Below are 57,363 nucleotides of genomic sequence, written 5' to 3' on the forward strand. Positions count from 1 at the left end.
CTGGAGTTCACTGGCCCCCTGGCCGTGGCAATCCTCGCATCGCGCCGGGTCGTGGACTTTCTTTGGATTGGCCTGGCGGTCGTTGGTCTAATGCTGTTGATCCCTATAGGCCAATCCGGTAGCGCGATCGACCCGACAGGCGCAGCTTATGCCTTGGGAGCCGGGGTCTGCTGGGCCCTCTACATTCTTTATGGGCAGCGCGCAGGAGCTGAACACGGCATTCAGACCGCCGCCCTTGGCGTGCTGGTCGCCGCACTGTTCGTCGCCCCTATCGGCATCGCCCATGCAGGCAGCGCCCTGCTAAGCCCTGCTCTGCTCCCCGTGGCGCTGGGCGTTGCGATCCTCTCGACGGCCCTCCCCTACAGCCTTGAAATGATTGCCCTGACCAAAATGCCCGCCCGGACCTTCGGCACCTTGATGAGCATAGAGCCTGTCATTGCGGCGCTTTCAGGCCTGTTATTCTTGGGTGAGGTTCTAACACTCGCGCAGTGGCTGGCGATTCTGGCGATTATCACCGCATCGGTGGGCGCTACATTGTCGATGCGCCGTGAAGCGCCCGCCACCGTAGCAGCAGACTGACATGAGAAATATTTTCATTTGACACGATATTTGCCATTGTCGCACCCTGCTTGGCTAGCTAAGCTGTCATAAGAATTTGATCTTTACGCTATTTACTGTACAAAACAGGGATGTTGGAGAAACTTCAGGAAGAAAAGCGAGAAAACGACAGGGCCAGGCATGCTGGTCGGCTCTGCTTTTAAGGACAGGAATGAAACGTATTTTTCTCATCCTGGCCATTTTGGCCATAGCTGGATGCGCCGCCACCGCCAAAACGGAGGTGAAACGTGGGAAGAAGGGCTTGCACATCAACTGCTCAGGCCTCTCCTCCTCATGGGACAAGTGCTACAGCAAGGCAGCCACTTCCTGTGGCAAACGTGGCTACAAAGTCATCGCCCGCTCCGGCGAGACCGACGAAGAACCGGGCGACTACCTGTTCGGCATCAACCCTGCCGGCTATACCAGCCGCAGCATGATCGTCCTATGCAAATGACATGAAGAAGGGCAGCCAATCGGCTGCCCTTCTTCGTTGTTGCACCGTCCCATCAGAGAGGCGCTGTACGCGCCTGGAGCCAGTCCAAGGCTTCATCCTTGAGCAACGGAGCCAAACGCTCACGCACCGTCGCATGGTAGCGATTGAGCCACTCGATATCGTCCGCCCCAAGCATCTCGGGGATCAGGCACCGGGTATCGATCGGGCACAATGTCAAGGTCTCGAAACTCAGGAAGTCGCCAAACTCGCTCTTGCCCGCTTCGCGGTTCACGACGAGGTTCTCGATTCGCACTCCCCAGGCTCCCGGCCGGTAGGTGCCTGGCTCGATGGAGCTGATCATCCCCGCCTGCATGGCCGTCTGCGGCAGGGTCGGTGCCTGATAGGCAATCACCTGCGGGCCCTCATGGACATTCATGAAGTAGCCCACGCCATGGCCGGTGCCGTGTCCATAATCGACCTGATCAGCCCAGATCGGCGCACGGGCAATGGCATCGAGCAATGGCGAGAGGATCCCGCGGGGGAAGCGTGCCCGCGACAAGGCGATCATGCCCTTGAGCACTCGGGTGCAATCCCGCTTCTGCTCAAGACTAGGACTGCCGATCGGCACCATTCGGGTAATATCGGTGGTGCCTCCCACGTACTGACCACCAGAGTCGATCAGCAGCAAGCCATCCCCTTCGATCAGCGCATGCGACTCCTCGGTCGCCCGGTAATGCGGCATGGCGCCATTGGCGTTGAACGCGGCGATGGTCGAGAAGCTCAACGACACGAACCCCGGCCGACGCCCACGCGCCGCACTCAGCCGCTCGTCGACGGTCAGCTCGGTAATGGCTTGCTTGCCCAGGTTGGCTTCGAACCAGGCGAAGAATTCGCACAACGCCGCGCCATCCTGCTCCATCACCTGACGGATATGCACCAAGTCTTCGTCACGCTTGCGCGACTTGCTCAAGGTGGTCGGGTTGATCCCCTCGAGCAATCGCACCTCGGCATCAAGATGCTCCAGCAAGCCAGAGGTGACACGGGCCGGGTCCACCAGCAGGCGGGCCTGCGGCGGGATCGCGGCCAGGGCCTGAGCGATCTCGGCATAATCGCGCACCGTGATCCCATCGACTGCGAGCACATGCCGCAGGTGATCGTCGATTTTGTCCGGGCCGACGAACAGCGCCGCTTGCTCCTGACTGATCAATGCGAAAGAAACGAACACCGGATTGTAGGACACATCGCTGCCGCGCAGATTGAACAGCCAGGCGATGTCATCGAGCGTTGCGATGAAGTGCCAATCGGCGCCGCGCTCAGTCAAGGTCCGACGCAGTTCGGCGAGTTTTTCCGCACGGCTAACAGTGGCATTAGGCGGCAGGTGCTGATAGACCGGATTGCCTGGCAGCGCCGGTCGCCCGTCCCAGACCTGCCCCAGCAAGTCCAGATGGGTCAGCAAGCGCACCTCCCGAGCCTTCAGTCGCTCCTGCAGTTGCCGGGCGGACGCCAGCGCCATGACTGCACCGTCCACAGCCACCGCCCCCTGTTGCCGCACATGCTCGCCAAGCCATTCCAGCGCCCCCGGTTGGCCAGGCAGCAATTTCATCAGCTCGATGCCACTGCCTGCCAGCTCATGCTGAGCCTGCTCCCAGTAACGACTATCGACCCATAGCCCGGCAAAGTCCGCCGTGACGACCAGGGTTCCCACCGAGCCATGAAAGCCAGACAGCCACTGCCGGCCCTGCCAGTGGCCTGGCAGATACTCGGACAGATGGGGGTCGGCCGAAGGCACCAGCAGGGCATCCACACCTTCACCGGCCATCACTTCGCGCATACGCGCCAACCGGGCCGGAACGCTTTGCTGAATCGGGGACTGAATATTCATTCGCACTCCTGCGGGATACATCGTCGGCTATTCCAAGCCATCGATAATGGAGCAGCCAGCCATGGCCCGCAATCACTGCTCTGCTTCAGCATGCGACGGCCATTGATCATGTCAGCTGAACTTTGCCCGTCCAAGTGCCTTCAGACTCCATACCCCCCAGCGGACAGACATCGCCTATGCCCCCGTCCAGCGATCCGAAAACCGCCGTTGTCCTGCTCGATACCCGGGAGCGTACCCCCGAGCACGAGCACGCGGTCCATCTCAAAGTCGCCGATTACCTGGCGCGCCTGCTGGGCATCGAGCGCGTGGAGCCCCTCCCGCCGTCACCCAGCACCGGCGCCTACTATTACCTGCCCACCGAAACCCTGGTTGATCCACAACGCTACCGCGCCATCGGTATCTTCGACGAGGACGATCTGTTCGGTGGTGTGGTGCCCTTCCCGTTCGTGGCGACCAAGGCGATCTCCCACCCTCTGCCGGCCAACGCCAACTTCCCGCCAGGATGGAGCGACGCCTTCGCCCAAGACGCGTGCGATGCGCTCCTGCGCGGCTACACCGTCTTCAGCAAGGCCGACGCACGACAGGCCGCGCGCTTGCTGCTACGCGAGGGTCCACTGCGGGTCAAGCCAGTACTGGCCTGCGCCGGACGAGGACAAGCTGTGATCGAAGACGTTCAGGACCTGGAGCCGATGCTTGTGCCGATGGACGATAAAACCTTGGCGCTCGTCGGCCTCGTGCTCGAGGAGCACCTGGAACAGGTGCAAACCTTCAGCGTCGGTCAAGTGCACGTGGGGCAACTGCGCTGCAGCTATTACGGCACCCAGCGCCTGACTCACGATCACCAAGGCACCGAAATCTATGGCGGTTCCGACCTGATCGTGGTCCGAGGGGGCTATGAGGCACTGTTGCAACTGCCGCTGGAAGATCATCTACGCCTGGCGGTCATCCAGGCGATGACCTATGAACGCGCTGCACAGCAGCACTTTCCAGGATTCATCGCTTCGCGCCGCAACTACGATATCGCCCGAGGACTGGACGCTCGCCAGCACCTGCGTTGCGGCGTGCTGGAACAATCCTGGCGCCTGGGTGGAGCCAGCAGCGCCGAGGTCCTGGCGCTTCAGGCCTTCGCCGACGACCCGGCCCTGCAACAGGTGCGCGCTTCGAGCCATGAAGTCTTCGGCACCGCCAGGCTGCCCGCCGACGCCACACTTTTCTACCAGGGAAACGACAGTGAACTTGGACAACTCAGCAAGTATGCGCGGATACGCCACCATGACCATTCAAAGTGAAACCGTGGAGCTGCAGGTCGAGGACGGTCACATCGCCGGCACGGTGGTCAGCCCCGGGTGCAAGATGCCGGCCATTCTCTTTGTCCATGGCTGGGGCGGCAGCCAACAGCGCGACTTGGCCCGAGCCCGGCAGATCACCGGCCTGGGCTGCGTGTGCATGACCTTCGATCTGCGCGGCCACGAGAAAACCGAAAGCCAGCGCCTGACCGTCACCCGCCAACAGAACCTCGACGACCTGCTGGCCGCCTATGACCACCTGGCCAGCCACCCGGCAGTGGACCCGAGCGCCATCGCCCTGATCGGCAGCAGCTATGGTGGCTACCTGGCGACCCTGCTGACCACCCAGCGGCCAGTCAAATGGCTGGCCTTACGGGTTCCGGCATTGTATTGGGACGAAGATTGGGGCACCCCCAAGCAAGCCTTGGACCGCCAGCGCCTGAACAACTATCGTCAGCGGATTCTGGGCTCGGCCGACAATCGCGCCCTGGCTGCCTGCGCCGAGTTCGGCGGGGATGTGCTGCTGGTGGAGTCGGAGCACGATGACTATGTGCCGCACAACACGCTGATGAGCTACCGTTCGGCGTTCGTTGCCGCCCACTCCCTGACCCATCGCATCGTCGACGGGGCCGACCATGCGCTGTCCAGCGAAGAAAGTCAGAAAGGCTACAGCTCGATCCTGGCGTCATGGATCGCAGAGATGGTCATCGGCGCACGTCTGGATCGTTATCCGCACTACGCCCCATGGTACGCCTGAGGTTCACCGACCTGGCAATGCAGGCCACCGTCCTTGCCTCGTACCAGGCTGCGCAAGGTCTGGAAGGCAGCGAAGTTCACGCCCCGCGCCTGGTGCATGCACAACAGGTCGAGAAAAGGCTCCTCGACGAAGAAACTGGCGGCGGCCGCCCATTCCTGGCGTGATTGCCACTGCAGATACTGGAGCACCCGACTGCCGTCATCGCTGGCTTGAATACTGACGCCCAGCAACCCCTCGCAGCGCGCGGCCAGTTCCTCGCTGCGCAGCACCAAGGCATCGGCCAAAGCATGCTGGCAGGCTGCCGGCACTTCATATTCAATCATCTGAGTGAACCATAAAGAATGGGGCTGAGCCGCCATGGACAGTCTCCTTGTTCCGGATGCTTGCTGCACGATAGCTAACAAGGGTAAAACCTCCAGTTAACTCAAGGTCAAGGGGTTTTTCATGCCTGGCACCCATCAGATGATGCTGAGCGTCGGCCAGTTGGCGGCCCGCAGCGGCGTGGCGGTCACCGCACTGCACTTCTATGAAACCAAAGGGCTGATCCATAGCACGCGTAACGCGGGCAACCAACGCCGCTACCCGCGCTCGATGCTTCGAAGGGTCGCCGTGATCAAGATGGCCCAACGACTGGGCATCGCCCTTGCCGACATTGCCAAGGCCCTCGACAGCCTGCCCGATGACCACGTCCCGACCGCGGAGGATTGGAGCCGACTCTCGGCTCGCTGGCGCGAAGACCTCAATCGCCGCATCGACGAACTGACTCTGCTGCGCGACCAGCTGGACGGCTGCATCGGTTGTGGTTGCCTGTCACTCAAGGAATGCCCGCTGCGCAATCATCAGGACCGCCTGGCCGAGGAAGGTCCGGGGCCACATCCACAATGATGGCCACGGTCTCTCATACCTGGGCGACGAAGCGCCGACGGTAGTCGCTGGGCGTCGATCCGGTGATGCGTTGAAAGACCTTGCGAAATGCTCCTGGATCCTGATAACCCACGCCCCAGGCGATCTGATCCACACTGCGCCGCGTGAACTCCAGAAGCCGGCACGCCCTCACCACCCGCACCTGCTGGCAATACTCGGTCGGCCGCATGCCCGTCGCCGCCCGGAAACGGCGCAGGAAGGTACGCGGCTCAAGCCCTGCGCACAACGCCATGGTCGCAAGGTCCGCCTCCTGCGCACCACTGCCCTGCAACCAGTGCTGGACCTTGAGCACCGCTTCGTCGCCATGGTCCAGGCGGGGGCTGAAACGTGCGCCGGGCGATGTCGTCGCAAGCGGCTCGACCGCCAGATAACGCGCGGTCTCGCGGGCCAAGGTCGCCCCGAGAAAGCGCTCCAGCAAGCGAAGCCCCAGGTCGGTCCAGGCCATCAGGCCTGCCGAGGTCATGATGTCGCCATCATCGAGCAATGGCTGGCTGGCCGCCACCTCGATCAGGGGAAAGCGCTCGGCCAGGGCCTGCGCGTAATTCCAGTGAGTACTGGCCTGACGACCATCGAGCAAACCACTGGCGGCGATGAAAAACACGCCGATGCACACCGAGGCGAGCACCGTGCCCTGCCCATGCCACCGGCACAGGGCGGCGCGATGATGCTCGAGCACCGCAGGTGCGGGCGCCGAGGCCAGGCTTGGCGGAATCACCAGCGCACGAACGTCGTGCGAGGGGTGCGCCAAGCTGTCATGGATCACCCGCATCTGCCCATCACCCTCGACCTGCCAGTGGCTGACGCGCAACGTCGGCAGCTCGCCCCCACCGAGTTCCGCGGCAACCCGGTTGGCGACCGCGAACAGGTCGGTCAGGCCCATCACCGCGGCGTTTTGGGCCCCTGGGTAGACCAGTACGCCAATCTCCAGGGTGCCGGGGCTGTCAGTTTTTGCCGTCATTGTGTCGATCGCGCCAATGCCAAAGGTAATCGCCCAAGCCTATAACTATCCTCATCCAACCACTACTGCCATAGGAGGCAGCATGAGCAAGCAGGCCCTGATCATCATCGACATCCAGAACGACTATTTCCCCGGCGGCAAATGGACCCTCGACGGTGCCGAGGCGGCCGCCGACAACGCCGCGCGCCTGCTCGACGCCGCGCGTGAACGGGGTGATCTGGTGGTGCATGTTCGCCATGAGTTCGACAGCGCAGACGCGCCGTTCTTCGCCCCGGCTTCCGAAGGTGCTCAGATCCATGCCAAGGTCGCACCGAAGCCCGGGGAACCGGTGGTGCTCAAGCATCAGGTCAATGCGTTTCGCGACACCAACCTCAAGTCCCTGCTGGATCAGCATGAGGTCAAGGCCCTGACCATCGTCGGCAGCATGAGCCATATGTGCATCGATGCCGCGACCCGCGCCGCCGCCGATCAGGGCTACCAAGTCGCGGTGGCCCATGACGCCTGCGCCACCCTGCCCCTGGACTTTGCCGGCAAGCAGGTCCCTGCCGCCCACGTCCAGGCCGCATCCATGGCTGCCTTGGCGTTCGCCTATGCCCGGGTTGAATCCACCGAGCAACTGCTTGGCGAATACGAAGCCTGAAGGGTCAGATCACCACGTTGCGCACGAACCGCGTGGGCTCGCTGCCGTCGTTGCGATAGGCGTACCGGCAATTACTGGGAAACACGTGGAACTCGCCGACCTGCAAACGCAGCTCGCGCGCTTCGATCAGTAGCGTCAGGCAGCCTGCGACCACGTAGATCTGCTCGCTCCACCCCTCGGCGTCAGCGTCGCTGACATAGCACTCGCCTGGCGCCAGGGTCCACTCCCACAGTTCGACTTCACGCAAGGCGGGGCTGCTACCCAGCAAAACCGCCTTGCTCAGGGGATGCTCGCCTGCCCAGGCAAGCTCGTTGATTCGACTTGGATCGCGCTGTCCAGGCGCCTGGATCAGTGTACTGAAGACCACGCCCAGCGCTTCGGCGATCAGGTCGAGCGTCGTGAGGCTGACGTTCTTCTCGCCGGCCTCGATGGCGACCAGCATGCGCCGGCTGACCCCGGAACGTTCGGCCAGGGCCGTCTGGCTCATCCCTGCGGCATGACGCAGTTGGCGGATATTCTGGCTGACATGTTGCAGCACCGAGGCACGGTGCGAGGAATCTTTGTGCACTATATTGCTCACAGGTAAAGGTTGCGCAGTATACTGCCCACTTTGCGGCGATTGTGCGCCGCCCTCTATGAGCGCGCAAGACCATGAGCCCATCCTCCACTTCATCGAAGCCCCTCGTATCCCTGCGCTTGAGCAAGGCGGAACTGGTGCTGGTATTCATTACCATGCTCTGGGGGGGCACCTTCCTGTTGGTGCATAACGTCATGACGGTCAGCGGCCCGATGTTTTTTGTCGGTCTGCGTTTTGCCGCCGCAGCGCTGTTCGTGGGCCTGGTGTCGGCGCGGTCGCTACCGGGGCTGACCCTGACTGAACTCAAGGCCGGCATGCTCATCGGCGTGTCGATCATGCTCGGGTATGGCTTGCAGACCATGGGCCTGCAGACCATCAGCAGCAGCCAATCGGCGTTCATCACCGCCCTTTATGTGCCCTTCGTGCCTTTGCTGCAGTGGCTGGTGCTTGGCCGCCGCCCAGGACTGATGCCAAGCCTCGGGATCTGCCTGGCCTTCATCGGCCTGATCCTGGTAGCAGGCCCTGACAGCGGAACCCTGAACCTCAGCGAAGGCGAGCTGCTGACCCTGGTCAGCGCCGTGGCCATCGCGGCCGAGATCATCCTGATCAGCCGCTATGCCGGCCAGGTCGATGTGCGTCGTGTCACGGTGGTTCAACTGCTGACCGCTTCGGTCCTGGCGTTTCTGATGATTGTCCCGACCCAGGAGCGCATCCCGGGCTTCTCTTGGCTGCTTCTATGCAGCGCCATCGGCCTGGGCGCCATGAGCGCGGTGATCCAGGTGGCGATGAACTGGGCACAGAAGTCCGTGTCACCCACCCGCGCCACCCTCATCTATGCCGGCGAGCCGGTGTGGGCCGGCATCGTCGGGCGCATCGCCGGGGAGCGCCTGCCAGGCCTGGCACTGCTTGGGGGCTTGCTGATCGTGATCGCCGTGGTGGTCAGCGAACTGAAGATCCGACGCACCGACGAGCGCCCGGCCACGCAAGAAAGCCGCGACGTCCACGAGCACGAACCGGGCCTGTGAAGTCCTGCTCAGCAGCTATGCTTTGAAAAAAACTGTTATAAAAAAACAGCTTTTCACACCCCATATGTAGGAATGTTCAACCGCTTGCGTGTTGGTGATCAACTCCTCGGCACGTATGATCCTTGGCAAACTCCTCCAGATTAGAACGCTATGTCATTGATAGTGCTATTGCTTCTGCCGTTCGTGGGCAGTTGCCTGGCAGCCTTGCTGCCGCACAACGCACGCAACGCAGAGTCCATTCTCGCCGGGCTCGTCGCCCTGGCGGGCACCATCCAGGTAGCTTTGATGTACCCGCAGATCGCCCATGGCGGCGTCATCCGCGAGGAGTTCCTTTGGTTGCCCAGCCTTGGCTTGAACCTGGTCTTGCGCATGGACGGCTTCGCCTGGCTGTTCTCCCTGCTGGTGCTCGGCATCGGCACACTGGTGTCGCTGTACGCACGCTACTACATGTCGCCGCAGGACCCGGTGCCCCGTTTCTTTGCCTTCTTCCTGGCATTCATGGGCGCCATGCTCGGCCTGGTCATCTCCGGCAGTCTGATCCAGCTGGTGTTCTTCTGGGAGTTGACCAGCCTGTTCTCCTTCCTGCTGATCGGCTATTGGCACCACCGAAGCGATGCCCGCCGAGGCGCTTACATGGCGCTGATGGTCACAGGCGCTGGCGGTTTGTGCATGCTGGTCGGGGTGCTGCTGCTCGGCCATGTGGTCGGCAGCTACGACCTGGACAAGGTCTTGGCTGCCGGCGAACTGATTCGCCAACATGCGCTATACCCCGTCCTGCTTCCATTGATCCTGATCGGCGCGCTGAGTAAAAGCGCCCAATTCCCCTTCCAGTTCTGGCTGCCCCATGCGATGGCAGCGCCAACTCCCGTCTCCGCGTACCTGCACTCAGCGACCATGGTCAAGGCTGGGGTATTCCTGCTGGCCCGGCTGTGGCCGGTGCTTTCCGGCAGCGAGGAGTGGTTCTGGATCGTCGGCGGCGCCGGTGCCATGACCCTGCTGCTCGGCGCTTTCTGCGCCATGTTCCAGAATGACCTCAAGGGCCTGCTGGCCTACTCGACCATCAGCCATCTGGGCCTGATCACCCTGCTGCTGGGCCTTAACAGCCCGCTGGCTGCCGTGGCCGCGGTGTTCCACATCCTCAACCACGCCACCTTCAAGGCCTCGCTGTTCATGGCCGCCGGCATCATCGATCACGAAAGCGGCACCCGTGACATTCGCCGCCTCAGTGGGCTGTTCCGCCTGATTCCGTTCACCGCCACCCTGGCCATGGTGGCCAGTGCTTCGATGGCGGGCGTTCCTCTGATGAACGGTTTCCTGTCCAAGGAAATGTTCTTCGCCGAGACAGTCTTCATCAGCTCCACGGCCTGGGTCGAGGCCGCCTTGCCGGTGATCGCCACCCTGGCGGGGACCTTCAGCGTGGCATACGCGCTGCGCTTTACTGTCGACGTCTTCTTCGGCCCCACCGCCCAGGACCTGCCGCACACCCCCCACGAGCCGCCGCGCTGGATGCGCGCGCCGGTAGAACTGCTGGTGCTGACGTGCCTGGTGGTAGGCATCTTCCCCGCCCAGTCGGTCGGCCCGTTGCTGGCCGCGGCCGCACTGCCGGTGGTCGGCGGAACCTTGCCTGAATACAGCCTGGCCATCTGGCACGGCTGGAACGCTCCGCTGATCATGAGCCTGATCGCCATGTGCGGCGGTGTGGTGCTCTACCTGCTGCTGCGCGAACAACTGCGTCGAGGTCGCTTCCCTCACCCCCCGTTGATCGAACGCTTCAACGGCAAACGCCTGTTCGAACGTGGCTTGGTGCGCCTGATGCTGCTGGCCCGCCGCCTTGAAGGGCTTCTGACCACCCGCCGCCTGCAGAAACAATTGTTCATGCTGGCCTTGGCGGCCTTCCTCGCCGGGTTGCTGCCGATACTGCACGGCGGCTTGACCTGGGGTGACCGGCCGAAAATCCCAGGGTCCGGGGTATTCGTCGCGCTCTGGCTGATTGCCATCGCCTGCGCCATAGGCGCCGCCTGGCAAGCCAAGTACCACCGTCTGGCGGCGCTGATCATGGTCAGCGTCTGCGGCCTGATGACCTGCATCACGTTCGTCTGGTTCTCCGCCCCTGACCTGGCGCTGACACAGCTGGTGGTCGAGGTGGTGACCACCGTGCTGATCCTGCTTGGCCTGCGCTGGCTGCCACGACGCATCGAGGGTGTCTCGGCGCTGGGCGGAACCCAGGAGCGTGCACGCCTGCGTCGCCTGCGCGACCTGCTGCTCGCCATGCTGGTCGGCGGTGGCATGGCGCTCTTGTCCTACGCCATGCTGACCCGTCCTACGCCCAACGACATTTCCTCGTTCTACCTGAGCCGTGCCCTGCCCCAGGGCGGCGGTACCAACGTGGTCAACGTGATGCTGGTGGACTTCCGCGGCTTCGATACCCTCGGCGAAATCACCGTCCTGGTGGCCGTGGCCCTGACCGTCTTCGCCCTCCTGCGGCGCTTCCGCCCACCGAAGGAAAGCATGCAGTTGCCGGCCCAGCAACGCTCGCTGGCCCCGGATGTGGTCACGGATCTGATCAACCCGCGCCATGCCACCGACACCGCCCTGGGCTTCATGATGGTGCCGGCCGCGCTGGTTCGTCTGCTGTTGCCGATTGCATTGGTGGTGTCGATGTACCTGTTCATGCGCGGCCACAACCAGCCAGGTGGCGGGTTCGTCGCTGGCCTGGTGATGTCGGTGGCGTTCATCCTCCAGTACATGGTCGCCGGCACCCAATGGGTCGAGGCGCAGATGAGCCTGCGCCCCCTGCGCTGGATGGGCACGGGCCTGCTGTGTGCCACCCTGACCGGCGCCGGGGCCATGCTTCTGGGCTACCCGTTCCTGACCACCCACACCGCCCACCTGCACCTACCGGTGCTGGGTGACGTGCATGTGGCCAGCGCGTTGTTCTTCGACATCGGCGTCTATACCGTCGTGGTCGGCTCCACGCTGTTGATCCTCACTGCCCTGGCGCACCAGTCGGTACGCGCCTATCGCCCGGGCACGCCCACCAAATCCAGCCAAGCAGGAGCCGCCTGATGGAAGAAGTCATTGCCGTGGCCATTGGCGTGCTCGCCGCCTCCGGGGTCTGGCTGATCCTGCGGCCCCGTACCTACCAGGTCATCATGGGCCTGTGCCTGCTGTCCTATGGTGTCAACCTGTTCATCTTCAGCATGGGCAGCCTGTTCATCGGCAAGGAGCCGATCATCAAGGAGGGAGTGACGCAGGATCTGCTGCACTACACCGACCCACTGCCCCAGGCCCTGGTACTCACTGCGATCGTCATCAGCTTCGCCATGACCGCGCTGTTTTTGGTGGTGTTGCTGGCCTCGCGCGGCCTGACCGGCACCGACCATGTCGATGGCCGGGAGCGTGAAGAATGAGCCTGATGAACCAACTGATCATCGCCCCCATCTTGCTGCCGCTGTTGACCGCAGCCGTGATGCTGTTACTGGGCGAAAAGCGGCGCCCGCTCAAGGGGCGCCTGAACCTTCTGTCCACCCTGATTGGCCTAGGCATCGCCATTACCTTGCTCAGCTGGGTGCGCAGCCAGGGGCAGGCCGAATCGATCGGCGTCTACCTGCCGGGCAACTGGCCCGCGCCATTCGGCATCGTCCTGGTGGTAGACCACCTGTCCGCGCTGCTGTTGACCCTCACCGGCATTATCGGCGTCAGTGCCCTGCTCTTTGCCAGAGCCCGCTGGGATGGCGCCGGTGCCAGCTTCCATGCCTTGTTCCAGATCCAGCTCATGGGCCTGTATGGCGCCTTCCTGACGGCGGACCTGTTCAACCTGTTCGTGTTCTTCGAAGTGCTGCTGGCCGCGTCCTACGGCTTGCTGCTGCATGGCTCGGGACGAGCCCGGGTCAAGGCTGGCTTGCACTACATCGCCATCAATCTGTTCGCCTCATCGCTGTTCCTGGTGGGCGCGGCGATGCTCTACGGAGTGACCGGCACCCTGAACATGGCCGACCTGGCGCTGAAAATTCCGCTGGTGCCGGAGGCCGATCGCGGCCTGTTGCACGCCGGAGCGGCAATCCTGGCTATGGCCTTCCTGGTCAAGGCCGGTATCTGGCCGCTGAACTTCTGGCTGGTGCCGGCCTATGCTTCGGCCAGCGCGCCGGTTGCGGCACTGTTCGCGATCATGACCAAGGTTGGGCTGTATGCGGTGCTGCGCCTGTGGACCTTGCTGTTCTCCAGCCAAGCCGGCGCTTCAGCGCACTTCGGCGGGCAATGGCTGGTCTATGGCGGCCTGGCCACTTTGGCCGTGGCGGCACTCTCGATTCTTGCCGCCCAGCGCCTGGAGCGCTTGGCCGGCCTGAGCATCCTGGTCTCCGCCGGCACCCTCCTGGGAGCCATCGGTTTCGGCCAGCCGATTCTCACGGGCAGTGCGCTGTTCTACCTGGTGAGCTCGACCCTGGCCCTGTGCGCGCTGTTCCTGCTTGCCGAACTGGTAGAGCGCTCACGCTCGGCCAACGAGGCGCCACTGGATGAAGAGGACGATGGGATCCCCTCGCCGCTGGAGTCGCTGCACCCACCCAAAGGCATCAACCTGGACGACGAACAAAAGGCGGTGATCGGCCAGATCATTCCCTGGACCATGGCCTTCCTGGGCCTGAGCTTCATCGCCTGCGCCTTGCTGATCATCGGCATGCCACCGCTGTCGGGCTTCATCGGCAAACTGAGCCTGATCAGCGCGCTGTTCAATCCCCAAGGCTTAGGCATGCCGACCGAGCAGCCGCTGTCCGCCTCCGCCTGGTGCCTTGTGGCGCTGCTGATCCTCTCGGGCATGGCCTCGCTGATCGCCTTCGGCCGTGTGGGCATCCAGCGTTTCTGGAAGCCAGAAGAGCGTCCTTCTCCCCTGCTGCGCCGCTATGAATGCCTGCCCATCGTCATCCTGTTGGGCCTGTGCATTCTGCTCAGCGTCCAGGCAGAACCCTTGCTGCGCTACACCCAGGACACCGCCGCCAGCCTGCAGACGCCCGATACCTACATCCAGGCCGTGATGGCGACACGTCCGGTCCCTGGCCCGACCACCGCCGACATACAGGTGCAGCCATGAGACGACTGATTCCCGCCCCGCTGTTGTCGTTGTCGCTGTTTGGCCTGTGGCTGCTGCTCAACCTGTCGGTCAGCCCCGGCAACCTGTTGCTTGGCGCAGCCCTGGGTATCCTTGCGCCGCTGCTGATGGCGCCGCTGCGTCCTCAGCATGCCCATGTCCGGCGCCCATGGGCTGTCGTGCGGCTGATCTGCCGTGTCGGCCTGGATGTCATCCATTCCAACCTGCTGGTGGCCCGTGGCGTGCTACGCGCCGGCCATCGGCCTCCGCGCTCGGCGTTCGTTCACATTCCCCTGGCGCTGCGCGATGCCCATGGGCTGGCGGCGTTGTCCATGATCACGACCGTGGTGCCGGGCACCGTCTGGTCGGAGCTGGCACTGGACCGTAGCGTCTTGCTGCTGCACGTGTTCGATCTGGAGGACGAAGCGGCTTTCATCGAGCACTTCAAGCACACCTACGAGCGCCCGCTGATGGAGATTTTCGAATGACAGGCCTGCTTGCCAACGCCGTCCTCGCCAGCCTGTTCATCTTCGCCATCGCCATGGCATTGGCACTGGTCAGGCTGTTCCGTGGCCCCTCTGCCCAGGACCGGGTCCTGGCACTGGACTACCTCTACATCCTGGGCATGCTGATGATGTTGGTCCTGGGTATCCGCTATGCCAGCGACACCTATTTCGAAGGCGCCTTGCTGATTGCGCTGTTCGGCTTCGTCGGGTCCTTCGCCCTGGCCAAATTCCTTCTGCGCGGTGAGGTGATCGAATGAATGAAGCCCTGGAACTGCCGTTCTGGTTGGAGCTTGTCACCGCCCTGCTGCTGCTCGCGGGCAGCCTGTTCGCCCTGATCGGCGCCCTGGGCCTGCTGCGGCTGAAAGACTACTTCCAGCGTATGCACCCTCCGGCGCTGGCCTCGACCCTGGGCGCCTGGTGCGTGTGCCTGGCCTCGATCCTGTATTTCTCCTGGCTCAAGCAAGGCCCGGTCCTGCACGCGTGGCTGATACCGGTGCTGCTGTCGATCACCGTGCCGGTGACCACACTGTTGCTGGCCAGGGCGGCGTTGTTCCGCAAGCGCACCTCTGGAGAGAGCGTGCCGGAAGAAGTCAGCAGCGGGCGGGGCGGCGGGAACTGACGCCCGTATCAAGACACGTGAGCTGCCTCAACCCTGACTCAGGCGTTGCAGCTCCCGACGTACCATCGCGGCGAACTCAGGCGGGCTGAGCTGGTACAGCTGGCCCGCGACCCAAGCCAGCCAGGCGCTGCCCAACGCCTCGCGTTGCGCCAGCAGACGTTCGGCCTGCTCTACGGCCTGCGCCTGGTGCTCTCGATGAAACTGCGCCCTTCCCGTGGGCGCCTTGTCGCTCATTCGCTGGCCTTGAAGGTGGTCAGCTCGCCCTTGCGCCATTTGGCGACCTTGCCGGTCACGGCCTTGAGCAGCTTGCCCAGGCCTTCCTGCACCTGTTGCTGCGCTGCGAACACCAACATCACGCCATGCCCTTCACGAAAGACGATGCCTTCACCTTCCGGCACCGAGACAAAGGCATAGTCGCCAATGCCATAGACATTCATCTTGATTTCACGAAAACGCAGCTCCAGCTTGCCCCCCTCACGACTGGGCAGTACCGCCGCGCGGAAGTGGTCACCCACTTTCAATTCAAGGTGCTGCTTGTTGTCGACCACCAGAGCGTCATCGGTATCGATCTCAGCCATGTACAGGCCATCGGGGCTCTGCTCGGTGACATAGATGAAACGCCCGTGGAACAGCTTGGCCAACTTGGCCCGCAAATCGCCCAAGGCGAACAACGCGTGGGTATCCAGTGTACTGACTGCCAATGAAGAATTCCTCGAACCGGTTACAGGCGCCCACCGAAAGCGCGGGGGGCGCGGTCATTTCAAGTTGATGTCATGAAAGACTAATGAAGCGATGCACGAAACGTCTGTGCAGGCATGCGATGCGGCAGGCAGGAATCGTTACTCTAGCGTGCCAGCCAAGACCCCAAGACGGCTTTTCGGCAGTTTCCTCGATAGGAAACGTAATGTTCTGACAATAAATTTGCAGGAAAAGATGCAATAGATAATGTCAGGCCCTTCGAAGAACAGGCCCGGTATCCATCAGCGCATTACAGGGGAAAGAATATGCACGAAAACACCGAAATCCGTCGAGAGGTCCAGCGCATTTCTTGCCTTGGCAAATGCAATCCCAGGTTCATCGTCATTCCCGCAGGCGTCGATTTCTTTCATGTCGCCGAACGCACCACCGGTCGCATCAAAGGTTTTCGGCGCCGCCATCAGGACGCCTGTGACCTGGCACGCCAGCTTGAGCGATAGCCCTCCCAACGCTCAGGCGGCCTTGCCCTTTTGCAGTTGCGCCACCCAGGCCGCCTGGCATTCGACTGCCTCCTTGCGACTGCCAAAGGCTGTACCGCGGCGTTCACCATTGACCAACACCACCCAACAGACACGGCGGCCCATGGCCTGCAGTGTCGCAGGCACACCTGAACCAATCATGACGGCGACATCGACTCGGCTAGTCATCATCCCCTCCGGAACTTAATTAGCAACCTAACGATATAGCCATCATACGCCCGCCAAGCAGGTGGAAAAAGCGCATGCCAGTACAGCTGTATTGCACCCACAGCAACAAATGCGCCCAACAGGCGAAAACGCAAAAAGCCCCATGAATCGCTTCATGGGGCCTTTGCTGGACGTGACGATCAGATCTGGCGCTGGTGGCGGTCGAGCTGTTCGTGGCGTTCCTGAGCTTCGATGCAGTACTTGGTGGTCGGGCTGATCAGCAGACGCTGCAGGCCGATGGGCTCACCGCTGTCGTCACACCAGCCGAAGCTTTCGTCAGCGATGCGGCCCAGGGCCATTTCCAGCTGTGGCAGCAGGCGCTGGTCACGCTCGATGGCGTTGACCAGCCAGTGACGCTCTTCTTCCACCGAGGCCACGTCGGCCGGATCAGAAGGTGTGTCCAGGCTTTCGATGGTGGCGCGGCTCAGCTCGATGCGCTCGTGGGTTTCGACTTTCATCGCTTGCAGCAGGCCAGTGAAGAAAGCCAACTGTTCGGCGTTCATGTAGTCATCGGCCGACATAGCCAGCAACTGTTCCTTGGTCATCGATTTCTCTATGAAAATATAGGCATTTGGGCGATTCGGGTGTCGCCAACGACAGTTCGTGGGCAACGAAATTCTTAAAGCGCCAACCGGCTCTGTTTTACAGGGGGCGGCAGTCTAAGGCGGCGGGCCGTATGGGGCAACACCATTGATCCGTGAATTTACCCGAAATGCAGCCAATTGCGCCCTGCGCCACGGCAACAGTTCGTCGGTTTCGCGCTGCAACGCGCAACAGTCAGGCAAGACCCTGTAACACGTAGTAGCCGGCTACCGACCGCGACCTCACGAAGGCGGCTTTGCTAATGGACCGTTCAGTTTCGGAGCCATCCCATGAGCAATACCTCCCAACGCCCCGCAAGCCCAAACCTCGAGTGCCAGGTAGCGATCCGCTTCAATACCCGCCCTGGCCTGTTCGACATTGCCGACCAAGTGCTGGCCGAACAATGGCTGACACGCCGCCTACCGTCTGACGCGGACCCTCAGGAGCTGTTTCTGGTCAGCCTCGGGCCGGACTCGGCGCCGCCCTTCATCCGTCCGCTGAGTCACGTGCTGGTCGAGCGCTTTTGCTTACGCCGCACGCTGAACCTGACACCCCACGAGCACTACGTTACCCCCGTGCAAGAACATGACCCAGGCAAGGCGCTGACACTTGATCTGTATCCGCTGGCGCTCATGATCAACGAATGCGGCCCGTTCATGCTGGAGGCGTATCAACAGGCCCTGATCGCCTTCTGGGGCGACACCGATGACAAAGGACAGACCCCCTGGCAGTGGTACAGCGATTACCTGCAGCAACAGTTCACCCAGGCCGTGCAGGACAGCCAACGTGACGCGACGCTGTCTACCGAAGCGCTGAGCGCGGCGCAATGGGTGCAATCGCATCCTGCCCCCACCACGCAAGCCAGCCTCGACGCCTCCCCCATCCAGGTCAACAACTTGCGCATGGACTTCGTGAACAACTGGCAACTGGATCCTTCGCTTTCCAGCGCCTTGTTGATCGAGCGCGCGAGCGAGCGCTCCGAGCCGCGCACGACACTGCTCTACACGCCCACTGGCAAACTGATGTCCTTTCCTTCACGCCAGGCACTGCTGAGCCATGCCGCAAGGCCCTGGCCAGCATTACCTGGTGTATCCGGGCCAGATGTGCACCTGGTGCCCCCAACCCTGCCGTACTTCCAAAGCCAGGCACTTGGCGTGCTGTGCCAGCAGTTGCACGGATCACAACTGAGCGCCTGGCTGGAGGACGATCTGGTCCGCGCGACCGATCTGTCGACCGCCCTCGACCGCCTGACATCGATGTTCGGCCTGTGCAGCCCGGCCGAGGCCAGCTTGCACGAGCGTCTGGCGAGCCATTTGCCCGCATGGCTGAAGGACGCTCCCCCGAAAAAACTGTTTCGTTACAGCACAATGCTGACCCAAATTGCCCAGGGCTACCATGACGCCCAGTACACCTCCTGGCTCGATGGTGTAGACGATGCCCAGAGCTTCGCCACGCAAAAGCTCCAGGCTCGCATCCTGAAGGACCACCCCGAGGCTGACCTGGACCTCTCCATGCTCAGGGTCGTCAACGCTCAAACCACCGTCGCCGCACTGCCCGTCCAGGAAATCATCGCCACGGACATCACACCACACACTCAAATGTTCACCCTGCCCCAATTGGCAATCAGCAACCTGGGGCTGCTGCGTCCAGGGAAGGTCACGCTCCAGGCACTCGACGGCAAGCCTGTGCCCGCATGGTTCGATGAGTCCTATTTACGCAACCTGATCACGCAGGTGGATGTCGCCCAGCACTACCCTGCGATGTTGCGCGCCACGCTGCTGGATGATCCTTCGCAGCGGTCACGTCGCGAGTCGTTGCTAAGACAGCAATTGCATACCCAACTACCCGCCCTTGCGATGGCGCTGAACCTGCAGGGCGAACCGATAGACTTCGACGTGATCAAGGGTATCGGCGAGGTGTTCAGCGATGCCTCGCAACGCAGTACTTCGTGGCAATTGCGCCCGTTCGGCTTGCTGAGAAGCCTCGATGCCAGCCCTGACCATCCGCTCAACACCTGGCTGATCGAAGCGCAAGCTGCCACCCCACAGCCGTGCCTGCTCTACCGCCCGCTGCACCGCGAGCCGTTACTGGCCTTCGACGACAGACAAGCGTTGCTTGACGCGATCGCAGCCCCCGGCGCATTGCAAGACGACCTGCTCGATCGCTTACCCGAAGAGGACCGCAAGGTCTATGCCCATGGCGGTTTCCTCGAACCCCACCTGTTCCACCCCCTGGAGGACGACTGGGCCGTTCCGTTCGGTACTCCCGCGCCGGTGACCCTGGCGCTGGAACCACCGCTGGCTGACCCTGCGCAGGCCATTTACCAAGGGTGCATCGAGGAAACCATCCGCCAGTTCCAAGTCAAGGCCCAGACCAGCGCCCAGGCCCGTTGGGAGCGTTGGAAATCCCTGGGCTGGCTGCTCCTGAACACCGCATTGCCCTTTGTGGCCGAACCCTTGGCCGCGCCGCTCTGGACAGTCCAGCTGGAAACCGCCTTCCTCGAACTGGTGGGCGAGCACCAGAACCAGAGCCCCGGCGAGCGCATCGCCGCGCTGGTGGAGTTTCTCTTCAACCTGGCATTGTTGCTGCTCAACCATGCCTTCAAGCGCATCGAGGTACTGCGTAAAACCGCCTCGCAGCGCTTCCAATCCGACCCTGCCACAGCCATGCTGCCGGCCCTGCCCACACTGGCCGTATCGCCACGCGAGGAGGTGCTCGACTTCTCTTGGGCAAACCCTAAGCGCACGCTCGATCCCTCACAACGAAAAGCCCTGGAGGCACTCGGCGCGGACACCCCTCTGGCCCAGTTGGGCAAGCCCATCCCCAGCGGCCCGTTGAAGGGCCTGTATCTATACAGAGACCGAAGCTGGGCCGCACTCGGTGACAAGGTCTACCAAGTCGAATTCGACGCCCACCAACAGTGCCCACGTATCGTCGACAGCAAAGACGAACTCATCAAAGGCCCCTGGCTGCTGCGAGATGCGGCCGGTCGCTGGCTGCTGGACCTGGGGCTGCGCCTGCGTGCAGGCATGCCGCTTCATAGCCGGGTCGAGCAGTTGCGCATCGCCAACCAGCAAGAGCTGGAAACCCTGCAGACCCAGATCCAGGAGGATGTGACCTACCAGAAGACCCAACGCGAATACCTCGACAAGGTCGCGAAGCTGGCCCACCGCAAGGCGCCTGAAGGCATCCTGCGCAACTACCTGGCAAAGCTTCAGGACTTCGTGACGTTCTGGCAAAAGCACTTGATGCGCATTAGTCAGCTCAATGCGCTCAAACCGCTGCGTGAGTACAAGATCAAACGCGCCTACGCCCTGTCCCAGCAGCTGCAATACGCAAAGAAGATCGATGAAACCCTGTCTTGGCTGCACGCGCCCATCCACGAGCAGCTCGATGGGATGATCAAAATGCAGCAAAGGGGCTATGAGCTGACCGAGGCGGACAAGCGCACCCTGAACCGGCGCATCGATACCTTGTTGCCCTTGCTGAACACCTTGCTGGACAACAGCCAGAGCCTGGTCGATGGCATGGCGCAACTCGAACGTCTGGCCAGCCTCTCCCAACCGAAGATCACCGAGTACCTCGCAGCTGCCTCGCTCGATTGGGAAAACGTCAGGTCGCCACTGGCGTGGCGTTGGTCCCGCATCGAGGCCTGCTTCAATCGCTTGTCACTGCTCGAAGCGCTCGACGATGACAGCGAGTATTGGCTGCAGCACTGCGGCGAAAGTCTCGACCTGGCGTTTGCCCAGCGCCAGCAACTGCTGGCGCTCGATCAGCCCAATGACGATGTGGTCAGTCGGCTGGCCGCCAGCATCGACCGTCACTTCAAGGCGGCACGTCGCCAATTGGGCAATTTCAAGTCCCATTTGAACCTGGACACTGCCCAGCCAGCGCTGACTCGCCTGCAGGAAGACATCGACAGCGCCGCCAAGGAACTGCAACCCACCCTCGACGAGTACGCGGCAACGCTCCCCAGCAACACCGTCAACCAACTGCGCGAGCAAGTGCCAGGCTTGATCGAAACCCAGGAAGGCGACGTGCTGTTGGGCAATGTCCGCCCGGACGACGATACCGTCGTCGATGTCCCCATCGCGCCGCACAATGCCAGTTCACGCGCCTACAAACTGGACAACGATCGTTGGGTGGCGCTTGCGGAGCAAGCACCTGCCAAACCTGCGACCGTGCGCAAGCTCAAGCACCTACTCAAGGACAGCCAAGCGCGTCTGCAGACCGCGCGCAAAGAACTGCAGCGCCTGGAAGGCGGTACATTCAGCCAGTACCTGCCCATCGAGATAGAAGAACTGCTGCACCACCAGCGTGACCGCCTGCGTACCTTGCGCGAAGCGATCGAAAAGCACCTGACGGCGGACAACCAGACGGACGAGGTCCGTGGCAACCGCGATGCAGCCGGGACGATCAAAGCGCTTGAAGACCTGGACGCTCAGCTGACCAGCAAGGCGATCGAACTGCGCACCAAGGCGGCGCTGGCGCAAAAACCGCGAATGGCCGAGCTGCGTTTTCTCATCGATCAGGGTGCCGTGACAGTGCGCGTGGAGAACCCGCGCAAGCTGCTCGCCCGAGTCAAGGGCAGGCCTGCGGACTACCTCGACGACTATGGGATCTACAAGGACGAATCCTTGCTGTGGGTCGCGCATTTTCACTACCGCACGCTCGAGGCCGGCAAGCACGCCTTCGTCGCGGGTCACCTCAAGCCCGCAGCGCAGCGATACGCCCAGGGCGCGCAGGTCAGCCGACCGGAAACAGGGCAGACCGAGGAGGTCTACCGCAGCCCAATTTCCCTGGCCGATGCGCAGCAGTATTTCTTCAACGTCTGAAACGACCGGGGCGCCTTGAGGCGCCCCGACTGCTCTTAACGATCTTTGAACTGCGCCTCGCGCTTGGCGATGAAGGCAGCCATGCCTTCCTTCTGGTCCTCGGTGGCGAAGGCTGCATGGAACACCCGACGCTCGAAGCGTACACCTTCGCTCAGCGTGACTTCGAAGGCGCGGTTGACGCTTTCCTTGACCATCATGCTCACCGGGATCGATTTGCTGGCGATGGTCGCGGCGACCTTCAGGGCCTCCTCGAGCAGCTCGGCCTGCGGCACCACACGGGCCACCAGGCCGGCGCGTTCGGCCTCTTCGGCGCCCATCAGGCGCCCGGTCAGGCACAGTTCCATGGCCTTGGCCTTGCCCACCGCGCGGGTCAGACGCTGGGTGCCGCCCATGCCCGGCAGCACGCCCAGGTTGATCTCCGGCTGACCAAACTTGGCGTTGTCGGCGGCCAGGATGAAGTCACACATCATCGCCAGCTCGCAACCACCGCCCAAAGCAAAGCCGGACACCGCAGCGATGATCGGCTTGCGGCGGTTGGCGATGCGATCGGCGTCGCTGAACAGGTCTTCGACATAGATCTGCGGGTACTTGAGCTCGGCCATTTCCTTGATGTCGGCGCCAGCGGCAAAGGCCTTGGCGGAGCCGGTCAGCACCACGCAGCCAATGTTCGGGTCACGCTCTAGCTGGTCCAGGGCCTGGTTGATTTCGCCGACGATCTGCGCGTTCAGGGCATTGAGCGCCTGCGGCCGGTTAAGGGTGATCAGGCCGACCTTGCCGTGGATGTCCAACAGGATGGTTTCGAATGCCATGCAGACTGCTCCTTCAAAGATTGCGCGCAATGACCATGCGCTGAATGTCGCTGGTGCCTTCGTAGATCTGGCAGACCCGAACGTCACGGTAGATCCGCTCCAGCGGGAAGTCGCTCAGATAGCCATATCCGCCGAGCGTCTGCAAGGCATCCGAACAGACCTTTTCTGCCATTTCCGAGGCAAAAAGCTTCGCCATGGACGCTTCCACCAACGCCGGACGGCCTGCGTCACGCAGCGCCGCGGCATGCAGCACCATCTGCCGGGCCACCGCGATGCGCGTGGCCATGTCGGCCAGGCGGAACGCCACGGCCTGGTGTTCGATCAGTGGCTTGCCGAAGCTCTGGCGCTCGTTGGCGTAGTCGCGAGCTACCTCGAACGCCGCGCGGGCCATGCCCACCGATTGCGAGGCGATGCCGATCCGTCCACCTTCAAGGTTGGCCAAGGCGATCTTGTAGCCCTCACCCTCTTCGCCCAGGCGATTGGCCACCGGCACACGCACCTCGTCGAACACGATCTGGCAGGTATCGGATGCATGCTGGCCCAGCTTGTCCTCGACCCGCGCCACCTGGTAGCCCGGTGAATCGGTGGGCACGATGAAGGCGCTGATGCCACGCTTGCCGGCCTCGGGGTCGGTCACGGCAAAGACGATCACCACACCGGCGTTCTGCCCGGAGGTGATGAACTGCTTGCTGCCGCTGAGCACGTAGTGATCGCCATCGCGACGCGCCCGGGTCTTCAGGCTGCTGGCGTCGGAGCCGGCCTGAGGTTCGGTCAGGGCAAAGGCGCCAAGCATCTGGCCGTTGGCCAGCGGGGTGAGGAACTGCGCCTTCTGTTGCTCGTTGCCAAAGCGCAGGATCGGCACGCAGCCCACCGAGTTGTGCACGCTCATGATGGTCGAGCAGGCGCCATCGCCTGCGGCGATCTCCTCCAGGGCCATGGCGTAGGCCACATAACCGGTATCGCTGCCGCCCCACTGCTCCGGCACCAACATGCCGAACAGGCCCAGATCAGCCATTTCGGCGATGGCCTCGCGGGGAAAGCGGTGCTCCTTGTCCCACTGTTCGGCGAACGGCTTCAGACGCTCCTGTGCGAAAGCGCGAACAGCGTCGGCGATCTGTTGTTGCTCGTCAGTTACCAGCATGGTTCACCTCAGTACAGACACTCGACGGCCATGGCCGTGGCCTCGCCACCACCGATGCAGATGGCTGCCACGCCGCGGCGCAGGTTGTTCTGGCGCAAGGCCGACAGCAGGGTCACCAGAATGCGCGCACCGGAGGCACCGATCGGATGGCCCAGGGCGCAGGCGCCGCCATGGATGTTGACCTTCTCGTGCGGCAGGTCCAGGTGCTTCATGGCCGCCAGGGTGACCACGGCAAAGGCCTCGTTGATCTCGAACAGGTCCACCTCGGCCAGGTTCCAGCCGGTGCGTTTGATCAGTTTGTCGATGGCGCCGATGGGCGCGGTGGGGAACAGTGCCGGAGTATCGGCAAAGGCCGCGTGGCCATGGATCACCGCCAAGGGCTTGAGCCCTCGCTTTTGGGCCTCGGATCTGCGCATCAACACCAGCGCGGCGGCGCCGTCGGAGATGGAGCTGGAGTTAGCCGCCGTCACGGTGCCGCCGTCGCGGAAGGCCGGACGCAGTTGCGGGATCTTGTCCAGGCGCGCCTTGGGGGGCTGCTCGTCGTCACTGATAGTGCGCGTCTGCTTGCCCTCGGTGATCTCGACCGGAACGATCTCGGCAGCAAAGCGGCCATTCTTGATCGCGTCCTGGGCGCGGGTCAGCGAGGTAATGGCGAACTGGTCCTGAGCCTCGCGGCTGAACCCATTGGCCTGAGCGCAATCCTCAGCGAAGGTGCCCATCAGGCGCCCCTTGTCGTAGGCGTCTTCCAGACCGTCCATGAACATGTGGTCGATGATCTTGCCATGGCCCATGCGGTAACCGCCGCGGGCTTTGTCCAGCAGGTATGGGGCATTGGTCATGCTTTCCATGCCGCCGGCCACCACCACATCGGCGCTGCCGGCCAGCAGCAGATCATGGGCCATGATCGCCGCCTGCATGCCCGAGCCGCACATCTTGTTCAGCGTGGTGCAGGTGGTGTGCTTGTTGAGTCCCGCGCCGAGCGCGGCCTGGCGTGCCGGCGCCTGGCCGAGACCTGCCGACAGGACGCAACCGAACAGTACCTGCTCGACGCTGTCGCCCTGGATGCCGGCGCGCTCGACCGCGGCCCGGATGGCGGCCGCGCCCAACTGTGGCGCGGTCAGGCTCTTGAGGTCGCCCTGCAGGCCGCCCATGGGCGTGCGCACGGCGCTGACGATGACGATCGGGTCGTTGGCGAGAGTCATGTACGGATCTCCTTACTTGGCAGCCATGCGCAGGGCACCGTCGAGGCGGATCACCTCGCCGTTGAGCATGCTGTTCTCGATGATATGACGGGCCAGCGCTGCATACTCCTGCGGGCGTCCCAGGCGCGGCGGGAACGGCACGCCAGCGGCCAGGGAATCACGAACTTCCTGGGTCATGCTGGCCATCATGGGCGTCTCGAAAATGCCGGGGGCGATGGTCATCACGCGGATGCCGAAGCGCGCCAACTCACGGGCCACCGGCAAGGTCAGGCTGGCGATGGCGCCCTTGGAGGCGGCATAGGCGGCCTGGCCGATCTGGCCGTCGTAGGCGGCGATCGAGGCGGTGTTGATGATCACCCCGCGCTCACCACCGTCGTCCGCCGCCCCTTCGGCCATGGCTGCCGCCGCCAGGCGCAGCAGGTTGAAGCTGCCGATCACGTTGACGTTGATCACCTTGGTGAAGCTGGCCAGGCCATGTGGACCTTGTTTGCCCAGGACTTTCTCTGCGCCGACGATACCGGCGCAGTTGACCAGCCCCTGCAGGCTGCCGAAGGCGCTGACCGCAGCATCGACCGCTGCCTGGGCCGCCTGCTCGTCGCTGATGTCGGCGACCGCGAAGCGCGCCTGTTCGCCCAGTTCACGGGCCTTGGCCGCGACCGCGTCAGCGTTGAGGTCGACCAGCATGACCTTGGCGCCGGCGTCGACCAGCATCTGCGCGGTGGCGGCACCGAGCCCGGAAGCTGCGCCACTGACGATGAAATGCTTGTTGGCTATCTGCATGATGTGCTTCCTTCAGGCGCTGGCATGAGAAGCCTGCGCGGCTTGTTGTAGGGCGATTTCCTGATTACGCAGGATGAAGCGTTGCAGCTTGCCGCTCGGGGTCTTGGGCAGCTCGCTGACGAATTCGATTTCCCTGGGGTAGGCATGGGCATACAGACGCTGCCGCACATGCTGGCGCAGGGTTTCTTCCAGTTCGGCGCTGCCTTCGAACCCTTTGGTTAGCACCACGAATGCCTTGATCAGTTCGGTACGCTCCGGGTCGGGTTTGCCGATCACCGCCGCTTCGATCACTGCCGGGTGTTCGATCAGCGCGCTTTCTACGTCGAACGGCCCGACCCGGTAGCCGGAGGTGGTTATCACATCGTCGCTGCGTCCGACAAAACTGATGCTGCCGTCGGCATTGAGCTCGACCGTGTCACCGCTGAGGTAGTACTTGCCGATGAAGGCCTTGGTCGGCAACCCGTGGTAGCCACCAAACCAGCATAGCGGTGACTGCTCACGGTCGACGGCGAGGATGCCCGGCTGTCCGGCGGGCAGCTCGTTGCCCTGCTCATCCAGCACCACGATGCGATGGCCGGGGATGGCGAAGCCGGCCGAGCCCAGGTGGACCGGGTGTTCCAGTGCATGGTGATTACACAGCACCATGCCCAGCTCGGTCTGGCCGTAATGGTCGTGGATGGTCACGTTCAGTTCATCGGCAAACCAGCGGATCACCTCCGGGTTGAGCGGCTCGCCGGCACTGCTGACCACCCGCAGGCGGCCCTTGATCGGCGACGAGAATTCACGGCCTGCGGCGATCAACAAGCGGTAGGCCGTGGGCGATCCGGCCAGGTTGCTGATGCTGTGCTTGTCGATCATCCGCGCACAGCTCTCGACACTGAACGGGCCGTCGTAGAACGTGGTGGCGTGGCCCAGGGCCAGCGGGCCGGTGACGGCGTAGTACAGGCCATAGGCCCAGCCCGGGTCGGCCAGGTTCCAGAAGTTGTCTTCCGGGCGCAGGTCGATGGCATCGCGCATGTAGCCTTGGAAGGCGATGATGGCTCGCAGCGGCACTTCCAGCGGCTTGGCCGGCCCGGTAGTACCGGAGGTGAACATCAGCAGGAAGGGATCGTTGCCGCTACGCAGTACAGGCTCGCATTCACTGGCGGCGGCATTCAATTCGGTATGGAAATCCAGCTCACCGGCCACCGCGCCTACCGTGATGATCGTCGGGCAATCGGCAACATCGTTGAGCTTGGGTCGGTTGTTGCGCTCGGTGACCACCACTCGGGCGTGGGACTGCTCCAGGCGATGCTCGATCGCCTTGGGGCCAAAGGCGGTGAACAGCGGCTGGTAGACCGCGCCCAGGCGCCAGGTGGCAAGAATGGTCACCAACAGCTCAGGGGTGCGTGGCATCAGGCCGGCGACCCGGTCACCAGCACCGACGCCTTGAGCCTTCAGGACATTGGCAAAGCGCTTGGCCAGTGCCTGGAGCTGATCGAAGCTGTAGACCGCACCATTGCCGTCGCGATCCTCCCAGATCAACGCAGGTCGGTTGTTGCCTACATGGCGGTCGCAGCATTCGACACAGGCATTCATGGCCTGCAGGTTGCCCCGCAGTGCGTCCTGCGTGGCCTGGATGTAATCGAACGAACGGGCGGCTTCGGCGTAGTCACGCATCGTCAGACTCCTGGTTATTGTTGTTGGAGTGGACCCTTTGTCTGACGATGTTCGCGCCGGTCACCCAGCCCGGCAATGGCCAAAGCTGTCAATCTGGATGACCGGTTTGGCCGTTGCGTCCTCAGGCCTGATCGAGGGCCTGCGACTCGAGGATTTCAAGGGTCAACTGCTCGATCCTCTCCTGCACCGCCGCCTCCCGTGCGCTCTGCAAACGCCCCCATCGGTCGGTGTATTCCTGGCTGGACAGCCCCGCACGCGCTTCGTCGAGTTCAGTGCCCTGCGCCTCGAAGGTCGCCTTCAGGCTGGCAAAAACCGCCGGATGACGGGCTTGCACGTAGTCACGCCAGAAGCGCCGCCCGCCCAGGCTCTCGACCAGTGCCTCGTTGGTTTCCGCGGCCTGGACAGCGCGTAAGGCCTCCAGCAACTGCGCTTCGCTGACGCTGGCCAGGTTCAAGAAGCGCATCGAACGCGGCTGGAAAGGCAATTCCAGCGCCTGGGCCAGGCGCACCCGATAGAACAGGCTGATCTCGATGGCATCGACGGTCCGGCCGGCCGCCACTCGCTGGGCGATGTCCTGGGAGGCGACTCGTTCCACTTGGTCCAGCCGGAACAGCTGACGGCCCAGCTTCAGCAGCTCCTCGCCCGCATCCTCACTAGCGGTGCGATTTTCCACCTCGACCACCTGCCGGAGGACCAGCAGGTCACTGAACTGACGGGCAACGCTGTCACTGCAACTGCGCGGCTGATTGGCCCAACCATATAGACGGTCGCGCAAGGCCTGGTTGTCCGCCAGAAAGCCGATGAGATCCCAGACCTGCTCGGCCAGGTTCGCGGGTGCGCTTTGGTAGTCCGTTGTACGTCGCAGTTCGCCCAGCAGTTCGAGCAAGCCGCTGCTGTCGGGGTCGGTGCCAAGGCTGTCCCATTGCGCCTGACGGGTCGCGCGCAGGTCGGGCTCGCCATCTTGCAGCCAGCGATCACGGGTAGTGGTCGCCACCGACACCCCGGTATCCAGGGGATCGTGGGGCAAATGGTTGATGTCCAGGGCGACCAGGCGCGCCAGCTCCCAGGCCGGCAGCGGATTGCCGTCGACGATGAAGGCCGTCCGGTGCGCAAGAGGCATCTGCAGGGTTTCGGTCGGAACGCTGGCAATCTGGTTGTCACGCAAGTCCACGTAGGTGAGCCGCTCGCACAACTCAAGCCCCGACGGCCAGGCCGCCAGGCTGCACCGGCGCAGGCGTAGCAGATCCAGCTCGGATAGATGGTTCCAGCGCATCTGTGGCGCACCCAGCGGGTTGAAACTCAGGTCCAGTTCATGCAGCTCTGGCAACGCCGTGAGGATAGCGATGCCGGCGGGATCGAGCCGGATGGCATTGCGCGCCAATTGCAGGCTGCGCAGGTCCGTCAGATAGCCCAAGCCATCGGGCAGACGGCGCAGACGGTTGTCCGCCAGGTTCAATCGTCGTACGGAACCGAAGCAGCGCAGGAATGGAGTGGACACCTGCCCAAGGTCCATGCCCGACAGCGTCAGCTCCGTCACATGCGAGAACTCGACCTCCGGGGGTATCTCAGGCAATGCCTGCAACGCGAAACCGCTCAAGTCCAGGCGCATGCCTTGGGCCTGCCCGTCTTCCCCGGTCACCGCCTCCCCTTGCAAACGCCAGCATTGACGCAACCGCCGCCCCAGATACTGACGCAGCGTGCGCCTGGACGCACTCGCTTCGGCCGACACCCATCGGTTGAGCGCCTCGTCGAGCTGGGCATATTGGTTTTCCTGCACCAGCAACACCTCGAACGGCGAACCCGGTGCACTGAGCAACTGTTCAAGAAACGTTTCTACACGCTCGTCATCGAACTGCGGATACAGGTTGCGAATACGTACGCGCAGGGTGTCCTGCGCGCGCTGGCCTACCGCACCGCGGCCACTGAGCGGATACCCGAGCCGGCCATCTGCCAGACGCTGGGGAGGTTTGAACGACGCTGAAAGCTCCGACCAACTGAGCAGTTGCAGCAGCGCTTTGCGCGTGGTCGGCAGGCGCTGCTGCACCAGCAGGCGCAGGGCCTGCGGCGTATCCTCGGTTGCCAGGCCCAACCGAGTGACCTGCTCGGGCGTCAGCACGGCGGCGATCGCCTCGAAGATCCCGCATGGCTCGGCCACGTCCGTTTCCAGCTCGCGCCCGTGGTAGTCGTAGAGACGGAACCGGCCATTCTTGCGCACCAGCAACGTCCGAGCCTCATCACGCCTGGCAGTAGGCGCGATCACTGCCAGGCGGCGGCCGGTGTCCGACCCCTCACGCAGTTCCAGGTTCACGCCCTGCGGCCAGTTAGGCATGCGCGAAAGCACAGCCAACACCAGCTCACCGCACAGATCACTGTCGGTATGGGTCAGGTAGACCCCTTCCAGGGCTCGTGCCAGTCGAGCTTGCTGGCTCAGCACACGCGCCTTGCGTGCCAGTGCGAGCGGCACACGGGCCTCGGCCAGCGCCAGGCTACGCTGCACCGCAGACACAGCGCTGATCGCTTCCTGGGCATAGGCCTGCGGCAATCCGGGAAAGTCCCGCAGCAGCAAAGTGCGCAATGCATCGTCGGCCAGGGTCTCCTGGCTCAGGTGCTCGAGCAGTTGCTCGCGAAGCTGCGCCTGGTCATCCAGCAGCTTTTCACGTCGGGCCGCTGGGCTCGGCGCCTGCAGTTCAGGCCGAGCGTCGCACCACGCCTGAATCTTCGCCTCACCCTCGGTGCCAGCCTCCAGGTGGTCGAAGAACGCCTCGACTCGTCCATGGGCCTCGAAGCGCCGCAAGGTGCTGCGCAGTTGCACCGGCAGGGGACGATTGTCCACCAGCAGCGCCCGCAGTTCGGTCTGGTCCATCCCGGCGATGCGCAAAATCTGCTCGGCGTGCTCGGCGTCCAGGCGCTCGGGCATCGGCCACAAGGTGTCGAGCATGCGCGCGCTGTCGCTCCACTCCAGCGGGTTGTCCTGACGTAGACGCCAGCATCGCTCGCCATTGGTCTCGATGATCGGGCCAAACGCGTCCTGGCGTTCAGGATGACGCAGCCGCCAGGGGCCATCCGACACCGGCCGATGCACCTCGTAGAAGCGTTGCCCGCTGCGTAGCCAGCGCCGCTCGCCCGTGCCACACAGGCCGTCCGGCGCTGGCAGGGGATCGTCCGGCGTGCATTCATAGACACTCAGGTCGTTGTTCCAGAGACGCGCCTTGTCGCCATCGACAGTCACCGGCTCCAACGCATCGACGAAGGCGCTGCGTTCGAAGCCGCTGGCCACCGCCTGGGCACCGGCTGCCACCACACCGGCCACCGCCAGGTTCTGCGCAACACCCAGCATGTGCTCGAGCGCCTCGTGCTGGTGGCCGCGCTGCCAATCCACCGCCCCTTCGAACACGTGGGCCAATGTCTGCACGACGAACTGCCCCAGCAGTGCAGCACCGACAGCGGGCACGAACAACCCGGCCAGGTTGACCAGGCCAAGCCCCGCATCCTTCCAGTCCTGCAGCCTGGCCTTGCTGGCCTGATGGTCCACATCGGCGGTCGGCACCAGCAGCAAGCGGGCATCGGCTTTCAAACGCTCGACCTGGCGCTGCACAAGGCCATCGAACACATCGCCTGTCACTGGCTCGCCTTCGATCTGCAGATCGGGCTCGGCATCGGCCAGGCGCAGTTTGAGCAGTGCAAGCCATTCGGGTCGCTGGCCGAGCTCGACCCGTTGGCTGAACGTTCGTTGATCGTCAGGCTGCTTGAGCGCCTTGGCCAGCGCCTGATTCAAGGCCGTACGGGATGGAAAATGACGCAGGCCCTTCTCCAGGTCACCGCCCAGGTAGAGCACCTCCCCCACATCCTCGCCCTGGCTGTTGCGCAACTGCACCAGCATCCCATCCACCAGCGGCTGCCCGAGCACCGTCAGCAAGCCGGGGTAAGCGAGCGTCTTCTCGCCCTGCTCGCTACCGGCGTCCACCATCTGCTCCAAGGCCGCTTGAGTGGTGCTGTCCAGCTCGCCTTGCAGGACGGCGACAGCGGCCGCCAGCTTCAGGCCCGCGCGCTTTTCTGCAGCCAGGGCCGCGCAGGTGGCCGGGTCGAATACCTTTTTAAGCAACGCCTGGTAGCCTGCACCGGCGTCCAGTGTGCGGCATTGCCGGACCAGTGCGGGCAGGTCGGGGGTGAGCACGGTGTCTTTGCCATCGGCCACCAGACCACTACCGTCGAAAAACCGCGCACCCTCGGTGAAGTTCTGCATCAACCTCAGCAAGCCGTGATGGCGACGTTCATCGGGCTTGTAATCCAGCCAACCAGTGCTCAACGGAACCTGCAGGCTGGGCAGGATCTCGCGCCATTGCAGCGTGTCGGGAGCCGGCGTGACGGGCAGCAAAGGGCGCAGCTTTTCCTTCGCATACGCCTCGAGCCCGACCAGCGTCTGCGTCGCCTTGCTCACCTTGGCCTGGCTTGCTTTCAGTGCCTTGTAATGCGTCCGTAGCGTGCCGATCTGTTCAGATGAGCCCTGCTTCAGCCATACCGGCAGCCGCTTGATGATGAAGTCATCGGTGGCGGTGTCCAGCTTTGCTTGTTTTGCCGCGTCCAAGGACGGTTTGTCGCGCTGTGTCATGGTTAGCCCTTCGTGTTGAAAGGCGCCACATTGGCGACGGGCCGCCGCGCTCGTCAGACGGAAATCCGCCTAGGGCAAGGCCACGGCCGGGCCGGACGTTCCGATCAGCTCGCGGTAATGCCCCGGATTGCACCCAAACCATTTGCGAAACGCCTTGTAGAACGAACTGCTGTCGGCGAACCCCAGGCGCTCGGCGATGGTGCCCAGCCCCACCTCACAGTCGGCCAGCCATTGGATCGCCAATTGGCGCCGCACGCTGTCCTTGAGGCCCTGATAGGTTTGCCCTTCCTCGGCCAGACGACGGCGCAGCGTCGAAGCAGACAGGCACAGCCGGCGTGCCAGCGTTTCGGCATCCGGCCAGGACGCAGGGTCCAGGGCGAGCAGGTCATGGCGAATGCGCCGTGCCAAGCTGGCCGGGTCACGGTACTTGACCAGGATGTTGCCTGGCGCCTCGGCCAGAAACCGCTGCAGCTCTTCGGGCGTACGTTTGAGCGGCACATCCAGACAGTCGGCGGCGATGATCATGCGCGTGCGGGGTCGGCCGAACTGCAGGTTTTCCGAGAACATCACGCGGTAGTCATCGCAAAACGGCGGCTCGGCGCAACGCAGGTCGATGGCCAGGATCGGAATGCGTCGCCCGGCCAGCCAGCAGGCCACGCCATGGACGATCATCCAGAAGGTGAAGTAGGTAAAAGCGCGGCGAGGTGTTTCCCGCGGTTCGTTGATGACAATCTCGGCCAGGCTCTGCTGGCGTACCAAGCTCGGCTGAAGGTCCTCAAGCATCAACGACAAAAACGCCAGGGCGGTCTCCAAGCCTGCACCGAGGGTGGGCTGGGCCATACTGGCCCGGCACAGGAACGCCAGGCTGCCGCTGCGCAGGCCGCGAGGGTCCATGGCGAAGAACTCGTCGTTGCAGCGGCGCGCCAGCAGGCGCCAAAGCCGCGCATAGGCCTCGGCGCTCACCCGTGCCTGCGGCAGGTCGAGTTCGCTGGCATCGATACCGGCCCTGGCCAGCAACGGCGCATCGGCCTTCCCTGCCGGGCACGTCTGCAACAACGCCTCGCGCACCAGCTGCATGGATATGGTGTCTTTGTCGCTCATCGGCCTTTCAGCGCCTGTATTGTTTCAGCCGGCCATCTTAGGCCCGTGGTGGAAAAACGCCAGCACCGGGGAACTGTCTTGCTCCGGGGCGACTACTTCATGGGTAAACCCGCGAATGCGTCAGCGACGCCAACGAGCAGGCTTGGGCTGATCATCTGGGTCAGCCGTCACAGGCTCGCCGCCAACCCCAGGAACGCCTGGATCAAGCGCAGTTCCCGGCGCCGCTCCAGGCAACCGATCATGTGCCGATTGACCAGCCCCTGCCCGGCCAACGGCCTGGCCACCACCCGTGGATCATGGGCCACCTCCATCGACGAGACGATCCCAAAACCCAACTCGGCCGCCACCGCCTCGGTGACCGCCTCACGGCTGTCCAGCTCAAGCAGCACCCGCGGCTGCACCTGGGCATCGCTGCAGGCATGGTCGAAGGTGCGCCGGGTCATGGAGCTGGGCTCGCGCAGCACCATGATCTGACGGTCCAGCTCTGCCAGGGGCAGTTCACCCTCGCCCGCAGCCCAAGGATGACTGACCGGCAGCAGCACGCACAGCCGCGAATCCCCCAGGCTCTGCAGGTACAGGCCCTTGCGCGGTTCGACCTCGGTCAGCACCGCCACGTCGGCGTGCTCCGACAGCAGCGCCGCCAGGGTTTCCTGGGCGTTGCCCAGGCGCAGGTTGACGGTGATGCCCGGGTAACGCGCCCGCAGCATGCCGAGCATCGGCATCACCCGGTGCGGGCCGTCGGCCGCGACCTCCAGGCGCCCGGTGAGCAATTGCCGGTTGGCCTCAAGCATCGCCTGGGCTTCTTCGGCCAGGCTGAACATCGCCCGGGTGATGGCCGCCAGGCGCGTGCCCTCCTCGGTCAACTCCACGCGCCGCGCGGTCCGGCGCAACAACGTGATCTGGTAGTGCTCCTCCAATGCCTTGACGTGCCCGGTCACCGCCGGCTGGCTGATGAACAGGCGCGCCGCAGCGCGGGTGAAGCTGCCTTCGCGGGCCACCGCGTCGAAGGCGCGCAATTGGAACAGATTCATAGCTATCGGCCTTACTTATGGCTGGCATAACGACAAACAATTTGATTGATAACTCGGCAAATTGCAATTTAGGCCCCGTACGTTTCAGCCCACCGCTTGTGAGGAATAACGGAATGAGCAATGCCCCGATCCTGCTGACCCCTGGCCCACTGACCACCTCGTCCCGCACCCGCCAAGCCATGCTGGTGGACTGGGGTTCCTGGGACCGCGACTTCAACCAACTGACCGCCAGTCTGTGCGAACAACTGCTGGCCATCGTCAACGGCACCGCCACCCACCACTGCGTCCCCCTGCAAGGCAGCGGCACCTTCGCCGTGGAAGCCGCCATCGGCACTCTGGTACCACGCAATGGCAAGGTGCTGGTCCTGATCAACGGTGCCTACGGCCAGCGCCTGGCCAAGATCTGCAAGGTCCTGGGCCGTGCCTACAGCACCTTCGAAACCGCCGAAGACCAACCCACCACCGCCGCCGATGTCGATCGCCTGCTGGCCGCCGACCCAGCCGTCACCCATGTGGCGCTGATCCACTGCGAAACCAGCACCGGCATCCTCAACCCGTTGCCCGAGATCGCCCAGGTAGTCAAACGCCATGGCAAGCGCCTGATCATCGACGCCATGAGTTCCTTCGGTGCCCTGCCGATCGACGCCGCCCAAGTGCCGTTCGAAGCCCTGATCGCCGCCTCCGGCAAGTGCCTGGAAGGTGTACCGGGCATGGGCTTTGTCTTCGCCGAGAAAAATGCCCTGGCCGCCGCCGAAGGCAACTGCCACTCGCTGGCCATGGACTTGCAAGATCAGCACGCCTACATGGCCAAGACCGGCCAATGGCGCTTCACCCCGCCGACCCACGTGGTCGCGGCGCTGCACGAAGCCCTGGTGCAATACAACGAGGAAGGCGGCCTGCCGGCCCGTCACCAGCGCTACTCCGACAACTGCAAGACCCTGCTCGAGGGCATGGCCAAGCTCGGCCTGCGCAGCTTCCTGCCCGCCGAGATCCAGGCGCCTATCATCGTCACCTTCCATGCCCCACGTGATGCACGCTACCAGTTCAAGGACTTCTACGAGCGCGTCAAGGCCAAGGGCTTCATCCTCTATCCAGGCAAGCTGACCCAGGTGGAAACCTTCCGCGTCGGCTGCATCGGCGTGGTGGGTGCAGAGGGCATGCAAGCCGCCGTCGATGCCGTGGCCCAAGTGCTGCGGGAAATGGAAGTGCTGGACATCTAATTCGACCGACCCTTTTCTTCAGGAACTCGCGCACATGAACTACAGCAACCCCACCCAGCTGCAAGCCGCCATCCTCGACTGGGCCGGCACCGTGGTCGACTTTGGCTCCTTCGCCCCGACCCAGATCTTCGTCGAAGCCTTCGCCGAATTCGATGTCCAGGTGTCCATCGAAGAAGCCCGCGGCCCGATGGGCATGGGCAAGTGGGACCACATCCGCACCCTGTGCGATGTGCCCGAGATTGCCGAGCGCTACCGCAAGGTGTTCGGCCGCACCCCGACCGACGACGACGTCACTGCCATCTACGAACGCTTCATGCCCCTGCAGATCGAGAAGATCGCCGTGCATTCGGCGCTGATCCCCGGCGCCCTGGACACCCTGACGGGCCTGCGCAAGGACGGCCTGAAGATCGGCTCCTGCTCCGGCTACCCGAAAGTGGTGATGGACAAGGTGGTGGAGCTTGCCAAGCAGAACGGCTATGTCGCCGACCACGTGGTGGCCACCGATGAAACCCCGAACGGTCGTCCGTGGCCGGCCCAGGCGCTGGCCAACGTGATCGCCCTGGGCATCGATGATGTCGCGGCCTGCGTCAAGGTCGACGACACCGTGCCGGGCATTCTCGAAGGCCGCCGCGCCGGCATGTGGACCGTCGCCCTGGTGTGCTCGGGCAACGCCCTGGGCCTGACCTGGGAAGGCTATCGCGCCCTGAGCGCCGAGAAGCTCGAAAGCGAGCGCAAGCGCATCCATGCGATGTTCGAAAGCTCCCGCCCGCATTACCTGATCGACACCATCAACGAGTTGCCGGAAGTGATCGCCGACATCAACCGTCGCCTGGCCAAGGGCGAGATGCCGCAAGCGTCGTAAGCCTCCAGATCGCCGGGGCTGCTATGCAGCCCCGGCGTATTGCAGGTCAGACCGCGCGGTTGAGCTTCACCCAGGCCGCGAACTTGTCGATGAAGGCCTGCAGGAATGGCCGGGTCTTTTCGTTGAGCTTGCCCGAGTCATCGAACAGGCTCGCCGCCCCGCCGAGATAGGCCTCCGGCATTTGCATGCAAGGCATGTCCAGGAACACCAACGACTGACGCACCGCATGGTTGGCCCCGAAACCGCCAATGGCGCCGGGCGACACGCTCACCACCGCCGCCGGCTTGCCGCTCCAGGCGCTTTGTCCATAGGGCCGCGAGCCTACGTCGATGGCGTTCTTCAGACCGCCAGGCACCGAGCGGTTGTATTCGGGGGTGACGAACAGCACCGCATCGCTGCGACGAATTTCGTCACGAAAGCGCTTCCACGCCTCGGGGGCGTCGGCTTCGACATCTTCGTTGTACAGCGGCAGGTCGCCGATTTCGACGACCTTCAGGGCAAGACTGGACGGTGCCAGTTCCCCCAGGGCCCGGGCTACCTTGCGGTTGTAGGAATCCTTACGCAAGCTGCCGACAACGACCGCTACCGAATAAACCTGGCTCATGGTGGTGTGCAACCTCTATTGGTTGGGGAAGTTGTAGTTATAGATGACCGCTCCCTGTTCTCGGAGTTTTTTTCCCGCTCGCGGAAAACTTCCCCCCCGATTCACAGGTCTATGCCTGCAGATATTTCCGATAATTTCAGAGGTTTTCCCGCACATGGCAGCAATCCTGGTCGGCCAATTCCACGCACGTGACGCCGAAGGCCGCATCTATCCCGTGCACGAGTTCCAGGAGTCAACGCTCCAGCCCGACGGCAGCACCCTCGGCGCGCCGGTCGTCACCTACCGCCTGCCTGTCGGCGACCGGGTCAATCACCTGGGCGAAGATCGCTTCGAACTGGCCCGCAGCGGTGTCGAGCTCATCCGCATTCCTTGAGGCAATCGACGGTGTAGATCAGTCCCTGGCCATGGTCCTCGCATTGCAGGCCATGGACATCGGCGACAAAACCGGGGAATCCGCTATTGAACGCCCGGGCGAAGGCCAGGTAGTCGATGATCGCGCGGGTGGCCTCGGTGAAGCGCTCACCGGGCATGATCAACGGTATACCAGGTGGATACGGCACCAGCATCACCGCCGCCACACGCCCCAGCAATGCCTCGATCGGCACGGCCTCCACCTCCCCGCGCACCAGTTGGTCATAGGCCTGGGCCGGGCTGATGGCCATTTCCGGCAACCGTGTGAACAGGCGCTTGAGCTGCTTGGCGGTGGCGTTGGCCCGGTAGCAGTCGTGCAATTGCCCGCACAGATCGCGCAGGCCCAGCCCCTGGTAGCGTGACGGCGCCACGGCCATCACACTGGGCAGGCATTGCCCCAACGGCGTGTTGCCATCGTAGTGACGCTTGAACTCCAGAAGCTCGGTGAGCAAGGTGCTCCACTTGCCCTTGGTGATGCCCATGGAGAACAACACGAGAAAGCTGTACAGCCCGGTCTTCTCCACCACCAGCCCACGCTCCCAGAGAAACTTGCTCACCACCGCCGCCGGGATGCCATGCTCGCCCAAGGCGCCGCCTGCCGTGAGCCCTGGCATCACCAAGGTGACCTTGAGCGGGTCGAGCAGCACGTAGTCCTGCTCCACGTCGCCAAAGCCGTGCCATTCGGCGCCCGGTTGCAACAACCAGTCCTGCGCCGCCAGGCGATGGATCCCTTCGGCTACAGGCGGTTGCCAGATGCTGAACCACCAGTCATCGGCGGCGATGTGCTCACGCAGATTGGCCAAGGCACGGCGAAAACTCAGGGCCTCGTCGAACATCTCCTGCAACAGCGAGCGCCCTGCCGGGCCTTCCATCATGCTCGAGGCCACATCCAGGGACGCCAGGATGCTGTACTGCGGCGAGGTAGAGATGTGCATCATGAAGGCTTCATTGAAGCGGTCACGGTCCAGTTGCCGCTGGCTGCCGTCCTGCACATGGATCATCGACGCCTGACTGAACGCTGCAAGCAGCTTGTGGGTGGAATGGGTGCTGAACACCAGCGGGCTGTCATCGATGCGCGCAGTACCCATGGCGTAGCGCCCGGCAAAGAATTCATGGAAGGCGGCATAGGCGAACCAGGCTTCGTCGAAGTGCAATACCTCGACGCTGGCGCCGAGCTCCTGCTTGATCAGCCCGGCGTGATAGCACAAGCCGTCGTAGGTGGAGTTGGTCACCACAGCCAGGCGAATGCGCGACGTCCGCCCACGGGCCAGGGGGTTGGCCTTGATCTTCGCCTGGATCGAAGCTGGGCTGAATTCGCTCAGCGGGATCGGGCCGATGATGCCCAGCTCGTTGCGTTCTGGGCACAGGTAGATCGGGATGGCGCCGGTCATGATGATGGCGTGAACCACCGATTTGTGGCAGTTGCGATCCACCAGGACCAGGTCGTCGCGACCGACCATGGCATGCCAGACGATCTTGTTGGCAGTGGAGGTGCCGTTGATCACGAAGAACGTATGGTCGGCGCCGAAATTGCGTGCCGCCCGGGCTTCGGCGTCGGCCAGGGGGCCTGTGTGGTCGAGCAGCGAGCCAAGCTCCGGCACTGAGACCGACAGGTCCGAGCGCAAGGTGTTTTCGCCAAAGAATTGATGGAACGCCTGCCCCACCGGGCTTTTGCGGTAGGCCACGCCACCGCCATGGCCAGGTGTGTGCCAGGAATAGTTCGATTGCGCGGTGTGCTGCACCAGGGCCTTGAAGAACGGTGGCAGCAGGCCATCGAGGTAATTGTGGGCGGCGCGGGCGACCTGGCGGGCGAGAAAGGGGACGGTGTCTTCGAACAGGTAGAGGATGCCGCGCAGCTGATTGAGCTCGCTCATGGCTTCAGCCGGGGCATATTCGAGGGTGACCTGTTCACCGAGGGCGAAGATCGGCAAGTCTGGCGCGCGCTGTCGCGCCAGGCGGATCAGCTCGGCCATGCTTTGCAACAGATGGGAGTCCTCGCCGACGCCTTCAGCGGCGATCAGCATGCAGGCCAGGCCGTGGTGGGTCGCCGCGACCAGCCTGGCTTCGGCCTGGTCGGCGGCGGCCAGGATGGCGAAACCGTCCTGGGCCAACTCTTCGGCAATGCCACGCACGCGCTCACCGGCGACGCTGTCGGCCTTGATCGCGCGATGGACGATGAGGATGGGGAACTTGAGGTCCTTGTACATCGGCAACTACTCCCTTCTCAGGACGGGTCCGTCCTTTCAGGGTAGAAGCTGGCCGATCAGGGTGCGAGGCGGGTTGGGAACCCTGGGCTGCTCTGCAGCCCTGGCATGTGAAAAATCAGCCCGCGGCCGGCTCGGTCAATGCCTGCCACATCGAAGGTGCCCCAGCCGACTTGGCGATCGCCGCAAGGCGCTCGGCATGGGCTTCGAGCTCTTCGGCGCTGGCCAAGATCACCCGCCCCGGCTGGCGCCCGGTGATGCGCCGGATCTCGCTGCCCGTGCCGCCCTCGCCCGACGCGTCGCCGTCAGCGCCGTGGGCCGCCAGCGACAGGCTGGTTTGGCCACCGGTCATCGCCAGGTAGACGTCGGCCAGCAGTTCCGAGTCGAGCAGTGCGCCGTGCAGTTCACGGCCGGAGTTGTCGATGCCGTAGCGTTTGCACAACGCGTCGAGGCTGTTGCGCTGGCCTGGGTGACGGGCCCGCGCCAGCATCAGGGTATCGATGACGGTGCAGTACTGGGACACATCGGTGCGGTCGTGCTGCCCCAACAAGGCGAATTCGTTGTTGATGAAGCCAACGTCGAACGCCGCATTGTGGATGACCAGGTGCGCGCCCTTGATGTACTCGAAGAACTCCTCGGCGACATCGGCAAAACGCGGCTTGCCGATCAGGAAGGCATCGGTGATGCCGTGCACCCCGATCGCGCCTTCGTCACTCTCGCGGTCCGGTTGCAGATAGACGTGGAAGTTGCGCCCGGTCAGGCGACGGCCGATGACCTCGACGCACCCGATTTCGATGATTCGATGGCCTTCGGTGACCGGCATGCCGGTGGTTTCAGTGTCGAGAACGACGTACCGGTTGACTTGCTGCTCCACGCGGGGGCTCCAACTTGCATCACAAAACGAAGCCGGGGATTGTACCCCAAATGGCAATGACCTTGTGGAAGCGCTGCCAGATCGCCCCCGGGGCCGCTGCGCAGCCATCGCGGCACACGGCCTCGCCTACAGAAACAGCGCTGCCTTCACGTCCGCCGGTGTACCTGGGAGCGGGTTTAACCGCGAAGAATGCGGCACAGTGCAGGGCTCAGCGCTTGGCCCGCACCTCGTCGACGCCGCGGTTGGCCAATTGGTCGGCACGCTCGTTGCCCGGATGGCCGATATGCCCGCGCACCCACTTCCAAGTCACCTTGTGGCGGTTGACCTGCTCGTCGAGCTGCTGCCAGAGGTCGGCGTTCTTTACCGGTTCCTTGGCCGCGGTCTTCCAGCCGCGCTTCTTCCAGTTGGCCATCCACTCGTTGATGCCTTTCATCACGTACTGCGAGTCGGTGGTCAGCACCACCTCGCATTCACGCTTGAGTGCCATCAGCCCCTGGATCGCCGCCATCAGTTCCATGCGGTTGTTGGTGGTTTCGCGCTCGCCGCCCCACAGTTCCTTCTCGACGCCTTTGTAAACCATCAGCACACCCCAGCCGCCAGGGCCAGGGTTGCCCTTGCAGGCACCATCGGTGTAGATCTCGACGCTCTCGCTCATGTACCGCCTTTTCACTCTGTGATATCGACCGCAGGCCCGTCAGGGCTCGCTGTGACGACGATTGACCTTGGCAAGCGGCAACGGCAGCAGCTTGCCCATGGGCTCGCGGCGCTCCAGACGCAGCGGCCGCAGGCCGACCACCATCTTGCGCGCCACCACCAGGTAGACCCCGCCGCCAGCAGTCTGCCAGCCACCGGCCATGCGCTCCCAACCGGCCAGGCGCTGTTGCCAGGCCGGTGAGGCAAGCGGCGGACGATAGCACCCGAAGCGGCGTTTCTCCAGCGCGAAGCCGAGCAGGTTGAGCCAGTCGCCAAGACGCGACGGCGAGATGCAACGGGCCTTGCGCAAGGCGCCGTGGCTGAAGAAATGGCGCATGCCCCAACTGCTCCAGGGGTTGATCCCGACGATCAGCAGGTGCCCTCCCGGACGCACGGCGCTGGCGGCCTCGCGCAGCAGGCCATGGGGCGAAAGGCTGAAGTCCAGGCCATGCTGCAGCACCACCACGTCGGCGGCATGCTCGGACAGCGGCCAGGCCTGCTCTTCGCAGACGATCTCCACCCCAGGCAAGGGCGCACCCAGGCGCACGTTACGCTGCACCTGAGGCGCATTGGGCGGCGGCTCGGCACAAGGGCCGTAATGCACCAGAAAGCCGCCGAAGAAGCGGGCAAGCTCATCCTCGAGGAGTTTTTCCTCCTCGCGCAACATCAACTGCCCGAGCGGCCCGTTGAACCACTCACGGGCCAGGCTCATCAGCTCGATCCAGTCAGGATCGGCCTGGGCAAAGGCTTTGTCGGTCATTGCGTTCTCCCTCGAAGGTTCTCCGTCCGCGCCATCGCGGCTAAGATGCCCTCATGTTCACGCCAGGCGATTCGGTACGCACATGATACAGATCGATGCTCTTCCCGCTTTCTCCGACAATTACATCTGGCTGTTACAGGATACTGCCAAACGCCGCTGCGCGGTGGTCGACCCCGGCGATGCCACCCCGGTGCAGGCCTGGCTGGCGGCCCACCCCGGCTGGGTGCTGGAGGACATCCTGATCACCCACCACCACCATGACCATGTCGGCGGCGTCGAGGCGCTCAAGCAGGCCACCGGCGCCCGTGTCTGCGGCCCGGCCAAGGAGCGCATCCCGGCCCGTGACGTGGCGCTGGGCGATGGCGACCAGGTGCAGGTGCTGGGCCTGGACTTCGAGATCATCGCCGTGCCCGGCCATACCCTGGGGCATATTGCCTATTACAGCGCGCCGCTGCTGTTCTGCGGCGATACCCTGTTCGCCGCCGGTTGCGGGCGCCTGTTCGAGGGTACTCCCGAACAGATGCACCAGTCCCTGTCGCGGCTGGCCGCACTGCCCGCCGAGACCCGTGTGTACTGCACCCACGAGTACACCTTGAGCAACCTGCGTTTCGCCACGGCCGTGGAGCCAGGAAACCCGCACGTAGCCCAACGATTCGCCGACGTTACCCAAATGCGGAGTGAAAATCGCATCAGCTTGCCCTCGACCATCGGTCTGGAGCTTCTTACCAACCCGTTTCTTCGTACCGCTGAAACATCAGTTAAACAAAAAGCAGACGAATGGAAGGGGCATTCCAATGCAAGCCAAGCCTCTGTTTTTGCTGCCTTGAGGTCTTGGAAAGACACCTTCTGATAACCTCAAGATATATCGCATCCCGTTGTCAACGGTTGACCCAGGGGGGACCGGTTTCTAGAATCGCCGAAATTTTTCGCCCGGAAACCTGTCCCAGCCGATGTCTTCCCGTAGCCGCAGAACCTCTCATTCCGTCGCTCTGACGCGTCTGGCCCAAATCAGCGCGCTGGCTCTGGCCGCCACTTTGGTGGGCTGCCAGAGCACCCGTCAGCTCGACGAATCCGACAGCGTTCGCGCAAGCTACCAGGCGCGCGTCAAGCACAAGCCTGCCCCGCTGATGGTCAAGAAAGCCGAGCAAACGCCCCAGGATGTCTGGGAGCGCATGCGCCAGGGCTTCGCCTTGCAAGACAACATCGACGTCAATCCGCGCATCGAACAGCAACGCCTGTGGTTCGCCAGCAACCCGTCGTTCCTGGAGAACGCTGGCGAGCGTGGCAGCCTCTATCTGCACTACATCGTCGAGCGCCTCGAAGAGCGCGACATGCCGCTGGAGCTGGCCCTGCTGCCGGCGATCGAAAGCGCCTACAACCCGATGGCCTACTCCCGCGCCCATGCGGTCGGCCTGTGGCAGTTCATCCCGTCGACCGGACGCCACTTCAACCTGCGTCAAACCAATTTCTACGATGGCCGACGCGACATCACCGCATCGACCAACGCCGCGCTCGACTACCTGGGCCGCCTGCACGACATGTTCAACGGCGACTGGCTGCTGGCCCTGGCCGCCTACAACGCCGGTGAGGGCACCGTGAGCCGGGCCATCGAGCGCAACGAGCGCCTGGGCCTGCCCACCGACTACTGGAACCTGCCGCTCCCCCAGGAAACCCGCGACTACGTGCCCAAGCTGCTGGCCCTGTCGCAGGTGGTCATGACCCCGCAAGCCTACGGCGTCAGCCTCAGTCCCATCGCCAACGAGCCTTACTTCGAAGCCGTCGCCATCAACGACCGCCTTGACCTGTCGCGGGTCGCGGCGTTCGCCGACATCGACGAGGACGAGCTGATCCAGCTCAACCCAGCCTTCAAGAAGCGTATGACCGTGGACGGCCCCAAGCAGTTGCTGGTGCCCACCGCCAAGGCCCAATTGCTGACCGACAGCCTGTCCAACCTCAAGCCTGAGGAGCTGGTCAGCCTGCAACCGAACAAGGCCGTGTTCCAAGCCGCCCTGGCGGAAGCCAAAGCCCCTGCGGCGACCCGCAGCTACCGAGTCAAGCGTGGCGACAATTTGGGCGCCATCGCCAAGGCTCACCGCGTTTCGGTGAGCGACCTGCGGCGCTGGAACCGCCTCTCCGGCAATCACCTTAAAGCCGGCCAAGTACTCGCCCTGCGTGGTGGCAACGCCTCAAGTGGCGCAGCCAGCCGCGTCGCGGCCTCCAAGCAGCGCTCCACCCAGTACAAGGTCCGCAAGGGCGACTCCCTGTATGCGGTGGCCAAGCGCTTCAACGTCGAGATGAAACACCTCAAGCGCTGGAACCCTCGTAGCGGCCACGCCCTCAAGCCTGGGCAGACCCTGACCGTCTACCTGTCGCACTGACCTCATCGCCTCGGGGCCGCTGCGCCCCTCCGGGCTATCGCCAGCTCACACAACGACGGCATCATCCTGCAGGAGCTGGCGTTAGCCTGCGATGGGCTGCACCGCAGCCCCCAGAGACAAATCCAGTCACAAAGCCCCACGCCCAGACCCGCGCCAGACACCCTTTTTCCATCCCAGACAAGCTGTTACTGTACCCCGACCAACGCCCCACGCTGCCTGGATCGGATCACCGACTTGATACGTCCCCTCCTGTTGCTTTCACTCAGCCTCGCCATGAGCCTTCCCGCTGCCGCAACGGTGAGTGAAAGCCATGGTTATGCGCAGTTCGGCACCCTCAAGTACCCAGCCACCTTCACCCATTTCGACTGGGTCAACCCGCAAGCGCCCAAGGGCGGCACATTGCGGGCCATGGCGTTCGGCACCTTCGATACGCTCAATCCCTACACCTTCAAGGGCTCAAGCCCGGTCACCACGCCGAACTTCCTGCAGTACGGGGTCAATGAGCTGAACGAGCCGCTGATGGTCGGCACCGGCCAGTACGACCCTTCCGGCGATGAGCCCACCTCCAGCTACGGCCTGATCGCCCGCTCGGTGGAGTACAGCGAGGACCGTAGCTGGGTGGTGTTCAACCTTCGCCCCGAGGCGCGCTTCCACGATGGCCGCCCCATCACGTCGGCAGATGTAGCGTTCTCCTACCGCACCCTGCTCAAGGAAGGCCATCCGATCTACCGCACCAACCTGCAGGAAGTGCAGCGCGTGGACATCCTCGGCCCACTGCGTATCCGCTTCGTCTTCAAGCGCGCCGGCAACCCGCTTTTGATCCTGCGCCTGGGCGAGATGCCGGTGCTGCCCAAGCACTACTGGAAAGACCGCAACTTCAAGGCCACCACCTTCGAGCCGCCCCTGGGCAGCGGCCCCTATCGCATCACCGAAGTCCAGCCCGGCCGACGCCTGGTGTTCGAGCGGGTGAAGAACTACTGGGGCAAGCACCTCGCCGTCAATCGCGGCAAGTACAACTTCGACCGCGTCGAGTATGAGTTCTACCGCGATGCCACGGTCGCCTTCGAAGCCTTCAAGGCCGGCGAATTCGACATCTATATCGAGCACCAGGCCAAGAACTGGGCCAACGGCTACACCTTCCCAGCGGTACGCCGCGGCCAGGTGATCAAGGCGCAGATCCCGCACCGCATCCCGACGCAAACCCAGGGCCTGTTCATGAACAGCCGCCGGGCCAACTTCAGCGACGCTCGGGTGCGCCAGGCCCTGGGCCTGATGCTCGACTTCGAGTGGACAAACCGCGCCCTGTTCAGCAGCGCCTACCGCCGCTCGACCAGCTACTACCCCAACAGCGAGTTCGCCGCCACCGGCCTGCCCAAGGGCAAGGAGTGGCTGCTGCTGGCGCCGTTCCGTGACGAACTGCCACCCAAGCTGTTCACCGAACCCTACACGGTCAGCCACACCGACGGGCGCGGCATCAGCCGCCAGACCCTGCGCCAGGCCTTGGCGCTATTCGCCCAGGCCGGCTGGAAACTCAACGGCCAGCGCCTGGTCAACGCCAAGGGCCAGCAGTTCCGTATGGAGCTGCTGCTGGTCAACCCGAACCTCGAACGCATCCTCCAACCCTACGTGGAGAACCTCGCCAGCATGGGCATCGACGCGCACCTGCGCACGGTCGATCGCGCCCAGTACAAGCAGCGCCTGGACCAGTTCGACTTCGACATGATCCTCATGACCCTCAACCAGACCCTGAGCCCGGGTCTGGAGCAATGGCTGTATTTCCACTCGAGCCAAGCCTCGGTCAAAGGCAGCAAGAACTACGCTGGAGTGAAGGACCCGGTGGTCGACCACCTGCTCGACACCCTGCTCGCCGCCCGCACCCGCGCCGACCAGGTCGCCGCCGCCCGCGCCCTGGACCGGGTGCTGTCGTGGCAGTACTACATGATTCCCAACTGGTATCTCGACAATCACCGCTTGGCCTACCGCAACCGGTTCGCCTTCGTCACCACACCGCCCTACACCCTGGGCCTGAACAGTTGGTGGCTCAAGACTTCGGAGAAAGCCCAATGATGCCAACGCCCCCCTTGCGCCTGCTGGCCGGCAGCCTGTTGCTGGCCTGCCTGAGCCTCCCCGCGATGGCCGCGCCGCAACACGCCCTGACCCTGTACGATGAGCCGCCCAAGTACCCGGCGGACTTCAAGCACTTCGCCTACGTCAACCCCGATGCGCCCAAGGGCGGCACCTTCCGCCAGTCCAGCTTCGGCGGCTTCGACAGCCTCAACCCGTTCATCAACAAAGGTGTGCCAGCCGATGATGTGGGCCTGATCTACGACACCCTGATGCGCCAGAGCCTGGACGAGCCCTTCACCGAGTACGGCCTGGTGGCCGAGAAGATAGAAAAGGCGCCCGACAACGGCTGGGTGCGTTTCTACCTGCGCCCCGAGGCGCGCTTCCACGACGGCCACCCAATGCGCGCCGACGACGTGGTGTTCACCTTCAATACGCTGATGAGCAAGGGCGCACCGCTGTACCGCGGCTACTACGCCGACGTCGCCGAAGTGGTGGCCGAAGACCCGCTGCGGGTGCTGTTCAAGTTCAAGCACAAGAACAACCGCGAACTGCCGCTGATCCTCGGCCAGCTGCCGGTGCTGCCCAAGCACTGGTGGGAGGGGCGCGACTTCGACCGTGGCAACTTGGAGATCCCGCTGGGCAGCGGCCCTTACAAGGTCGCCGAGGTCAAGGCTGGGCGCTCCATCCGCTATGAGCGGGTCAAGGACTACTGGGCCAAGGACCTGCCCATCAACCGCGGCTTCTATAACTTCGACGCCATGACCTACGACGCCTATCGCGACAACACCGTCGCCCTCGAGGCGCTCAAGGCCGGGCAGTTCGACTATTGGCTGGAGACCAGCGCGAAGAACTGGGCCACCGCCTACGACATCCCGGCGGTGCGCGAAGGCCGGCTGATCCGAGAGCAGCTGGCCAACGGCAACCCCACCGGCATGCAGGGCTTCATCTTCAACCTGCGCCGCCCGGTGTTCCAGGACATACGAGTGCGTGAGGCGCTGAGCCTGCTGCTGGACTACGAGTGGACCAACAAGCAGCTGTTCAACGGCGCCTACACCCGTACCGGCAGCTACTTCGAGAACTCCGAGATGGCCGCCAGCGGCCTACCGGGGCCCGATGAGCTGAAAATCCTCGAACCCCTGCGCGGCAAGATCCCCGAGCAGGTGTTCACCCAACCCTTCCGCAACCCGGTCAGCGATGGCAGCGGCATGATCCGCGACCAGCAACGCAAGGCCTACAAACTGCTCCAGGACGCCGGCTGGAAGATCGTCGACGACAAGATGGTCGACGCCCAGGGCAAACCGGTGTCGCTCGAGTTTCTGCTGGCCCAGACCGAGTTCGAGCGCATCCTGCTGCCGTTCAAGCGCAACCTCGCCGACCTCGGCATCGAGCTGAACATCCGACGCGTCGACGTCTCCCAATACATCAACCGACTGCGCTCGCGCGACTTCGACATGATCGTCGGTGGCTACCCACAATCGAGCTCGCCGGGCAACGAGCAGCGCGAGTACTGGACCAGCGCCGCCGCCGATAACCCTGGCAGCCGCAATTTCATCGGCCTGCGCGACCCGGCCATCGACCAACTGGTCGAGCAATTGATCAACGCCGACTCGCGCCAGAGCCTGATCGCCCACACCCGCGCCCTGGACCGTGTGCTGCTGTGGGGCTACTACGTGATCCCCAACTGGCACATCAAGACCTGGCGCGTGGCTTACTGGAACAACATCGGCCACCCCAAGGTGTCCCCCAAGTACGACATCGGCATCAACACCTGGTGGATCAAACCCGGCCTGAAGCCGGCCGAGGCCCAGGCCGAAGAAGCGGCAGCCACGCAAGAGGCGAACTGACATGCTGGCCTACATCCTGCGTCGCCTGCTGCTGATCATCCCGACCCTGTTCGGCATCCTGATCATCAACTTCATCATCGTCCAGGCTGCCCCCGGCGGCCCGGTGGAACAGATGATCGCCAAGCTCGAAGGCTTCGAAGGCGCCACCAGCCGCATCGCCGGCGGCGGTGCCGAAGTCTCGGTGGCCGGCTCCAACTACCGCGGCGCCCAGGGCCTGGACCCAGCCCTGATCGCCGAGATCGAACGCATGTACGGCTTCGACAAGTCGGCGCCCGAGCGCCTGTGGATCATGATCAAGAACTACGCCAGGCTGGATTTTGGCGAGAGCTTCTTCCGCGACGCCAAGGTCATCGACCTGATCGCCGAGAAGATGCCCGTGTCCATCTCCCTGGGGCTATGGAGCACGCTGATCATGTACCTGGTGTCGATCCCGCTGGGGATCGCCAAGGCCGTGCGCCATGGCAGCCACTTCGATGTCTGGACCAGCTCGGCGATCATCGTCGGCTACGCCATCCCCGCGTTCCTGTTCGCCATCCTGCTGATCGTGCTGTTCGCCGGCGGCAGCTACTTCGACTGGTTCCCCCTGCGCGGGCTGACCTCCAACAACTTCGACGAGCTCTCCACCAGCGGCAAGATCCTCGACTACTTCTGGCACCTGGTGCTGCCGATCACCGCGCTGGTCATCGGCAACTTCGCCACCATGACCCTGCTGACCAAGAACAGCTTCCTCGACGAGATCAACAAGCAATACGTGGTCACCGCCAAGGCCAAGGGCCTGAGCCGCTCGCGGGTGCTGTACGGGCATGTGTTCCGCAACGCCATGCTGCTGGTGATCGCAGGCTTCCCCTCGGCGTTCATCGGCATCTTCTTCACAGGCTCCCTGCTCATCGAGGTGATCTTCTCCCTCGACGGCCTAGGCCTGATGAGCTTCGAGGCGGCGATCAACCGCGACTACCCGGTGGTCTTCGGCACCCTGTTCATCTTCACCCTGCTGGGGCTGGTGGTGAAGCTGATCGGCGACCTGACCTACACCCTGGTCGACCCCCGCATCGACTTCGCCAGCCGGGAGCATTGACATGGCACTCTCCCCCCTCAATCGTCGGCGCTTCGAGCGCTTCAAGGCCAACCGCCGCGGCTGGTGGTCGCTGTGGATATTCATCGTGCTGTTCGGGCTGAGCCTGGGCGCCGAGCTGATCGCCAACGACAAACCCATCGCCGTGCGCTACGAAGGCCAGTGGTACTTCCCCGCCTTCAAGCGCTACCCGGAGACCACCTTCGGCGGCGAATTCCCCCTGGAAGCCAACTACAAAAGCCCCTACATCCGCGAACTGCTCGCGGCCAAGGACAGCTGGGTGCTGTGGGCGCCGATCCCGTTCAGCTACCAGAGCATCAACTATGACCTCAAAGTCCCGGCCCCGGCACCACCCTCGGCGGACAACTGGTTGGGGACCGACGACCAGGGCCGCGATGTGATGGCCCGGGTCATCTACGGCTTCCGCGTCTCGGTGCTGTTCGCCCTGACCCTGACCGTGCTCAGTTCCATCGTCGGCGTCATCGCCGGCGCCCTGCAGGGTTTCTACGGCGGATGGGTGGACCTGGCCGGTCAGCGCTTCCTGGAGATCTGGTCGGGCCTGCCGGTGCTGTACCTGTTGATCATCCTCGCCAGTTTCGTGCAGCCCAACTTCTGGTGGCTGCTGGGCATCATGTTGCTGTTCTCGTGGATGAGCCTGGTGGACGTGGTGCGCGCCGAGTTCCTGCGCGGGCGCAACCTCGAATACGTGCGCGCTGCCCGCGCCCTGGGCATGCGCGACGGCCCGATCATGTTCCGGCACATCCTGCCCAACGCCATGATCTCCACCATGACCTTCATGCCCTTCATCCTCACCGGCGCCATCGGCACCCTCACCGCCCTGGACTTCCTCGGCTTCGGCCTGCCACCGGGCGCGCCGTCGCTCGGTGAGCTGGTGGCCCAGGGCAAGTCCAACCTGCAGGCGCCATGGCTCGGCATCAGTGCCTTCGCCGTGCTGGCGATCATGCTGAGCCTTCTGGTGTTCATCGGCGAATCCGCCCGCGATGCCTTCGACCCGAGGAAATGACATGAGCGAACACAACTTGATCGAAGTGCGCGACCTCTCGGTGGAATTCGTCACCGGCGAAAGCGTGCATCGCGTGGTCGACGGCATCAGCTTCGACATCCGCAAGGGTGAGACCCTGGCCCTGGTCGGCGAAAGCGGCTCGGGCAAGTCCGTCACCGCGCACTCCATCCTGCGCCTGCTGCCCTACCCCCTGGCCCGCCACCCCAGCGGCAGCATCCGCTACAACGACCAGGACCTGCTCCAGCTCGGCGAAAAGCCCATGCGCCGCATCCGCGGGGATCGCATCGCGATGATCTTCCAGGAGCCGATGACCTCGCTGAACCCGCTGCACACCATCGAAAAACAGATCAACGAAATTCTCCTGCTGCACAAAGGCCTCACCGGCAAGCAGGCCACCGCACGCACCCTGGAGCTGCTGGAGATGGTCGGCATCCCCGACCCGCACAAGCGCCTCAAGGCCCTGCCCCACGAGTTGTCCGGCGGCCAGCGCCAGCGCGTGATGATCGCCATGGCCCTGGCCAACGAGCCCGAGCTGCTGATTGCCGACGAGCCCACCACCGCGCTCGACGTCACCGTGCAACTGAAAATCCTCGACCTGCTCAAAGAGCTGCAAGCCCGTCTGGGCATGGCCCTGCTGCTGATCAGCCACGACCTCAACCTCGTGCGCCGCATCGCACACCGCGTGTGCGTGATGCAGTGTGGCCAGATCGTCGAGCAGGCCGACTGCACCACCCTCTTCCATGCGCCGCAGCATCACTACACGAAAATGCTGATCAACGCCGAACCCAGCGGTGCCCCCGCCCACAACCCCGTGGGTGACCCCCTGCTGGAAGTCGAAGACCTGCGCGTGTGGTTCCCCATCAAGAAAGGCCTGCTGCGCCGTACGGTAGACCATGTCAAAGCCGTGGACGGCATCGACTTCAGCCTGCCCCAGGGCCAGACCCTCGGCATCGTGGGTGAAAGCGGCTCCGGCAAATCCACCTTGGGCCTGGCCATCTTGAGGTTGATCGCCAGCCGCGGCGGCATCCGCTTCCACGGCCAGAACCTTGAAGGCCTCAGCCAAAAAGACGTCCGCCCCCTGCGGCGAGAAATGCAGGTCGTGTTCCAAGACCCCTTCGGCAGCCTCAGCCCGCGCATGTGCGTGGCCGACATCGTCGGCGAAGGCTTACGTATTCACCGCATCGGCACCCCTGCCGAACAGGAAGCCGCGATCATCGCCGCCCTGGAAGAAGTCGGCCTGGACCCCCGCACTCGCCACCGCTACCCCCACGAATTCTCCGGCGGCCAGCGCCAACGCATCGCCATCGCCCGCGCACTGGTGTTGAAGCCCGCCTTGATTCTGCTGGATGAACCCACCTCCGCGCTGGACCGCACGGTGCAACGGCAGGTAGTGGAGTTGCTGAGGAATTTGCAGCACAAGTACAACCTCACCTACCTGTTCATCAGCCATGACCTGGCGGTGGTGAAGGCGTTGAGTCATCAGTTGATGGTGATCAAGCATGGGCATGTGGTTGAACAGGGGGATGCGCAAGCGATCTTCCATGCGCCGCAGCATGCGTATACGAAGCAGTTGTTGGAGGCGGCGTTTTTGGAGGTGTAGCGGTTGTACTGGGGCAGGAGGTGTCCCAGTTGTACAGGGTTTTGGTGCGTTTTACTGCAAGGTGTAAATTAATAGCAAAACGCCACGTTACTGCATGTTAAGGACGACCCATGCCGCGCTTGCCCATTGCCATTTTTGTCACCCTTTCGTTATTTCTGAGTGCATGTACCACCTTGCACAAAGGCGTAGAGTTTTCGGAGGTAGCCACTTCGAGAAATGACGCCGCACTGGTCTATCTCTACCGCTCCGGAGTTGCCCCCTTCTGGCGCAGTCCAACACTGGTCATCGACGGTACAGACATCAGCGAGGTGAAGAACACTTCCTTCACCTACTTCTACCTCACGGAAGGTAAGCACACGATCGCCACACGCTGGGCATTGGATCTGTACCCGCTGAATGTCGAAGGCAGTATGGAAGTTAAAAACGGGCAGACGTATTTTCTGAAACTGGGCGGGGGAATGTTGATGTCCCCAGGGCTAGGACAAGCTGCCCTCGTCACCAGTATTTCCTCCAACCTCGGCCAGGTCGACCGCCTGACGGCCCTTCGTGAAATGAAGAGCTGCATGTACATGCCCAACGCACTTGAGCAGCCTTCGCTGACGGCTTACAGCAATTAATTTTATATAAACCGGATCAATCCGAGATGAGGGCGCAACGCATCTGTGAATGGCCGCTTTGGATCGATAGCTGCCGGTTGCGAGTGGCTGCAACCGACCCAAAGCAGACCCTCGTCTACGTCTTAAAAGTGGGAGAGCAAACGGCTGGCCACCAAAAGAAGGAGTCAAACCGGCCGTAGGCAACCGGCTGAAATCGGCCAGAAGCCTGAATCGCCCGTAGTTTCGTAGGCACCTAGGGATGTCCATTCACAGCCTTTTGAACACGTTCGCCGAGGTGTCGTGTAACAGCACAGGACGGTAGATGGGGTGGGTTCCAGGTCCTACACAACACCTTTAAGTTACATCCCCAAAAATTTGTGCGCACGATAGTAGTGTTACGTTATCACATTCGATACCATGCGTAGCCGTTTGATGAAACTCTCTTCATCAAGATTCAGTCAGGTCTGACGCGAGCTAGGCCGCTTGCATCGGGCGTCTGCGTAAACAGTGCGGCCTGTGTCGCTTGGTTCAGACAGCACAGGCCAATCAACTCACGGATGGGCAGGTAAGTACCCAGGTCAGGATGGGCATAAATGCAACGTTATAGCGTGATAGATGGAGACTTTACGTGAACCCTCGTGCCCCACTTCTGGCAGGCCTGACCTTAGGCTTGTTCGGCCAGCCGATTTCAGCGGCGGAACCCTTGTTGCTGAACGAAACCTCGATCACCGATGCCTACCTCGAAGAGCGCGCCGACGGGCCGGTGCAAGGCTATCGTGCCAACCGCTCGGCCACGGCGACCCGAACCGATACCGACATTCGCGACACGCCGCAGAGCATCGACGTGGTGCCTGCGCAGGTAATCAAGGACCTCAACACCACCCGCATCGACCGCGCCTTGGACTTTGCCGGTGGGGTATCGCGGCAGAACAACTTCGGCGGCCTGACCTTCCTCAACTACAGCGTGCGCGGTTTTACCACCGGCGAGCTGTACAAGAACGGTTTCGCCATCAACCGCGGCAGCTACAGCGCGCCCGACACCTCCAACATCGAGCGCATCGAAGTGCTCAAAGGCCCTGCTGCCAGCCTCTACGGCCGTGGCGACCCTGGCGGGCTGGTCAACATCGTTACCAAGCGCCCTCAGGCTGAAGCCTTCAGCACCCTTACCCTCAGCGCAGGCAGCTGGGACCGCTACCGCACTGCCCTGGATGCCAACTCGCCGCTGGACAGCGAAGGCAATCTGCTGGGTCGGATCAACCTGGCGGTCGAGGACAACGACAGCTTCCGTGATTATGTCGGCAGCGAACGCCGTATCGTCAGTCCCTCCCTGACCTGGCAACTGTCGCCCGACACCCGGCTGATGATCGACACCGAGTTTTCCCGCACTGAGTCGGTGTTCGACCGCGGCATTCCGGCAGTTAATGGCGAAATGGGCTCGGTCAAGCGCTCGACCTTCCTTGGCGAGCCGAATGACGGCGAGATCCGCAACGACAATCAGACCCTCGACGTCGCACTGGAACACGTGCTCAACGACAACTGGAAGTTGCGTCTGGCCAACCACTACACCCAGGGGACACTCAAGGGCAACAGCTCCGAACCCCAGGCCCTGTTCGGCACCACAATCACGCGTTTCTATCGTGAACGCGACTTCGAATGGAACGACAGCATCACCCAAGCCGAGCTGCACGGCCTGTTTGAGTTGGGCGGCTGGCAGCATCAGACCCTGGTCGGGCTGGAGTACGAAAACTACCGCAACAGCCAGAAGTACCCACAGAGTGCCACCTCCGCAGGGTATGGGCTGGACATCTACAACCCGATCTACGGCAAGCCGAAGCCAGCCATCACCCGACCCAACGACTTCTTCGAGCACACCGAAAGCTATGCGCTCAACCTGCAAGACCAGATCGCATTCACCGAGCGCCTTCGCGGGTTGCTGGGCGTTCGCCTGGAGCGCTTCGAACAGACCTCGCAAAACCGCGCCACCGGCGTCAGCAACAGCCAGGAAAAGGACGTCGCCACACCGCGCATTGGGATTTTGTACCAACTAACCCCGCAAGTCGGTGTGTTCGCCAACGCATCCACCTCGTTCAAACCCAACACCATCGGCACCCAGGGCCAGGTGTACAAACCTGAAAAAGGTCTGGGTTACGAGACCGGGATCAAGCTCGACCTGCTCGATAGCCGCGTGGGTGCAACCCTCGCCCTGTTCCACATCGATAAGGAGAACGTCATCACCACCGATGCCCTTGGCGAGAGCGTGGCGGCCGGCGAGGCGCGCAGCCAAGGCCTGGACCTGCAGCTAAGCGGCCAGCTCACCGACGCGCTGCGGGTGATCGGCGCCTATGCCTATATCGACGCCGAGGTCACCAAGGGTGACGCGACCCTACCCAAGGGTAGCGACCTGCTGGGCATCGCCCGCAACAGCGGCAGCCTGATGGGCGTTTATGAATTCCAGGACGGCGCCTTGCGCGGCTCGGACGTGGGCGCTGCGGTGAACTACGTCGGCGAGCGCTCCGGCCAGGCCGGCAGCGAATTCACCCTGGACGCCTACAGCACGGTCGACCTGCTAGCGCACTACAAGGCCAGCGAACAGGTCACCGTCGGCCTGAACCTCAACAACCTGTTCGACCGCAAGTACTACGAACGCTCGTACAACAGCTCCTGGGTGCTACCCGGTGAGCCGCGCAACTTCAGTGTGAGCCTGACCCTGAGTCTTTGAGCTGAGGAACTATTATGCATCCATCGTTGAAAGTGGCCACTCTGGTGGCCATGGTGATCAGCACCAACGCCAGTGCCCACGGCCTGTGGACCGAGGAGCGACGCGGCAACATCGAGGCCGTGTACGGCCACGGTGCCGAGGACAGCGCCTACAAGGCGGAGAAGATCAAGCGCGCCTGGGCATTCGACGCAGCCGGGGAAATGGTCCCGGTCACCGTCGAACGCCTGGCGGATCATGCGGTCCTGCAACCGCTCACCCCACCTGCGGCACTTGCAGTGCTGCTGGACAACGGGCCTTGGTCGCAGCGCCCGAACAAGCAATGGGTCAATCAGGACCGCACCCAGGTCAAGGATGCGATCGCCTCCACCCACAGCTTCAAATACAGCCTGGCCATTTACCAGAGCGGTGCCCGCCTGCCAAAACTGGACATGCTGCGTTTGGCGATCGTCCCCCTGAGCGACCCGCTGCAAGTTGGGCCAGGCAAGACACTGGAAGTGCAGGTGCTGCTCGACGGCAAACCGGCTGCGAATATACCGTTGCAAGGGGATTACCGAGGCTCGCCTCACCAGGTCAGCGCCACCACCGACAAGCAAGGCAAGGCACGCATCACCGTACGCAACGAGGGCCTCAACATCATCGCGGCGCAGGCCACCCTGCCACTGGCAGAAGGCGGACCTGTAGCCCAGCAGAGTCTGTTCAGTTCGCTCACATTCCTGGGTGAGCCGCACCACGAGTAACTTTTGCGTCGTGCCTCGGCATGTCGGCCGAGGCACGGCAGACACTTCCCGCCAGAAGACCAACGGTCGACCCAGCCGTTAGACGCCGCCTCGCTCGGCAACTACCCTGAATTCCTCGGCATTCCTTAAAGGAGTACGGAATGGGTACCTGCAACCAGCATCCACACCATGACCATCAGCACAAGCCGGGCTGCGGCCATACGGCAATCGAACACAATGGACATGTCGATTATCTGCATGATGGGCACTTGCATCACGTGCATGGCGATCATGTCGACGAACACATACTGGAAGCCAACGGCCAAAACCCCGAGCGCTGCACACCCGGCCACCAGTGTGGCGGCCATGCCGCCGACCACGTTCATGGCCCGGGTTGCGGCCATGAGGCGGTTCCCCACGGCGACCATGTCGATTACCTGGTCAACGGCCACCTGCACCACCCGCATGGCGATCACTGCGACGACCACGGCCCGGTGACGATGGTCAAATGACCCTTGCCCGCCTCCAGCCAGCAAGGGCTGGAGGCGCTAACCTCACTGGCCGCCCAAGGCCTGGGTGAGGGTTTGCACATTCTGCTGGTACATGCCCAGGTAGGTACTGGCGGGGCCCTGGGCGGCTAGTGCATCGGAATACAGCGTCCCACCTACCTTCGCCCCGGTATCGTCGGCAATCTGCTGCAGCAGACGGGAATCCTTGATGTTCTCGATGAACACGGCCTTGATCTTGTCGCGCTTGATCATCGTGATGATGTTAGCGACATCTTTGGCGGTCGGCTCCTGTTCGGTGGAAAGGCCTTGAGGTGCCAGGAACTCGATGCCATAAGCCTGCCCCAGGTAACCGAAGGCGTCATGCGAGGTCACGATACGGCGGCTGTTGGCCGGCAACGCGGCGAAGCGTTTCTTCACCTCGGTCAGCAAGGCGTCGATCTGCTGCTGATAGGCTGCCAGATGGCTGCGATACGCCTGCGCATTGCCTGGGTCCACGGCTTCCAGCGCCTTGGCGATGTTGGCCGCGTAGATCTTGGCGTTGGCCAAGCTGTTCCAGGCATGGGGGTCGGGGATAGTCTGCCCCTCCTCTTGCAGGGTCCGCGCAAGGATACCCTGGCTGGCCCGAACGACGTGAGCCTGGCTGCCAGTGGTCTTGATCAGACGGTCCAACCAAGGTTCGAAGTTAAGCCCATTCTCCACCACCAGGTGCGCCTGCAGCACATGTCTGGCATC

51 protein-coding genes (2 of these 51 only partly in view) are annotated in these 57,363 nt (G+C 63.2%); 28 read left to right on the plus strand and 23 right to left on the minus strand.

Features of this window, described 5'->3' with window-relative positions; genetic code table 11:
* Together rhtA and IEC33019_RS14750 are read left to right on the plus strand one after the other, a co-directional pair.
* Positions 1–579: the 3' portion of a threonine/homoserine exporter RhtA gene (rhtA, locus tag IEC33019_RS14745; protein ID WP_070092812.1), read on the plus strand. It extends 309 nt beyond the left edge of the window; the window shows 579 of its 888 coding nt (coding positions 310–888); its start codon lies off the left edge, out of view; its stop codon occupies positions 577–579.
* A gap of 190 nt (positions 580–769) precedes the next feature.
* Positions 770–1,051 (plus strand): hypothetical protein, encoded by a 282-nt coding sequence (locus IEC33019_RS14750; protein WP_070092813.1) that lies wholly within the window; start codon positions 770–772, stop codon positions 1,049–1,051.
* Positions 1,052–1,103: 52 nt separating this feature from the next.
* Here IEC33019_RS14750 and IEC33019_RS14755 read toward each other — a convergent pair whose 3' ends face one another.
* Positions 1,104–2,912: an aminopeptidase P family protein gene (locus IEC33019_RS14755; RefSeq protein WP_070092814.1), complete on the minus strand. Its 1,809-nt coding sequence runs from the start codon at positions 2,910–2,912 to the stop codon at positions 1,104–1,106.
* A gap of 176 nt (positions 2,913–3,088) precedes the next feature.
* Between IEC33019_RS14755 and IEC33019_RS14760 the strand changes: the two genes are divergently transcribed.
* Positions 3,089–4,201 carry a DUF3182 family protein gene (locus IEC33019_RS14760; RefSeq protein WP_099593727.1) on the plus strand — a complete coding sequence of 371 codons (1,113 nt, stop codon included), beginning with the start codon at positions 3,089–3,091 and terminating at the stop codon, positions 4,199–4,201.
* Positions 4,185–4,955 carry an alpha/beta hydrolase family protein gene (locus IEC33019_RS14765; protein WP_070092816.1) on the plus strand — a complete coding sequence of 257 codons (771 nt, stop codon included), beginning with the start codon at positions 4,185–4,187 and terminating at the stop codon, positions 4,953–4,955. Before IEC33019_RS14760 ends, IEC33019_RS14765 begins: the two co-directional genes overlap by 17 nt.
* Here IEC33019_RS14765 and IEC33019_RS14770 read toward each other — a convergent pair.
* The gene (locus IEC33019_RS14770) at positions 4,934–5,314 is read right to left on the minus strand and encodes an antibiotic biosynthesis monooxygenase (RefSeq protein WP_070092817.1); all 381 of its coding nucleotides are present in this window, start codon (positions 5,312–5,314) and stop codon (positions 4,934–4,936) included. The genes IEC33019_RS14765 and IEC33019_RS14770 overlap by 22 nt on opposite strands.
* 85 nt (positions 5,315–5,399) lie before the next feature.
* Here IEC33019_RS14770 and soxR point away from each other — a divergent pair, with 85 nt between their 5' ends.
* A complete protein-coding gene (gene soxR, locus IEC33019_RS14775) occupies positions 5,400–5,840 on the plus strand; it encodes a redox-sensitive transcriptional activator SoxR (RefSeq protein ID WP_070092818.1) in 441 nt (146 codons plus the stop codon).
* A 13-nt stretch (positions 5,841–5,853) separates the two neighbouring features.
* Here the strand turns inward: soxR and IEC33019_RS14780 are convergent, their stop codons facing one another.
* Positions 5,854–6,837: a GlxA family transcriptional regulator gene (locus tag IEC33019_RS14780; protein WP_070092819.1), complete on the minus strand. Its 984-nt coding sequence runs from the start codon at positions 6,835–6,837 to the stop codon at positions 5,854–5,856.
* Positions 6,838–6,919: 82 nt separating this feature from the next.
* Between IEC33019_RS14780 and IEC33019_RS14785 the strand changes: the two genes are divergently transcribed.
* Positions 6,920–7,477, plus strand: coding sequence for a cysteine hydrolase family protein (locus tag IEC33019_RS14785; RefSeq protein ID WP_070092820.1), 558 nt, complete (start codon positions 6,920–6,922; stop codon positions 7,475–7,477).
* 4 nt (positions 7,478–7,481) lie between these two features.
* Here the strand turns inward: IEC33019_RS14785 and IEC33019_RS14790 are convergent, their stop codons facing one another.
* Complete coding sequence (locus IEC33019_RS14790; RefSeq protein ID WP_070092821.1) at positions 7,482–8,045, minus strand: helix-turn-helix domain-containing protein; 564 nt, start codon at positions 8,043–8,045, stop codon at positions 7,482–7,484.
* A gap of 83 nt (positions 8,046–8,128) precedes the next feature.
* Between IEC33019_RS14790 and IEC33019_RS14795 the strand changes: the two genes are divergently transcribed.
* The 7 genes from IEC33019_RS14795 (at position 8,129) to IEC33019_RS14825 (ending at position 15,287) form a co-directional block, all read left to right on the plus strand.
* Entirely contained in the window at positions 8,129–9,079 is a 951-nt protein-coding gene (locus IEC33019_RS14795) for a DMT family transporter (RefSeq protein ID WP_070092822.1), read from the plus strand.
* A 150-nt stretch (positions 9,080–9,229) separates the two neighbouring features.
* Entirely contained in the window at positions 9,230–12,145 is a 2,916-nt protein-coding gene (locus tag IEC33019_RS14800; protein ID WP_099593729.1) for a monovalent cation/H+ antiporter subunit A, read from the plus strand.
* The gene (locus tag IEC33019_RS14805) at positions 12,145–12,489 is read left to right on the plus strand and encodes a Na+/H+ antiporter subunit C (protein WP_043213881.1); all 345 of its coding nucleotides are present in this window, start codon (positions 12,145–12,147) and stop codon (positions 12,487–12,489) included. The genes IEC33019_RS14800 and IEC33019_RS14805 overlap by 1 nt, the downstream gene beginning before the upstream one ends.
* Positions 12,486–14,165: a monovalent cation/H+ antiporter subunit D gene (locus tag IEC33019_RS14810; RefSeq protein ID WP_070092824.1), complete on the plus strand. Its 1,680-nt coding sequence runs from the start codon at positions 12,486–12,488 to the stop codon at positions 14,163–14,165. Before IEC33019_RS14805 ends, IEC33019_RS14810 begins: the two co-directional genes overlap by 4 nt.
* Positions 14,162–14,650, plus strand: coding sequence for a Na+/H+ antiporter subunit E (locus tag IEC33019_RS14815; protein ID WP_070092825.1), 489 nt, complete (start codon positions 14,162–14,164; stop codon positions 14,648–14,650). Before IEC33019_RS14810 ends, IEC33019_RS14815 begins: the two co-directional genes overlap by 4 nt.
* Positions 14,647–14,925, plus strand: a complete 279-nt coding sequence (locus IEC33019_RS14820; protein ID WP_043213878.1) for a K+/H+ antiporter subunit F — start codon at positions 14,647–14,649, stop codon at positions 14,923–14,925. The genes IEC33019_RS14815 and IEC33019_RS14820 overlap by 4 nt, the downstream gene beginning before the upstream one ends.
* Complete coding sequence (locus IEC33019_RS14825) at positions 14,922–15,287, plus strand: Na+/H+ antiporter subunit G (RefSeq protein WP_070092826.1); 366 nt, start codon at positions 14,922–14,924, stop codon at positions 15,285–15,287. Before IEC33019_RS14820 ends, IEC33019_RS14825 begins: the two co-directional genes overlap by 4 nt.
* Positions 15,288–15,314: 27 nt before the next feature.
* Here the strand turns inward: IEC33019_RS14825 and IEC33019_RS14830 are convergent, their stop codons facing one another.
* The 5 genes from IEC33019_RS14830 to IEC33019_RS14850 form a co-directional block, all read right to left on the minus strand.
* A complete protein-coding gene (locus IEC33019_RS14830) occupies positions 15,315–15,521 on the minus strand; it encodes a hypothetical protein (RefSeq protein WP_070092827.1) in 207 nt (68 codons plus the stop codon).
* Positions 15,518–15,988, minus strand: a complete 471-nt coding sequence (locus IEC33019_RS14835; RefSeq protein WP_070092828.1) for a hypothetical protein — start codon at positions 15,986–15,988, stop codon at positions 15,518–15,520. The genes IEC33019_RS14830 and IEC33019_RS14835 overlap by 4 nt, the downstream gene beginning before the upstream one ends.
* Positions 15,989–16,267: 279 nt before the next feature.
* The gene (locus IEC33019_RS27390) at positions 16,268–16,444 is read right to left on the minus strand and encodes a hypothetical protein (protein WP_157765893.1); all 177 of its coding nucleotides are present in this window, start codon (positions 16,442–16,444) and stop codon (positions 16,268–16,270) included.
* A 51-nt stretch (positions 16,445–16,495) separates the two neighbouring features.
* Positions 16,496–16,690 carry a hypothetical protein gene (locus tag IEC33019_RS14845; protein WP_070092829.1) on the minus strand — a complete coding sequence of 65 codons (195 nt, stop codon included), beginning with the start codon at positions 16,688–16,690 and terminating at the stop codon, positions 16,496–16,498.
* 179 nt (positions 16,691–16,869) lie between these two features.
* Positions 16,870–17,274, minus strand: coding sequence for a TraR/DksA family transcriptional regulator (locus IEC33019_RS14850; protein ID WP_043213866.1), 405 nt, complete (start codon positions 17,272–17,274; stop codon positions 16,870–16,872).
* 327 nt (positions 17,275–17,601) lie between these two features.
* Here IEC33019_RS14850 and IEC33019_RS14855 point away from each other — a divergent pair, with 327 nt between their 5' ends.
* On the plus strand, positions 17,602–22,146 hold the full coding sequence (locus tag IEC33019_RS14855) for a DUF6543 domain-containing protein (protein ID WP_070092830.1): 4,545 nt from the start codon (positions 17,602–17,604) through the stop codon (positions 22,144–22,146).
* Between the two features lie 35 nt (positions 22,147–22,181).
* Here the strand turns inward: IEC33019_RS14855 and IEC33019_RS14860 are convergent, their stop codons facing one another.
* From IEC33019_RS14860 to IEC33019_RS14895, 8 genes are all read right to left on the minus strand, one after another.
* The gene (locus IEC33019_RS14860; RefSeq protein WP_043213863.1) at positions 22,182–22,955 is read right to left on the minus strand and encodes an enoyl-CoA hydratase; all 774 of its coding nucleotides are present in this window, start codon (positions 22,953–22,955) and stop codon (positions 22,182–22,184) included.
* A 13-nt stretch (positions 22,956–22,968) separates the two neighbouring features.
* Positions 22,969–24,096: an acyl-CoA dehydrogenase gene (locus IEC33019_RS14865; RefSeq protein WP_070092831.1), complete on the minus strand. Its 1,128-nt coding sequence runs from the start codon at positions 24,094–24,096 to the stop codon at positions 22,969–22,971.
* An 8-nt stretch (positions 24,097–24,104) separates the two neighbouring features.
* A complete protein-coding gene (locus IEC33019_RS14870) occupies positions 24,105–25,298 on the minus strand; it encodes an acetyl-CoA C-acyltransferase (RefSeq protein ID WP_070092832.1) in 1,194 nt (397 codons plus the stop codon).
* Between the two features lie 12 nt (positions 25,299–25,310).
* Positions 25,311–26,078: an SDR family NAD(P)-dependent oxidoreductase gene (locus IEC33019_RS14875; protein WP_070092833.1), complete on the minus strand. Its 768-nt coding sequence runs from the start codon at positions 26,076–26,078 to the stop codon at positions 25,311–25,313.
* Between the two features lie 12 nt (positions 26,079–26,090).
* Positions 26,091–27,737 (minus strand): acyl-CoA synthetase, encoded by a 1,647-nt coding sequence (locus IEC33019_RS14880; protein WP_070092834.1) that lies wholly within the window; start codon positions 27,735–27,737, stop codon positions 26,091–26,093.
* 121 nt (positions 27,738–27,858) lie between these two features.
* Positions 27,859–32,346 carry an NEL-type E3 ubiquitin ligase domain-containing protein gene (locus IEC33019_RS14885; protein WP_099593731.1) on the minus strand — a complete coding sequence of 1,496 codons (4,488 nt, stop codon included), beginning with the start codon at positions 32,344–32,346 and terminating at the stop codon, positions 27,859–27,861.
* A 69-nt stretch (positions 32,347–32,415) separates the two neighbouring features.
* Complete coding sequence (locus IEC33019_RS14890) at positions 32,416–33,447, minus strand: AraC family transcriptional regulator (RefSeq protein WP_070092836.1); 1,032 nt, start codon at positions 33,445–33,447, stop codon at positions 32,416–32,418.
* A gap of 167 nt (positions 33,448–33,614) precedes the next feature.
* Positions 33,615–34,478, minus strand: coding sequence for a LysR substrate-binding domain-containing protein (locus tag IEC33019_RS14895; protein ID WP_070092837.1), 864 nt, complete (start codon positions 34,476–34,478; stop codon positions 33,615–33,617).
* Between the two features lie 113 nt (positions 34,479–34,591).
* On the opposite strand from IEC33019_RS14895, the gene IEC33019_RS14900 reads away from it, so the two are divergent.
* Together IEC33019_RS14900 and phnX are read left to right on the plus strand one after the other, a co-directional pair.
* The gene (locus IEC33019_RS14900; RefSeq protein WP_070092838.1) at positions 34,592–35,698 is read left to right on the plus strand and encodes a 2-aminoethylphosphonate--pyruvate transaminase; all 1,107 of its coding nucleotides are present in this window, start codon (positions 34,592–34,594) and stop codon (positions 35,696–35,698) included.
* A 34-nt stretch (positions 35,699–35,732) separates the two neighbouring features.
* On the plus strand, positions 35,733–36,560 hold the full coding sequence (gene phnX / locus IEC33019_RS14905) for a phosphonoacetaldehyde hydrolase (protein WP_043214125.1): 828 nt from the start codon (positions 35,733–35,735) through the stop codon (positions 36,558–36,560).
* A gap of 46 nt (positions 36,561–36,606) precedes the next feature.
* Here the strand turns inward: phnX and IEC33019_RS14910 are convergent, their stop codons facing one another.
* Positions 36,607–37,164, minus strand: a complete 558-nt coding sequence (locus tag IEC33019_RS14910) for an NADPH-dependent FMN reductase (RefSeq protein WP_070092839.1) — start codon at positions 37,162–37,164, stop codon at positions 36,607–36,609.
* Between the two features lie 154 nt (positions 37,165–37,318).
* On the opposite strand from IEC33019_RS14910, the gene IEC33019_RS14915 reads away from it, so the two are divergent.
* Positions 37,319–37,537 carry a hypothetical protein gene (locus tag IEC33019_RS14915; protein ID WP_070092840.1) on the plus strand — a complete coding sequence of 73 codons (219 nt, stop codon included), beginning with the start codon at positions 37,319–37,321 and terminating at the stop codon, positions 37,535–37,537.
* Here IEC33019_RS14915 and IEC33019_RS14920 read toward each other — a convergent pair.
* The 4 genes from IEC33019_RS14920 to IEC33019_RS14935 all read right to left on the minus strand — a co-directional run bounded on the left by IEC33019_RS14920 (position 37,521) and on the right by IEC33019_RS14935 (position 42,106).
* Positions 37,521–39,782, minus strand: a complete 2,262-nt coding sequence (locus IEC33019_RS14920) for an Orn/Lys/Arg decarboxylase N-terminal domain-containing protein (RefSeq protein ID WP_070092841.1) — start codon at positions 39,780–39,782, stop codon at positions 37,521–37,523. The genes IEC33019_RS14915 and IEC33019_RS14920 overlap by 17 nt on opposite strands.
* A gap of 115 nt (positions 39,783–39,897) precedes the next feature.
* Positions 39,898–40,653 carry a DNA polymerase III subunit epsilon gene (gene dnaQ / locus IEC33019_RS14925; protein WP_256815927.1) on the minus strand — a complete coding sequence of 252 codons (756 nt, stop codon included), beginning with the start codon at positions 40,651–40,653 and terminating at the stop codon, positions 39,898–39,900.
* A 208-nt stretch (positions 40,654–40,861) separates the two neighbouring features.
* Complete coding sequence (gene rnhA / locus IEC33019_RS14930) at positions 40,862–41,308, minus strand: ribonuclease HI (RefSeq protein WP_070092842.1); 447 nt, start codon at positions 41,306–41,308, stop codon at positions 40,862–40,864.
* 39 nt (positions 41,309–41,347) lie between these two features.
* Positions 41,348–42,106 carry a class I SAM-dependent methyltransferase gene (locus IEC33019_RS14935; protein WP_070092843.1) on the minus strand — a complete coding sequence of 253 codons (759 nt, stop codon included), beginning with the start codon at positions 42,104–42,106 and terminating at the stop codon, positions 41,348–41,350.
* An 82-nt stretch (positions 42,107–42,188) separates the two neighbouring features.
* On the opposite strand from IEC33019_RS14935, the gene gloB reads away from it, so the two are divergent.
* The 11 genes from gloB to IEC33019_RS14990 all read left to right on the plus strand — a co-directional run bounded on the left by gloB (position 42,189) and on the right by IEC33019_RS14990 (position 56,634).
* Positions 42,189–42,956, plus strand: a complete 768-nt coding sequence (gene gloB / locus IEC33019_RS14940; protein ID WP_070092844.1) for a hydroxyacylglutathione hydrolase — start codon at positions 42,189–42,191, stop codon at positions 42,954–42,956.
* A gap of 100 nt (positions 42,957–43,056) precedes the next feature.
* Entirely contained in the window at positions 43,057–44,484 is a 1,428-nt protein-coding gene (locus IEC33019_RS14945; protein ID WP_070092845.1) for a lytic transglycosylase domain-containing protein, read from the plus strand.
* Positions 44,485–44,718: 234 nt separating this feature from the next.
* A complete protein-coding gene (locus IEC33019_RS14950; protein WP_212632841.1) occupies positions 44,719–46,551 on the plus strand; it encodes an extracellular solute-binding protein in 1,833 nt (610 codons plus the stop codon).
* Positions 46,548–48,395, plus strand: coding sequence for an extracellular solute-binding protein (locus tag IEC33019_RS14955; RefSeq protein WP_070092847.1), 1,848 nt, complete (start codon positions 46,548–46,550; stop codon positions 48,393–48,395). The genes IEC33019_RS14950 and IEC33019_RS14955 overlap by 4 nt, the downstream gene beginning before the upstream one ends.
* A gap of 1 nt (position 48,396) precedes the next feature.
* Positions 48,397–49,470: a microcin C ABC transporter permease YejB gene (locus IEC33019_RS14960; RefSeq protein ID WP_043214147.1), complete on the plus strand. Its 1,074-nt coding sequence runs from the start codon at positions 48,397–48,399 to the stop codon at positions 49,468–49,470.
* A gap of 1 nt (position 49,471) precedes the next feature.
* On the plus strand, positions 49,472–50,491 hold the full coding sequence (locus IEC33019_RS14965) for an ABC transporter permease (protein WP_043214149.1): 1,020 nt from the start codon (positions 49,472–49,474) through the stop codon (positions 50,489–50,491).
* A gap of 1 nt (position 50,492) precedes the next feature.
* The gene (locus IEC33019_RS14970; protein ID WP_070092848.1) at positions 50,493–52,091 is read left to right on the plus strand and encodes an ABC transporter ATP-binding protein; all 1,599 of its coding nucleotides are present in this window, start codon (positions 50,493–50,495) and stop codon (positions 52,089–52,091) included.
* Positions 52,092–52,201: 110 nt separating this feature from the next.
* On the plus strand, positions 52,202–52,708 hold the full coding sequence (locus tag IEC33019_RS14975; protein WP_070092849.1) for a DUF2846 domain-containing protein: 507 nt from the start codon (positions 52,202–52,204) through the stop codon (positions 52,706–52,708).
* Between the two features lie 607 nt (positions 52,709–53,315).
* A complete protein-coding gene (locus IEC33019_RS14980) occupies positions 53,316–55,406 on the plus strand; it encodes a TonB-dependent siderophore receptor (protein WP_081337461.1) in 2,091 nt (696 codons plus the stop codon).
* A 14-nt stretch (positions 55,407–55,420) separates the two neighbouring features.
* The gene (locus IEC33019_RS14985) at positions 55,421–56,143 is read left to right on the plus strand and encodes a DUF4198 domain-containing protein (RefSeq protein WP_070092850.1); all 723 of its coding nucleotides are present in this window, start codon (positions 55,421–55,423) and stop codon (positions 56,141–56,143) included.
* Between the two features lie 140 nt (positions 56,144–56,283).
* Positions 56,284–56,634, plus strand: coding sequence for a hypothetical protein (locus IEC33019_RS14990; RefSeq protein WP_081337462.1), 351 nt, complete (start codon positions 56,284–56,286; stop codon positions 56,632–56,634).
* Positions 56,635–56,676: 42 nt separating this feature from the next.
* Here the strand turns inward: IEC33019_RS14990 and IEC33019_RS14995 are convergent, their stop codons facing one another.
* A protein-coding gene (locus IEC33019_RS14995) for a metal ABC transporter substrate-binding protein (RefSeq protein ID WP_070092852.1) crosses the window boundary here: on the minus strand, positions 56,677–57,363 show its 3' portion. 189 nt of this gene lie beyond the right edge of the window; 687 of the gene's 876 nt are visible here — the last part of the coding sequence; the start codon falls outside the window, past its right edge; its stop codon occupies positions 56,677–56,679.

It is taken from the genome of Pseudomonas putida, assembly GCF_002741075.1.
Lineage (GTDB): Bacteria > Pseudomonadota > Gammaproteobacteria > Pseudomonadales > Pseudomonadaceae > Aquipseudomonas > Aquipseudomonas putida_T.

Bases quoted from the DNA above. Each gene is read 5' to 3' on its own strand.
- IEC33019_RS14750 (WP_070092813.1), top strand. From the start codon at position 770: ATGAAACGTATTTTTCTCATCCTGGCCATTTTGGCCATAGCTGGATGC.
- IEC33019_RS14755 (WP_070092814.1), bottom strand. From the start codon at position 2,912: ATGAATATTCAGTCCCCGATTCAGCAAAGCGTTCCGGCCCGGTTGGCG.
- IEC33019_RS14760 (WP_099593727.1), top strand. From the start codon at position 3,089: ATGCCCCCGTCCAGCGATCCGAAAACCGCCGTTGTCCTGCTCGATACC.
- IEC33019_RS14765 (WP_070092816.1), top strand. From the start codon at position 4,185: ATGACCATTCAAAGTGAAACCGTGGAGCTGCAGGTCGAGGACGGTCAC.
- IEC33019_RS14770 (WP_070092817.1), bottom strand. From the start codon at position 5,314: ATGGCGGCTCAGCCCCATTCTTTATGGTTCACTCAGATGATTGAATAT.
- soxR (WP_070092818.1), top strand. From the start codon at position 5,400: ATGCCTGGCACCCATCAGATGATGCTGAGCGTCGGCCAGTTGGCGGCC.
- IEC33019_RS14780 (WP_070092819.1), bottom strand. From the start codon at position 6,837: ATGACGGCAAAAACTGACAGCCCCGGCACCCTGGAGATTGGCGTACTG.
- IEC33019_RS14785 (WP_070092820.1), top strand. From the start codon at position 6,920: ATGAGCAAGCAGGCCCTGATCATCATCGACATCCAGAACGACTATTTC.
- IEC33019_RS14795 (WP_070092822.1), top strand. From the start codon at position 8,129: ATGAGCCCATCCTCCACTTCATCGAAGCCCCTCGTATCCCTGCGCTTG.
- IEC33019_RS14800 (WP_099593729.1), top strand. From the start codon at position 9,230: ATGTCATTGATAGTGCTATTGCTTCTGCCGTTCGTGGGCAGTTGCCTG.
- IEC33019_RS14805 (WP_043213881.1), top strand. From the start codon at position 12,145: ATGGAAGAAGTCATTGCCGTGGCCATTGGCGTGCTCGCCGCCTCCGGG.
- IEC33019_RS14810 (WP_070092824.1), top strand. From the start codon at position 12,486: ATGAGCCTGATGAACCAACTGATCATCGCCCCCATCTTGCTGCCGCTG.
- IEC33019_RS14815 (WP_070092825.1), top strand. From the start codon at position 14,162: ATGAGACGACTGATTCCCGCCCCGCTGTTGTCGTTGTCGCTGTTTGGC.
- IEC33019_RS14820 (WP_043213878.1), top strand. From the start codon at position 14,647: ATGACAGGCCTGCTTGCCAACGCCGTCCTCGCCAGCCTGTTCATCTTC.
- IEC33019_RS14825 (WP_070092826.1), top strand. From the start codon at position 14,922: ATGAATGAAGCCCTGGAACTGCCGTTCTGGTTGGAGCTTGTCACCGCC.
- IEC33019_RS14830 (WP_070092827.1), bottom strand. From the start codon at position 15,521: ATGAGCGACAAGGCGCCCACGGGAAGGGCGCAGTTTCATCGAGAGCAC.
- IEC33019_RS27390 (WP_157765893.1), bottom strand. From the start codon at position 16,444: ATGGCGGCGCCGAAAACCTTTGATGCGACCGGTGGTGCGTTCGGCGAC.
- IEC33019_RS14845 (WP_070092829.1), bottom strand. From the start codon at position 16,690: ATGACTAGCCGAGTCGATGTCGCCGTCATGATTGGTTCAGGTGTGCCT.
- IEC33019_RS14850 (WP_043213866.1), bottom strand. From the start codon at position 17,274: ATGACCAAGGAACAGTTGCTGGCTATGTCGGCCGATGACTACATGAAC.
- IEC33019_RS14855 (WP_070092830.1), top strand. From the start codon at position 17,602: ATGAGCAATACCTCCCAACGCCCCGCAAGCCCAAACCTCGAGTGCCAG.
- IEC33019_RS14860 (WP_043213863.1), bottom strand. From the start codon at position 22,955: ATGGCATTCGAAACCATCCTGTTGGACATCCACGGCAAGGTCGGCCTG.
- IEC33019_RS14865 (WP_070092831.1), bottom strand. From the start codon at position 24,096: ATGCTGGTAACTGACGAGCAACAACAGATCGCCGACGCTGTTCGCGCT.
- IEC33019_RS14870 (WP_070092832.1), bottom strand. From the start codon at position 25,298: ATGACTCTCGCCAACGACCCGATCGTCATCGTCAGCGCCGTGCGCACG.
- IEC33019_RS14875 (WP_070092833.1), bottom strand. From the start codon at position 26,078: ATGCAGATAGCCAACAAGCATTTCATCGTCAGTGGCGCAGCTTCCGGG.
- IEC33019_RS14880 (WP_070092834.1), bottom strand. From the start codon at position 27,737: ATGCGTGACTACGCCGAAGCCGCCCGTTCGTTCGATTACATCCAGGCC.
- IEC33019_RS14885 (WP_099593731.1), bottom strand. From the start codon at position 32,346: ATGACACAGCGCGACAAACCGTCCTTGGACGCGGCAAAACAAGCAAAG.
- IEC33019_RS14890 (WP_070092836.1), bottom strand. From the start codon at position 33,447: ATGAGCGACAAAGACACCATATCCATGCAGCTGGTGCGCGAGGCGTTG.
- IEC33019_RS14895 (WP_070092837.1), bottom strand. From the start codon at position 34,478: ATGAATCTGTTCCAATTGCGCGCCTTCGACGCGGTGGCCCGCGAAGGC.
- IEC33019_RS14900 (WP_070092838.1), top strand. From the start codon at position 34,592: ATGAGCAATGCCCCGATCCTGCTGACCCCTGGCCCACTGACCACCTCG.
- phnX (WP_043214125.1), top strand. From the start codon at position 35,733: ATGAACTACAGCAACCCCACCCAGCTGCAAGCCGCCATCCTCGACTGG.
- IEC33019_RS14910 (WP_070092839.1), bottom strand. From the start codon at position 37,164: ATGAGCCAGGTTTATTCGGTAGCGGTCGTTGTCGGCAGCTTGCGTAAG.
- IEC33019_RS14915 (WP_070092840.1), top strand. From the start codon at position 37,319: ATGGCAGCAATCCTGGTCGGCCAATTCCACGCACGTGACGCCGAAGGC.
- IEC33019_RS14920 (WP_070092841.1), bottom strand. From the start codon at position 39,782: ATGTACAAGGACCTCAAGTTCCCCATCCTCATCGTCCATCGCGCGATC.
- rnhA (WP_070092842.1), bottom strand. From the start codon at position 41,308: ATGAGCGAGAGCGTCGAGATCTACACCGATGGTGCCTGCAAGGGCAAC.
- IEC33019_RS14935 (WP_070092843.1), bottom strand. From the start codon at position 42,106: ATGACCGACAAAGCCTTTGCCCAGGCCGATCCTGACTGGATCGAGCTG.
- gloB (WP_070092844.1), top strand. From the start codon at position 42,189: ATGATACAGATCGATGCTCTTCCCGCTTTCTCCGACAATTACATCTGG.
- IEC33019_RS14945 (WP_070092845.1), top strand. From the start codon at position 43,057: ATGTCTTCCCGTAGCCGCAGAACCTCTCATTCCGTCGCTCTGACGCGT.
- IEC33019_RS14955 (WP_070092847.1), top strand. From the start codon at position 46,548: ATGATGCCAACGCCCCCCTTGCGCCTGCTGGCCGGCAGCCTGTTGCTG.
- IEC33019_RS14960 (WP_043214147.1), top strand. From the start codon at position 48,397: ATGCTGGCCTACATCCTGCGTCGCCTGCTGCTGATCATCCCGACCCTG.
- IEC33019_RS14965 (WP_043214149.1), top strand. From the start codon at position 49,472: ATGGCACTCTCCCCCCTCAATCGTCGGCGCTTCGAGCGCTTCAAGGCC.
- IEC33019_RS14970 (WP_070092848.1), top strand. From the start codon at position 50,493: ATGAGCGAACACAACTTGATCGAAGTGCGCGACCTCTCGGTGGAATTC.
- IEC33019_RS14975 (WP_070092849.1), top strand. From the start codon at position 52,202: ATGCCGCGCTTGCCCATTGCCATTTTTGTCACCCTTTCGTTATTTCTG.
- IEC33019_RS14985 (WP_070092850.1), top strand. From the start codon at position 55,421: ATGCATCCATCGTTGAAAGTGGCCACTCTGGTGGCCATGGTGATCAGC.
- IEC33019_RS14990 (WP_081337462.1), top strand. From the start codon at position 56,284: ATGGGTACCTGCAACCAGCATCCACACCATGACCATCAGCACAAGCCG.